The 55,625-nt window shown below is 40.1% G+C and carries 53 protein-coding genes and 4 tRNA genes; 30 read left to right on the forward strand and 27 right to left on the reverse strand.

Annotated elements, in window-relative coordinates; all coding sequences use genetic code 11:
• Positions 1–229 precede the first annotated feature (229 nt).
• On the reverse strand, positions 230–1,147 hold the full coding sequence (gene trxB / locus HY817_05070; protein ID MBI4836602.1) for a thioredoxin-disulfide reductase: 918 nt from the start codon (positions 1,145–1,147) through the stop codon (positions 230–232).
• 98 nt (positions 1,148–1,245) lie between these two features.
• Here trxB and HY817_05075 point away from each other — a divergent pair, with 98 nt between their 5' ends.
• Both HY817_05075 and HY817_05080 read left to right on the forward strand, forming a co-directional pair.
• Entirely contained in the window at positions 1,246–2,682 is a 1,437-nt protein-coding gene (locus tag HY817_05075; protein ID MBI4836603.1) for an LCP family protein, read from the forward strand.
• Positions 2,675–3,469 (forward strand): ABC-2 family transporter protein, encoded by a 795-nt coding sequence (locus HY817_05080; protein ID MBI4836604.1) that lies wholly within the window; start codon positions 2,675–2,677, stop codon positions 3,467–3,469. Before HY817_05075 ends, HY817_05080 begins: the two co-directional genes overlap by 8 nt.
• 2 nt (positions 3,470–3,471) lie before the next feature.
• Here the strand turns inward: HY817_05080 and HY817_05085 are convergent, their stop codons facing one another.
• Positions 3,472–5,253, reverse strand: coding sequence for a hypothetical protein (locus HY817_05085; protein MBI4836605.1), 1,782 nt, complete (start codon positions 5,251–5,253; stop codon positions 3,472–3,474).
• Between the two features lie 41 nt (positions 5,254–5,294).
• Between HY817_05085 and HY817_05090 the strand changes: the two genes are divergently transcribed.
• Genes HY817_05090 through der form a run of 11 tightly spaced genes read left to right on the forward strand, consistent with a single transcriptional unit; the run spans position 5,295 to position 16,722 of the window.
• Complete coding sequence (locus tag HY817_05090; GenBank protein ID MBI4836606.1) at positions 5,295–6,068, forward strand: ABC-2 family transporter protein; 774 nt, start codon at positions 5,295–5,297, stop codon at positions 6,066–6,068.
• 38 nt (positions 6,069–6,106) lie between these two features.
• Entirely contained in the window at positions 6,107–8,716 is a 2,610-nt protein-coding gene (locus HY817_05095; GenBank protein MBI4836607.1) for a S8 family serine peptidase, read from the forward strand.
• 29 nt (positions 8,717–8,745) lie between these two features.
• Complete coding sequence (locus HY817_05100; protein MBI4836608.1) at positions 8,746–9,726, forward strand: ATP-binding cassette domain-containing protein; 981 nt, start codon at positions 8,746–8,748, stop codon at positions 9,724–9,726.
• Between the two features lie 9 nt (positions 9,727–9,735).
• Positions 9,736–11,163 carry a proline--tRNA ligase gene (locus HY817_05105; GenBank protein ID MBI4836609.1) on the forward strand — a complete coding sequence of 476 codons (1,428 nt, stop codon included), beginning with the start codon at positions 9,736–9,738 and terminating at the stop codon, positions 11,161–11,163.
• Positions 11,164–11,165: 2 nt separating this feature from the next.
• On the forward strand, positions 11,166–12,218 hold the full coding sequence (locus HY817_05110; GenBank protein ID MBI4836610.1) for a rod shape-determining protein: 1,053 nt from the start codon (positions 11,166–11,168) through the stop codon (positions 12,216–12,218).
• Positions 12,219–12,227: 9 nt separating this feature from the next.
• On the forward strand, positions 12,228–12,593 hold the full coding sequence (locus HY817_05115; protein ID MBI4836611.1) for a phage holin family protein: 366 nt from the start codon (positions 12,228–12,230) through the stop codon (positions 12,591–12,593).
• Positions 12,594–12,618: 25 nt separating this feature from the next.
• Complete coding sequence (gene secG, locus HY817_05120; protein ID MBI4836612.1) at positions 12,619–12,855, forward strand: preprotein translocase subunit SecG; 237 nt, start codon at positions 12,619–12,621, stop codon at positions 12,853–12,855.
• A gap of 6 nt (positions 12,856–12,861) precedes the next feature.
• On the forward strand, positions 12,862–14,475 hold the full coding sequence (locus HY817_05125) for an ABC transporter substrate-binding protein (GenBank protein MBI4836613.1): 1,614 nt from the start codon (positions 12,862–12,864) through the stop codon (positions 14,473–14,475).
• A gap of 44 nt (positions 14,476–14,519) precedes the next feature.
• On the forward strand, positions 14,520–14,969 hold the full coding sequence (locus HY817_05130) for a 50S ribosomal protein L9 (GenBank protein ID MBI4836614.1): 450 nt from the start codon (positions 14,520–14,522) through the stop codon (positions 14,967–14,969).
• Between the two features lie 3 nt (positions 14,970–14,972).
• Positions 14,973–15,374 carry a hypothetical protein gene (locus HY817_05135; protein ID MBI4836615.1) on the forward strand — a complete coding sequence of 134 codons (402 nt, stop codon included), beginning with the start codon at positions 14,973–14,975 and terminating at the stop codon, positions 15,372–15,374.
• 4 nt (positions 15,375–15,378) lie between these two features.
• A complete protein-coding gene (gene der, locus HY817_05140; protein ID MBI4836616.1) occupies positions 15,379–16,722 on the forward strand; it encodes a ribosome biogenesis GTPase Der in 1,344 nt (447 codons plus the stop codon).
• Here der and prmC read toward each other — a convergent pair.
• The 5 genes from prmC to HY817_05165 form a co-directional block, all read right to left on the reverse strand.
• The gene (gene prmC, locus HY817_05145) at positions 16,682–17,527 is read right to left on the reverse strand and encodes a peptide chain release factor N(5)-glutamine methyltransferase (protein ID MBI4836617.1); all 846 of its coding nucleotides are present in this window, start codon (positions 17,525–17,527) and stop codon (positions 16,682–16,684) included. The genes der and prmC overlap by 41 nt on opposite strands.
• 219 nt (positions 17,528–17,746) lie before the next feature.
• Positions 17,747–18,817, reverse strand: coding sequence for a hypothetical protein (locus HY817_05150; protein ID MBI4836618.1), 1,071 nt, complete (start codon positions 18,815–18,817; stop codon positions 17,747–17,749).
• Positions 18,818–18,819: 2 nt separating this feature from the next.
• Entirely contained in the window at positions 18,820–19,812 is a 993-nt protein-coding gene (locus HY817_05155; GenBank protein ID MBI4836619.1) for a sortase, read from the reverse strand.
• Positions 19,813–19,863: 51 nt separating this feature from the next.
• On the reverse strand, positions 19,864–21,333 hold the full coding sequence (locus HY817_05160; GenBank protein MBI4836620.1) for a peptidoglycan DD-metalloendopeptidase family protein: 1,470 nt from the start codon (positions 21,331–21,333) through the stop codon (positions 19,864–19,866).
• Between the two features lie 49 nt (positions 21,334–21,382).
• A complete protein-coding gene (locus HY817_05165; GenBank protein MBI4836621.1) occupies positions 21,383–21,622 on the reverse strand; it encodes a 4a-hydroxytetrahydrobiopterin dehydratase in 240 nt (79 codons plus the stop codon).
• Positions 21,623–21,709: 87 nt separating this feature from the next.
• Here HY817_05165 and HY817_05170 point away from each other — a divergent pair.
• Positions 21,710–21,783: transfer RNA gene (locus tag HY817_05170), tRNA-Cys, on the forward strand.
• A 310-nt stretch (positions 21,784–22,093) separates the two neighbouring features.
• The gene (trpS, locus tag HY817_05175) at positions 22,094–23,089 is read left to right on the forward strand and encodes a tryptophan--tRNA ligase (protein ID MBI4836622.1); all 996 of its coding nucleotides are present in this window, start codon (positions 22,094–22,096) and stop codon (positions 23,087–23,089) included.
• Between the two features lie 37 nt (positions 23,090–23,126).
• On the opposite strand, the gene HY817_05180 is transcribed toward trpS, so the two are convergent.
• Complete coding sequence (locus tag HY817_05180; protein MBI4836623.1) at positions 23,127–24,815, reverse strand: hypothetical protein; 1,689 nt, start codon at positions 24,813–24,815, stop codon at positions 23,127–23,129.
• 298 nt (positions 24,816–25,113) lie between these two features.
• On the opposite strand from HY817_05180, the gene HY817_05185 reads away from it, so the two are divergent.
• Positions 25,114–27,474, forward strand: coding sequence for a valine--tRNA ligase (locus HY817_05185; protein MBI4836624.1), 2,361 nt, complete (start codon positions 25,114–25,116; stop codon positions 27,472–27,474).
• Positions 27,475–27,486: 12 nt separating this feature from the next.
• Here the strand turns inward: HY817_05185 and HY817_05190 are convergent, their stop codons facing one another.
• Entirely contained in the window at positions 27,487–28,041 is a 555-nt protein-coding gene (locus tag HY817_05190; protein ID MBI4836625.1) for a methyltransferase domain-containing protein, read from the reverse strand.
• Positions 28,042–28,093: 52 nt separating this feature from the next.
• A complete protein-coding gene (locus tag HY817_05195) occupies positions 28,094–29,161 on the reverse strand; it encodes a hypothetical protein (protein ID MBI4836626.1) in 1,068 nt (355 codons plus the stop codon).
• 134 nt (positions 29,162–29,295) lie between these two features.
• On the opposite strand from HY817_05195, the gene HY817_05200 reads away from it, so the two are divergent.
• Positions 29,296–29,580, forward strand: coding sequence for a nucleoside deaminase (locus HY817_05200; protein MBI4836627.1), 285 nt, complete (start codon positions 29,296–29,298; stop codon positions 29,578–29,580).
• Between the two features lie 430 nt (positions 29,581–30,010).
• Here HY817_05200 and HY817_05205 read toward each other — a convergent pair.
• The 5 genes from HY817_05205 to HY817_05225 form a co-directional block, all read right to left on the reverse strand.
• Positions 30,011–30,085 (reverse strand) — tRNA-Arg (locus HY817_05205).
• Positions 30,086–30,089: 4 nt separating this feature from the next.
• Positions 30,090–30,344, reverse strand: coding sequence for a hypothetical protein (locus HY817_05210; GenBank protein ID MBI4836628.1), 255 nt, complete (start codon positions 30,342–30,344; stop codon positions 30,090–30,092).
• An 18-nt stretch (positions 30,345–30,362) separates the two neighbouring features.
• Entirely contained in the window at positions 30,363–31,613 is a 1,251-nt protein-coding gene (tig, locus tag HY817_05215; GenBank protein ID MBI4836629.1) for a trigger factor, read from the reverse strand.
• 304 nt (positions 31,614–31,917) lie between these two features.
• Positions 31,918–31,998 (reverse strand) — tRNA-Leu (locus tag HY817_05220).
• 54 nt (positions 31,999–32,052) lie between these two features.
• The gene (locus HY817_05225) at positions 32,053–32,700 is read right to left on the reverse strand and encodes a peptidylprolyl isomerase (protein MBI4836630.1); all 648 of its coding nucleotides are present in this window, start codon (positions 32,698–32,700) and stop codon (positions 32,053–32,055) included.
• A gap of 22 nt (positions 32,701–32,722) precedes the next feature.
• Here HY817_05225 and def point away from each other — a divergent pair, with 22 nt between their 5' ends.
• Positions 32,723–33,250, forward strand: a complete 528-nt coding sequence (gene def / locus HY817_05230; protein MBI4836631.1) for a peptide deformylase — start codon at positions 32,723–32,725, stop codon at positions 33,248–33,250.
• 1 nt (position 33,251) lies between these two features.
• Positions 33,252–34,187, forward strand: coding sequence for a methionyl-tRNA formyltransferase (locus HY817_05235; protein ID MBI4836632.1), 936 nt, complete (start codon positions 33,252–33,254; stop codon positions 34,185–34,187).
• On the opposite strand, the gene rbfA is transcribed toward HY817_05235, so the two are convergent.
• The 6 genes from rbfA to HY817_05265 all read right to left on the reverse strand — a co-directional run bounded on the left by rbfA (position 34,144) and on the right by HY817_05265 (position 40,486).
• On the reverse strand, positions 34,144–34,512 hold the full coding sequence (gene rbfA / locus HY817_05240; protein ID MBI4836633.1) for a 30S ribosome-binding factor RbfA: 369 nt from the start codon (positions 34,510–34,512) through the stop codon (positions 34,144–34,146). The genes HY817_05235 and rbfA overlap by 44 nt on opposite strands.
• A 1-nt stretch (position 34,513) precedes the next feature.
• Positions 34,514–36,691 (reverse strand): translation initiation factor IF-2, encoded by a 2,178-nt coding sequence (locus HY817_05245; protein ID MBI4836634.1) that lies wholly within the window; start codon positions 36,689–36,691, stop codon positions 34,514–34,516.
• 8 nt (positions 36,692–36,699) lie between these two features.
• The gene (locus tag HY817_05250) at positions 36,700–37,911 is read right to left on the reverse strand and encodes a S1 RNA-binding domain-containing protein (protein ID MBI4836635.1); all 1,212 of its coding nucleotides are present in this window, start codon (positions 37,909–37,911) and stop codon (positions 36,700–36,702) included.
• 133 nt (positions 37,912–38,044) lie between these two features.
• On the reverse strand, positions 38,045–38,725 hold the full coding sequence (gene rsmI, locus HY817_05255) for a 16S rRNA (cytidine(1402)-2'-O)-methyltransferase (GenBank protein MBI4836636.1): 681 nt from the start codon (positions 38,723–38,725) through the stop codon (positions 38,045–38,047).
• Positions 38,726–38,777: 52 nt separating this feature from the next.
• On the reverse strand, positions 38,778–39,338 hold the full coding sequence (locus HY817_05260) for a hypothetical protein (GenBank protein ID MBI4836637.1): 561 nt from the start codon (positions 39,336–39,338) through the stop codon (positions 38,778–38,780).
• Complete coding sequence (locus HY817_05265) at positions 39,311–40,486, reverse strand: FAD-dependent oxidoreductase (protein ID MBI4836638.1); 1,176 nt, start codon at positions 40,484–40,486, stop codon at positions 39,311–39,313. The genes HY817_05260 and HY817_05265 overlap by 28 nt, the downstream gene beginning before the upstream one ends.
• A gap of 160 nt (positions 40,487–40,646) precedes the next feature.
• On the opposite strand from HY817_05265, the gene HY817_05270 reads away from it, so the two are divergent.
• Both HY817_05270 and HY817_05275 read left to right on the forward strand, forming a co-directional pair.
• Positions 40,647–41,129: a phosphatase PAP2 family protein gene (locus HY817_05270; GenBank protein ID MBI4836639.1), complete on the forward strand. Its 483-nt coding sequence runs from the start codon at positions 40,647–40,649 to the stop codon at positions 41,127–41,129.
• Between the two features lie 2 nt (positions 41,130–41,131).
• Positions 41,132–41,737: a hypothetical protein gene (locus HY817_05275; protein MBI4836640.1), complete on the forward strand. Its 606-nt coding sequence runs from the start codon at positions 41,132–41,134 to the stop codon at positions 41,735–41,737.
• On the opposite strand, the gene dprA is transcribed toward HY817_05275, so the two are convergent.
• The 3 genes from dprA to HY817_05290 all read right to left on the reverse strand — a co-directional run bounded on the left by dprA (position 41,734) and on the right by HY817_05290 (position 44,071).
• A complete protein-coding gene (gene dprA, locus HY817_05280; GenBank protein MBI4836641.1) occupies positions 41,734–42,792 on the reverse strand; it encodes a DNA-protecting protein DprA in 1,059 nt (352 codons plus the stop codon). The two genes, HY817_05275 and dprA, sit on opposite strands and share 4 nt — an antisense overlap.
• A 67-nt stretch (positions 42,793–42,859) precedes the next feature.
• The gene (locus HY817_05285) at positions 42,860–43,378 is read right to left on the reverse strand and encodes a TrmH family RNA methyltransferase (protein ID MBI4836642.1); all 519 of its coding nucleotides are present in this window, start codon (positions 43,376–43,378) and stop codon (positions 42,860–42,862) included.
• Between the two features lie 102 nt (positions 43,379–43,480).
• Entirely contained in the window at positions 43,481–44,071 is a 591-nt protein-coding gene (locus HY817_05290; GenBank protein ID MBI4836643.1) for a hypothetical protein, read from the reverse strand.
• Positions 44,072–44,184: 113 nt separating this feature from the next.
• On the opposite strand from HY817_05290, the gene HY817_05295 reads away from it, so the two are divergent.
• From HY817_05295 to HY817_05325, 7 genes are all read left to right on the forward strand, one after another.
• Positions 44,185–44,634: an NUDIX domain-containing protein gene (locus tag HY817_05295; protein MBI4836644.1), complete on the forward strand. Its 450-nt coding sequence runs from the start codon at positions 44,185–44,187 to the stop codon at positions 44,632–44,634.
• A gap of 125 nt (positions 44,635–44,759) precedes the next feature.
• A tRNA-Ile gene (locus HY817_05300) sits at positions 44,760–44,835 on the forward strand.
• A 194-nt stretch (positions 44,836–45,029) separates the two neighbouring features.
• Positions 45,030–45,371, forward strand: coding sequence for a four helix bundle protein (locus HY817_05305; GenBank protein MBI4836645.1), 342 nt, complete (start codon positions 45,030–45,032; stop codon positions 45,369–45,371).
• A gap of 101 nt (positions 45,372–45,472) precedes the next feature.
• The gene (locus tag HY817_05310; protein ID MBI4836646.1) at positions 45,473–46,852 is read left to right on the forward strand and encodes a hypothetical protein; all 1,380 of its coding nucleotides are present in this window, start codon (positions 45,473–45,475) and stop codon (positions 46,850–46,852) included.
• Positions 46,853–46,954: 102 nt separating this feature from the next.
• Positions 46,955–47,653, forward strand: a complete 699-nt coding sequence (tmk, locus tag HY817_05315; GenBank protein ID MBI4836647.1) for a dTMP kinase — start codon at positions 46,955–46,957, stop codon at positions 47,651–47,653.
• A 1-nt stretch (position 47,654) separates the two neighbouring features.
• Positions 47,655–48,470 carry a dTMP kinase gene (gene tmk, locus HY817_05320; protein MBI4836648.1) on the forward strand — a complete coding sequence of 272 codons (816 nt, stop codon included), beginning with the start codon at positions 47,655–47,657 and terminating at the stop codon, positions 48,468–48,470.
• A gap of 57 nt (positions 48,471–48,527) precedes the next feature.
• Positions 48,528–49,058: a thermonuclease family protein gene (locus tag HY817_05325; GenBank protein MBI4836649.1), complete on the forward strand. Its 531-nt coding sequence runs from the start codon at positions 48,528–48,530 to the stop codon at positions 49,056–49,058.
• 2 nt (positions 49,059–49,060) lie between these two features.
• On the opposite strand, the gene HY817_05330 is transcribed toward HY817_05325, so the two are convergent.
• Positions 49,061–50,191 (reverse strand): hypothetical protein, encoded by a 1,131-nt coding sequence (locus HY817_05330; GenBank protein ID MBI4836650.1) that lies wholly within the window; start codon positions 50,189–50,191, stop codon positions 49,061–49,063.
• A 393-nt stretch (positions 50,192–50,584) separates the two neighbouring features.
• Complete coding sequence (locus tag HY817_05335; protein ID MBI4836651.1) at positions 50,585–51,085, reverse strand: NUDIX domain-containing protein; 501 nt, start codon at positions 51,083–51,085, stop codon at positions 50,585–50,587.
• 121 nt (positions 51,086–51,206) lie between these two features.
• Here HY817_05335 and HY817_05340 point away from each other — a divergent pair, with 121 nt between their 5' ends.
• A complete protein-coding gene (locus HY817_05340; protein ID MBI4836652.1) occupies positions 51,207–52,730 on the forward strand; it encodes an S-layer homology domain-containing protein in 1,524 nt (507 codons plus the stop codon).
• A gap of 24 nt (positions 52,731–52,754) precedes the next feature.
• Here HY817_05340 and HY817_05345 read toward each other — a convergent pair whose 3' ends face one another.
• Positions 52,755–54,446 (reverse strand): hypothetical protein, encoded by a 1,692-nt coding sequence (locus HY817_05345; protein MBI4836653.1) that lies wholly within the window; start codon positions 54,444–54,446, stop codon positions 52,755–52,757.
• A 109-nt stretch (positions 54,447–54,555) separates the two neighbouring features.
• Between HY817_05345 and HY817_05350 the strand changes: the two genes are divergently transcribed.
• Positions 54,556–55,323: a hypothetical protein gene (locus HY817_05350; GenBank protein ID MBI4836654.1), complete on the forward strand. Its 768-nt coding sequence runs from the start codon at positions 54,556–54,558 to the stop codon at positions 55,321–55,323.
• The last annotated feature ends 302 nt before the right edge of the window (positions 55,324–55,625 follow it).

Below are 55,625 nucleotides of genomic sequence, written 5' to 3' on the forward strand. Positions count from 1 at the left end.
AAAAGAAACGGGCTGAAGGCAAATCCTACAGGCATGTCATCGTTATTATTATCCGTAAGCTCTGTGAACGTATTTTTTCCCTCATCAAACATGACCGTCTCTATGTCAAACGAACACCTTTGACAATATAGTTAGTCTTATTCAGTTTTCAGCCTAAGGTAACTTTACGGTGCTCGAAGGATGAGGATTAGTATAAGGGGGATACCCCTTCATTGAGAATTTGTAATTCTTACTGCATGGCCAGCCAACGTTCACAATCCAGTGCGGCCTTACAACCATCTCCAGCGGCTGTGATTGCTTGGCGGTAAGTAAAGTCTTCTACATCTCCAGCAATGAAAATGCCTTCCACATTGGATTTCGTATGGTGTTGAGGTTTGAGGTAGCCGTTTTCAGTCATATCTAATTTTCCTTTCAAAAAAGCTACATTGGGATCATAACCAATAGCGACAAAGACCCCATCAATGGGCATTTCTTTGGTGTCATGAGTGTTCACATCCTCTAGAAGTACTTTTTCTACTCTTTGTTCTCCTAACATTTCTTTAATCACTGTATTCCAAATAATTTTAATCTTAGGCTCATGCATTACTCTATCTTGCATAATTTTGCTGGCACGAAAGGCATCACGACGATGAACAATCGTAACACTTTCGGTTAATTTGGCTAAGTGATGAGCTTCCTCCATTGCTGTATCACCACCACCCACCACTATCACATGTTTACCCTTATAGAAAAAACCATCACAAGTAGCACAAGTATGATACCCTCTGCCGACAAACTTCATTTCTGCAGGCAAACCAAGATAACGTGCAGAGGCTCCTGTTGCGATGATTACAGCATCCGCCTCATATTGACCTGCATCAGTGGTTAATTGAAAGGGACGAGTAGTAACATCAATATCAATTGCTGTTTCGTATAAAAACTTGGCCCCAAAGCGCTCTGCTTGAGCCTGCATATTACTCATTAATTCCGGTCCCATGATTCCTTCAGGAAACCCGGGAAAGTTTTCTACCATAGTTGTAGTGGTCAATTGTCCTCCGGGTTGAGGACCTGCTAGCACAGTTACAGACAAAGCAGCACGAGCAGCATAGAGAGCGGCAGTCAGACCAGAAGGTCCAGCGCCAATCACCACCACACGATGTTTTTTCATAACAAAAGTTTTTAAATTCATTGTCTTTCCCTTTATACCGGTTTCCTTTTACAACGCCAAGAAAATTCTTTATCCTGCTTAGGATCTTCACGACCCGCATGGAATCAAGCAATAGCACATATCAATGGCTTATATTAGGTATTATCGGCTGTACAATTGGCATATTGGCATTTGGAGGGATATTTATGGGAAGGACGCTCTATACCCTAGTAGAGGCAGTACAAAACCCACTTACCTTAATTGCAGCGCCGACTCCTCCAGTAGAGCATCAAGATGAAAGCGGCTGCACCCATATACTTCTACTTGGTGGCGGAGGTAAAGAATATGATGATGGCTCTGAATTGGTAGATAGTATTATGGTAGCCAGCCTCTGTCACAAACCTGATCAACTGATATTCACTTCTATTCCTCGGGACTTAGTAGTACCAATTGAACGTTTTGGTCCGAGAAAAGTTAATACCCTTTATATTCTTGCCAAGCATCAATTAGGCGAAGAGCATGCTTTTGATCTTATGCTCGAGGGTGCGCAGAAAATTACTGGTTTACCGATTCATTATTATGCTTATGTCGATTTCAAAGGATTTGTGAAAATTTTTGATAGTATAGCAGGCCCTGAAGGCTTGCCTGTTAAGGTTGAGCCTGGCTTTGTGGATAGAGAGTTTCCCGGTCCTAATTACAGTTATATCACCGTACGGTTTGAAGAAGGGGTACAAAAAATGGACGGAGAAAAAGCTTTACAATACGCACGCTCACGTCATGGAGTAGCGATTGGCACAGGCCAAAGTGTCGCCTCTGATTTCGATCGAGCTCGCCGACAACAACAAGTGATAGCAGCCCTAAAAGAACGAATCAAAGCGATTCTCTTTAATGCCGATATCGGCTCTATGGTGAATACAGTTAATGCGCTACAAGATAGCTATATCAGTAATATGTCTTTTCAAGATATGCTTTCTTTGGCTAATGTTTGGAAAAAAGTAGACTCAGCCCATACCTATAATGTGGTGCTCAAAGAGGGACCTGGCGAATTACTCTATATTCCCAGCCAGGAAGTAAGAGATCAACTCTACAATGGGGCCTGGATACTGTTACCAGATGGCAATAGTTTTGAAATTATCCACAAATATTTAGCTCGAGTATTAGTAAGCCCTGATCGAGCATTGCAGGGAACTGCTGTGGTTGAGATCCTCAATGGAACATCAACCAGAGGACTAGCTGGTCAAATAGCTAACAAATTGATGCATGAAGGCATTACTATTTTATCTCAATACGGCATCCGTAATACTTACAACAAAAAGCCTTATGAAAAAACCATTATTATTGACCGTACAGGCGCTAATCAGGACTTGGTAGAAGAAATCCGTAAGTTGATTGGCAATGCTACCATTGAGCAAGCAACTACAGAACCACTACTTTACTCCAGTGTCGGTGTCACTGTTATTGTCGGAAAAGATGCTATTGGGGATAATGAAGATAATATTAACACATCGAATATTGATGTGGAGAATTATCAAGTGCTACAGCAAAGACATGAATAAAGTTTTTAATGTTTTGCGTTTGCAATTGGCTGTGACCTTTGCTTATCGAGGCACAATACTTTTTTGGCTACTCATCCACATGATTGGCTTCATTGTAATGTACGCTTTCTGGACAGCGGTATTTAGCGATCGCGAGAGCTTCAATGGCTTCATGCTTACGAGCATGCTGCAGTATATTTTATTTGCCAATATTATTCGTGAATTTGTTTTAGTAGCTCCGGAATATGAGATTAATAATGACATTCGTAGTGGCAAACTCTCAAGTTATCTTTTGAGACCATTTTCTTATCCTTTGCATATTATTTTATCCAGTAGTCTGTGGCATTTGGTGGAGATATTTTTTGCCTTACTACTTTATGGTTTGGTAGGGTACTTAATTTTAGGTAATTCTATTTGGATTTCTGAGCCTCAATTACTTTTGTATATACTCCCATTGCTTTTCATCGGTCATATTTTTTGTAGTCTATTGTCATTAATTTTAGGCAGCTTGGCATTCTGGCTTACTGAAGCTTCTGCGTTTTTTTATTATAAAGATATCCTCATACTACTCAGTGCCGGCCTATTCTTCCCCAGAGCAACTACACCATTATGGTTTCAGCAGATCATGGATGTTTTACCTTTTTACTCTTGTATCGGCCTACCAGCTGAAATATTGGTACACAAATCTACTATCGAGACGCTACTACCAGCATTGGCCCATGTATCGCTTTGGACTCTTTTACTCCTGATCATTGCTTATCCTGTATGGAAACATGGTATTAAGAAATATGAAGCTGTGGGCAATTGAGGCTACAACTCTTGTCTGTCCGCAGCTCTAACCTCAGAGCCAATTTTCGTACCTACTTCAGATGCAATTTGGGCAAATTCATTAAACACTTCTCCAGGATAGAGTTGGGCAAACAGAGCATGCTCCACTGTGCGTCGAAATTCATACTCTTTATGAGCAGTAGGACCAGTACCAGAATCACCCATCAGTTTCATTTTCAATGACTTAAACTGAACCTCTACTGGAACCATCACCTTTCTTCCTTGAGCATCTTCAATCTCCTTGAAGAACACTACTTTTTCCACTTCAAAGTCATTAGCTTTAACGGGATTATGGCCAGAGACCCCGGTCGGAGTATCTTTAGTAATTGCCGTATCATCCTCATAAAATTTGTAAACACCCCAAACTTCTTTAAAGTACAACTTTAATTTTCTTACCCTATCTACAAACTGGTCCCTGCTCAACTCCCTGTCGTCAATCACCACCTCATAAGCAACCAAATCGTGAATCTTTTCAATCTGCCCTTTATTCAACAATTTCAAAACTGTAGAGTCAGCCCCTTTTGTTCGCTCTTTTAGCATCACTTCTATTCCTTCAGGAAAGAGCAATTCTTCTTCATTGGTTACGGGATTATAGATATACAAGGGCAAGAGCCTCATTTTCTTCATTCCTTTCAAAATAAAGTTGTCTGCTGTCGCCTCTGTACTCCACTCATCCTGACTAGATACGAATACGCCTCCCAGATCTACACCTTCTCTTCCCACTGCAGGATCTAAAGTATAATTAACTAAATTATTCATCCTGCGTGCCAACTCTCTTCTTGCTCGAAAAGGCGGATACTGATTAATCTTATTGTACAATAGCGCCAGTACGAGTACTTGCTGAGCAAGAAATCGTCTTTGTTTACCTACCGCATAATTGGGCCGTGAATAGAAGAGTGTTTCCGCTAAATCAAAAAATCTCTTCTGTGCTAAATCTTCAGGTAGGGGACACATCAGTATTTGTGATTTAGCAGCTGATACCTCTCCTGGTTCAATTGGTACCTTATTAGTGGTTTTTTTAAGTTGATACCCATGAGCTACTTTGTGAATCATTTCTAAAAACTTTACCGCATCTGATAATCGATCTTGCATGCGTTTGATTAGTATATCATCGATTTCACCTGGCTCACGTAATCCCAACTTATCCAATAAAGCTAGTTCTGCTTTATCAAATCTAGACTGAAATGATTTAATTGCTCTATTTAAATATTGTTTTCTTAATAATGGCTTTTTTAGTTGAGCATCTGACAATCCTGAAACCGCAGTCAAAAAAGCATCTTCGTCTAAGCCAATCAATTCAACTAGATCTTCTGTGGCAATCACTTTACCTTCGGTCAAAGCTTGAACAATGCCTGGAGTAAATAAAGGCTTATCTCCTCGATCAATACGATGTTTATTCTCATCTAGTGCTTCTGTGATAATCTCCTTAACGATATCATCATATGCAGTTTGCATTTTTTCTATTGAGATGGCCCCATCAATTACGCGAGCATATTCTGCCCTTAATGCTCCTCTCAAGTCTGCCTCAGCTTTTTTGATTGTATCTTCATCATCCATCATTGCATCCACTGAAACTGGGTCCATCTTTTCTCCTAGTACTTCCCGTAGGACGAGACGTAAACTATCCTGCCACAGATCTTCATTGTCTCTAGCGACAACAAAAGGTACCAAACCAGCGACTCGGGGTATTCGAGGATCAGGACCCTCAGCAAGACGATCGTAAAGTAAGTATTTAGTTAATCCTGTTGATCCATTAGCTTGCATATGCCAATATTTTTCAGTAAAAAGATGCTAGTTATTATTGTATGAATAGTCTTACAGCCGTCATCAAGCTTAGCTTCACTCGCGATATGATTTATCGAGCTAATTTTTGGAGCTCCGTATTATCACGCTTAGGGTTTTTGCTGGTAAACCTCGCGTGGTTTGGCATTATGTATACTTCTTTGCTGCACGTCAAGAATTGGGGATATGCTGAAAGTATGTTTTTTTTGGCTACATTTCAATTAATTGAAACTATCACTATTGGCTTTTTTGGTAATAGTTTTGCTAATTGGTACCAGCATATTAATTCTGGTTCTTTGGATGTGATACTGAGCAAACCTATTGATCCTCAATTGGTGCTTTCTTTGCATGCTATCTCATTTCCCCAATTACTTACTATTTTGGCTCCAGCCACTTTTATTCTTTATCTAGCTATCACTTTTCCTATCTTCACATCACTCTTTAGCATTGCCGGATATATGCTAGGCATTCTTTTAGCGGTTAGCATTTTTTATAATCTTTGGCTAATCATCATGACCTTTCTTTTTTGGCTAGTAGGCATTAGCTATTGGCATCAACTATTCCGTAGTATCACCAGCTTTCTTCAAGTGCCACCTATTGTTTATGAAGGCTTTCTCAAGTTTCTTTTTTACTTTATCATTCCTGTATTCGCTGCAGTAATGCTTCCCTTAGCCATTGTATGGGATAATTCCGTTTGGGCACTATGCCTGCTGCTAGCAATGGCGACTCTAACTACTGTGCTTGCCCGAGCGTTCTTTCACTATGGTTTAAAAGCCTATAATAGCGCTAGCAGCTAAAATTGTGCCGTGATATAATAAAAAGAATACAAAAATAAATGCGCTTCCCCCGATTTTTTTTAGTGTTGATCCTCTTGGCCACTGTTGGCCTAGAATTCCTACAAGTCACAACTGATAGTTTTAATGCTAAAGTGGCTCAAGCCAATCAGGAATTACAGCAAGAACACGCCAATGCTGTACTGCTACTTACCAGTGACCATAAGCAATTAAAACATACTTTACAGACCATCAAGAAAGATTACCCATTACAGGCAGTTCATTCATTGTCTCCTGATAATGAAGTTTTGGCTGTTACTTTTGACTATGATCAAGATCTCGCTTTCATTATGGCTTCTTATCAAGATCAAATCACACTTGAACCTGATTATTTAATGCAGGCAGCCGCCATGCCTAGCGATGCACTATTTGCGGAACAATGGTATCTGCAGAATACCGGCCAGTCCTATCATTCCTCCAGTACTACTCAATTCCAAGGTACAACTGGCATAGATATCAATTGGACTGCAGCCTTTGAACACAGCTCACTTCGAGGACAAGGTGTAACGATAGCTGTTATTGATAGTGGATTGCGTATTGGTCATACTGAGTTGCAATCTAGATTATGGCAAAACACCAGTGAAGCCAGTGATGGTTTAGACAATGATAGTAATGGACTTATTGACGATATTAATGGCTGGAATTACTTAGACAACAATCACATTTTCACTGATCACTTAGGTCACGGCACCCAAGCTGCGGGAATCATCGCAGCCAATAATGACACTGTTGGTATTGTGGGAATTGCCCCAACAGCAAGAATTATGCCTCTAAAAGTACTAGACGAAGATGGTAGGGGAAGGACTTCTAATGTAATCAAAGCCATTAACTATGCCGTTGCCAAAGGCGCCAAGGTAGTCAATATGAGCTTTGGTGGGGCCGGGGCTGATACAGTTGCTTTAATTAATACCTGTAACAATGCGGTAAATGCTGGAGTGGTACTAGTTGCTTCAGCAGGTAATGCTAATACTGATATTTTGCAAAATCATTTTGCCCCTGCATCTATTCCCAGCGTTATTGCTGTCGGTAGTATTACTAGTTTAGGCGATAAAGCTTCTTTTTCGAATACTGGTAATGGTTTGTCATTGGTTACCCCTGGTGTGAGCTTGCTCACCACGCGCTCTCAAGGCAGTGAAGAAAATGCTGCACAGGTACTAGCAGATGGTAGCAATAATTACATTATTAGCAGCGGTACTAGTTTCTCAAGTCCAATGGTAGCAGCTGCTGTTGCTCTCCTGATAGAACAAAATCCCGCCCTGACACCAGCCCAGATTCGTGCTCGCTTAGAGCAAACGGCAAGAGATTTGGGCACCACCGGAAAAGATAGTAATTTTGGCTATGGATTGTTGGATGTGCAAAATGCACTAGCGATCACAGCCCCCCCTGTTACCCCAACTAATCAGGCACCACAGATTATTAGCAGCACCTGGAGTAGTAATCCGCTAGTAAATGATGGTGAAATCAGCACCGCGCTTTCAGTGGTCGCTACCGATAATGAACATGACACATTAACAGTCAGTGCCGATTTCACTGCCTTAGGTAGCACGAATCAAACATTAATCTTGGGTACTAATAACACTTATACTTCAGCAGCTATTACTACTAGTAGTAGTGCTGGTGATTATACTATTCCTATTCAAGTATCAGATCCTACCCATACTGCAACTGGTAGTATTGTACTAACGGTAGCAGAAGCACCTGCGACAATCACCATTTCTGGACCTACCAGTGAAACTATTTTCAATACTTCAGAAAGCCAATTAACATTAAGCGGTCAGCTGACTGGCAATATTGCCACTATTAAAGTTAATGACATTAGTATACCTGGCTTTAGCTTAGGGCAAACCACCTGGAATTCTACTATTACAATAGCAGAGGGCACCACTGTTTATAATGTAAATGGATTTAATAGTGCTGCTCAATTATTAGCGTCAGATAGTATAGTCATCACTAGAGCAGCTGCACAGACAGCTACCCCGCCGCCTACATCTGAATCTGAAGAAGAAGACGAAGAGGAAAGCAGTAGCTCAAGACGGCGAGAAAGAAGACGAAATCGAGATCGTGATGACCCTATTGTTGAAGCTCAAACAACCATTACCTTTGCCGATGTACCAGCTGATCATTTTGCCTTTCAGCAAATTAGTGATTTAACCCTTAAAGGAAGTATTCACGGTCAAGATAATTTCTATTTTCCTAATCGTGTTATCTCAAGAGGTGAATTCCTAAAAGTAGCAATGCATGATGCTGGTCTAGTGAATAGCACTTGTGCCAGCAATCAAGCACATTTTAGTGATATTACTAATAATGTATTTAGCCAAGAAATTCACTGTGCTGTATATCAGAGAATAGTCTGGGATGGTAAAGAAAACTTTTTTCCTCATCAACCCATTACTCGTGAGCAAGCAATTCTATGGCTAGTAGCAATACGCCGAATAGTGCCAGAAACAAATCTAAGCAGCTCCTTTCCCGATGTTCGCGATAATAGAACTATGGCCTATATTGAAACTGCCAAGCGCTTACAATGGGTACAGGGTAATAATGGGCTTTTTTACCCTCACAATTCATTAAGTAGAGCTGAAGCTGCTAAAGTTATTGTTAATTCTCGACATTAAGCTAGACTGGGTGGGCTTATATTGCATTGATGCAAATTCTCCTGGATCAGGTCAGCAAACAATATCCTCTTTTTGAGAAAAGTCCCGGTATCTGGGGCAGTCTTAAAAGTTTATTTTATCGTAAGAAGAAAAGCAAAACGGCAATTAATAATGTTTCTTTCACCATCCCTTCAGGCAGTTTTATTGGTTTATTGGGCCCCAATGGTTCCGGTAAAACCACTTTAATGAAAATGCTCAGTGGTATTTTGGTACCTACGGAAGGGCAAATTCAGATTGGCCAATATATTCCCCAGCACAGAGATCATCAATTTTTGCAAAAAATTAGTTTGGTCATGGGCCAAAAAAGTCAATTGTGGTGGGATTTACCAACCATGGATAGTCTGCACTTTTTTGCTAGTATTTATGGTCTTTCAAAAACTGAATTTAGTCAAAGAGTCGCTTTTTTAAGTGAATTACTGGCTATTGAAGATTTACTTCATACTCCAGTGCGTAAACTATCCTTAGGGGAGCGCATGCGTTGTGAACTACTAGCAGCCTTATTACACTATCCCCAAATTCTTTTTCTTGATGAACCTACCATTGGATTAGACATTGTTTCCCAACAAAAAATACGGAAATTTATCAAGCAGTATCATGTCAGTCAAAAAGCAACCATTTTATTAACATCGCATAATATGGCCGATATCGATACTCTTTGCGATGATTTAATGATATTGCATAAGGGAGATATTGTTTTTCAAGGATCGGTAAACAATTTCAAACAAACCCATCCAATCCATCCCGTAATCCAGCTAACATTGCAGCAACCGCAAACGATCCCACCACTGCCAGTAGTAGCAAACATTGAGCAGACGACAGAACTTGTCCTACAAATTACTGTCCCGTACAATGAACTCGCAAATGTTGTCAGTATTTTATTGAAAGAATTAAGGATTGTCTCACTCAGTATCAAGGAACCGACACTAGATGAGATCATGCATGACTTCTTTCTTACCCAGACTTCTTCTTAATTTACTTCCGTGAACAAAAAACAATTACTCACTCCTCAATCTCAAGATTTTTCACAATGGTACCTAGATATCGTCCAACATGCAGAATTAGCTGACTATTCGTCAGTTAAAGGTTGTATGATCATTAAACCTTATGGGTATCGTATTTGGGAATTAATTCAAGCAGATCTCGATCGTCGCATCAAAGCTCGCGGTGTCCAGAATGCTTATTTCCCATTATTTATTCCCGAAAGCTTTTTACGCAAAGAAGCCGAGCATGTAGAAGGATTTGCGCCAGAAGTTGCTGTGGTCACTCACGCCGGCGGGAAAAAGCTCGATGAAGCTTTGGTAATAAGACCCACTTCTGAAACTATTATTTATGATACCTATGCTAAATGGATTGAGAGTTATCGTGATTTACCTTTACTAATCAATCAATGGGCTAATGTTGTTCGTTGGGAAATGCGCACCAGGCCTTTTTTACGCACTACAGAATTCTTATGGCAAGAAGGACATACTGTTCATGCCACCAAAGAAGAAGCTGATACGGAAACATTGGCAGCATTAACTATGTATCAAGACTTTGCTCGGGACATGTTAGCCTTACCAGTATTAGCTGGTTATAAATCAGAAAAGGAGAAGTTTTCTGGTGCGCTCTATACTATGGGTGTTGAGTCCTTGGCAAAAGATGGTAAATCGATTCAATTTGGCACCTCACATAATTTAGGTCAAAACTTTGCTAAAGCTTTCAATATCAGTTTTTCTGATACCGATGGCCAAAGAAAAACACCTTGGCAAACTAGTTGGGGTGTATCTACTCGGATGATTGGTGCATTAATTGTTAGTCATGGTGATGATGATGGCCTCAAATTACCGCCACCAGTTGCACCTATTCAAATTGTGATGATACCCATCGCCCGTGAAGCAGCAGACGCAAAAAAAATTATCGAACAACTCAATCAATTCAAACAAGACTTAACCCCGGTCAGAGTACATATTGATAGCAGAGATGGAGTCAGTATCGGTTTCAAACGCAATGAATGGGAAATGAAGGGTGTGCCATTGCGTTTAGAAATGGGTATGCAAGAGCTTGCTCAAAATATAGTGAGTATTGCTCGTCGTGATACCGGTGAAAAATTGGCCATTCCTCTAGATCAAGTAAGCTCAGCTTTGCCCAAATTATTAGATCAAATAACTACTGACATGTATCAGGCCGCAAAGACATATGTCGAATCTGCTATTACCGAAGTTCATAATAAAGAGGACTTTGATCGGGTAATTGAAAAAGGAGGTTATGCTAAAGCGTATTTTTGCGAAGATCCAGCAATGGAAAAAGAAATACAAGAAAAAACTAAGGCTACTACTCGAGTAGTAGTAATGGGCGACACAAAACCAGGAACATGTTTCTATTCTGGCAAACCAGCTGAGCGACAATGGTATTTTGCTAAAGCGTATTAAATATGTTTAGTAAATTTTTTGGCGCTTTTTCACATGATATTGGTATTGATTTAGGAACAGCGAATACATTGGTATTCGTGCGTAGTAAAGGCATTGTGATCAATGAACCTTCTGTAGTAGCAGTAAATGAAAAAACCAAACAAATCCTGGCTATTGGTGAAGCTGCTCGTCAAATGGTGGGGCGAACTCCTTCACATATAGTAGCGATTAGACCATTGGTGGATGGTGTTGTTTCCGATTTTGAAATTACTGAACAAATGCTCCGTTATTTCATTGATAAAGTACATAAAGAATCATTTACTCTTTTCCCTAGACCAAGAGTAGTAATTGGCATACCTTCAGGAGTAACAGAAGTAGAGAAAAAGGCAGTAGCCGATGCGGCTAGAAATGCTGGCGCCAGACAAAGCTATCTTATCGAAGAACCAATGGCTGCTGCTGTAGGCGCCAATTTGCCCGTACAAGAAGCTACAGGTTCCATGATAGTGGATATTGGTGGTGGCACTACTGAAGTGGCAGTAATTTCATTGGGTGGCATTATTACCAGCAAATCACTACGCATCGCGGGCGATAAATTGAATGAAGACATTATGCAATACGCCAAAGATCATTTTAATTTACTGCTTGGGGTCAGAACTGCGGAACGAATGAAATGGGAAATTGGCAATGTCTATGAGACTAGAGAAAGGGGAGTGTTTAATGCTCGCGGCAGAGATTTAGTTACTGGATTACCCAAAGAAATACAATTTGATGAAAAGATGATCCGTGATGCCTTGATGAAGTCAGCTATGATTATTAGTGAAACTGTGCGCTTTACTGTCGAGCAGACACCACCAGAATTGGTAGCAGATATTATGGAAAGAGGTATTACTCTTGCTGGTGGAGGAGCTTTACTACGCGGTTTAGATCAATTAATTGCCGCCCATACGCATATGCCAGTTTATTTAGCAGAAGACCCCTTATCTGCAGTAGTTCGTGGCACTGGTCAAGTATTAGAAAATCTTGATACATTGCGTGAGGTATTAGTTTCCACTGAAGATCACTCGCTTCTTAAATAAATCATTTTTATGCTTATTGCTCGTTTCGTGTGGAATTGGATTATGAACAGCTTAGTGCTAGGACTACTAGTAGTTTTAATACCAAGCATCCAAATTCATCCCGGACTTAGTGCCCGTGAACAAATCCGCTTATTTTTACTTGGCGGTTTGATTCTTGGTTTGGTAAATAGTATCATCAAGCCCTTATTGAAGCTATTTTCTTTGCCATTAATATTATTAACTGGTGGCTTATTTTTGATTGTGATTAATATGATTGTCCTGGCTATAGTTACTTGGCTTGTGCCAGAAATAGTGATCCCTGATATTATGACTTATATTATCGCTGCTGTTTTGCTTGGGATACTCAACACCATTGAAAACCTATTTTTTGTCTAGTACTATAACTTCGTAATTTTCATTTATGAACTTTCTTCAGTATATCTTTGTTGCCAACGCGGTTTTGCTTATTCTTTTTATTCTTTTACAATCCCGAGGAGTGGGTTTGTCTAGCACCTTTGGTGGCGATGGTACCTTTTACCGTACACGCCGAGGTCCAGAAAAATTGCTTTTTAGCTTGACCATTCTTTTCACCACTACATTTGCTTTACTTAGTTTAATCATTCCTCTTTGGGATAGCATTGTTGCCGGACTTCGTTAATCAAATATGATTTCTTATAAAGAAATTTCTCATTTTTTCCCGCGGGCAGAAAGAGCAGTTCTTGCTTTATTACTGACAGTAGCTTTAGTAAGCTCTACTTTTCTGATTGATAAAAGTATCTTTTCATCGGCTAGAGTTCGATCATTGGCAAATACTGGTGAAACTCTTTCTATCGCTCATATCGGCACTACAGAGAGCTTGAATAGTTTGTATTGTACTAGTTCAATGACCGTTCGTACCGCTTGTAGCTTGGCTTTTAGTGGTTTATTTAGCGTCGATCCTTTTAATCACACTCTCAAAAATGCTTTGGCCAATGAAATGAGCATAAGCAATGATTTAAAAACATATACAGTCACCTTACAAAGAGCACAATTCCATGACAATGTGGCCGTAACCAGTGCTGATGTGGTTTTCACCTATAATACCTTAGTGAAAGATCCTAGTTACGATGGTCCCTATAAAGGAGCTTTTAATGGTGTGAAAATTACAGCACAGGATCCCAATACTGTAGTTTTCACTCTGGATGAGGCCAATACTTTTTTCCCGTACAACCTTACCATTGGTATTTTACCTCAACATATTCTCGACGATGTACAATCAATCAATGATTTCTTAAGTCATCCATTTAATCGTAACCCTATTGGTACTGGTAAATATAAAGCCTCCTCCATTGTCAAGGATTCGAACACTAGCGAAATTAGGCTTACAGCATTCAATGATTTTTTTGGTGAGAAAGCGTATATCCAAAATATTCATCTTACCGGCTATTCTAAAATAGAGGACCTTAAGCGAGATATGCATAAATTTGACATCGCTTATGCAGAAAACTTGGCAACAGAAACAACAAATAATGATTATACGGCATATGACTTCACCCTACCACAATATGTTGGTCTCTTTTTTAACAACAATAGTGGTCCTCTGAATAACAAAAATATCCGCTTAGCAATAAAAGTAGGAACCGATCGAAATAAAGTTGCTCAACTAGCTGATAGTTTACAATTAGTTGATTCACCCTTGCCCGAAGTTTTAACTCAAAAGATTACTTATGATCTAGAGAAAGCAAAAAGCTTACTGAACACTGCTAAGGTTTCCGCCGATACTCCAATAGAAATAAAACTCGTATATCGCAAAGATCCAATGCTAGAAAAAGTGGCTACTGAAATTGCTCAACAATGGAAACCTTTGGGTATTAATTGTATTCTGATTGGCCAGGAGTTTGGGGAATTACAAAATAATTTTCTCAAACCAAGAAGCTATGATGTATTACTGATAGGCGAGCGCTTAGGAGGGAATATTGATCTTTATCCTTATTTTCATTCTTCTCAAATCAAATATCCTGGCCTAAATTTTTCTCTCTATAAAAATGTTGCTGTTGATAACTTGCTGAGCAAAATTCGCTTAACTCTTGATAACCAAGAGCAAAAAAAGCTTCTCAATCAAGCTTATGACAAAATTTTAGAGGATATGCCAGTGCTTCCTTTATATACAAACAGAGATACTATTTTCATCAATAAAAGGGTTCACAACACCTTTCTGCCGGCAAACCCGACTAGTCCTGAGCAATTATATGCCTTGATTAGCGCCTGGTATATTGCAGAAAAGCAAATCTGGATATAAACTAACCGCGCTTTTGATTTATTGTTTTTTCACTTTTTTTATTTATGAAGCTCGTTCTGATTCAAGATGTTCCTCATCTCGGTAGAAAACATGACATGGTTGATGTGAAGCCAGGTTATGGTAGAAATTTCCTTTTGCCTCGTAGTTTAGCTACTTTCGCTACGCCAGCTTTAGTGGCTCAATCACAAAAAATGCAAGCTAAAAGATTAGAAAGCCGTAAAAAGATGCAAGAACAAGCGAAAGAGCTAGCGCAAAAGATTAAGAATGTACAGCTTACTTTTGCTCGTCGGGTAACTAGTAAAGGTACATTATATGGATCTGTAGGTGCTTCTGAGATCGCTAAGGATTTAGCAAAAGAAATTAGTTGCTCTCTTGATAGTGAAGCTATTCGTATGTCCACCCCAATTCGAAAATTGGGTGAACACAAGGTAACTATTCACTTAGCTGATGATGTAGAAGCCCTGATTCATCTTAAAGTTATTAAACAAGCTTAATTCATGTCTGCATCTGAATATATCAAAACTGTCAGTATTGCTGATACAGTTGTACAAGAAGTAGCCGGCCGTAGTGTCGTGGTGACTCGCAGTACTATGGATCAAGTTCAAGGTGATGATATTGAAATGCATCAATCAATAGCCAAAAATGTCGTGAGCGAAAACGATGTACTTAGCTATCAAAGTATTGTGGGTACACTCCAAGGAAGAATAGTAAAAACTCAACGTTCTTTTAGTGTCTATACCAAAGCTGAGGTAATTGAGAGCAGAAGCAGCATTTCGTTAGTAACCTCAGCGGAAACAATACAGGGTACTTTGTACACTGTATTTACCAAAACGACGGCTGCTATTTTTGCGGGAACTTTATTACTTGGTTTATACTTTCTAAGAAAACGTTCTCGTTAATTTTATGGAAAATTTCGTTGCCCTTATTGGTCGACCAAATGTAGGTAAGTCGACATTGTTTAATCGTATCTTAGGTTTTCAAAAAAGCATTACCCATAAGCAAGCGGGGACAACTTTAGATGTGCTTTATGGCACAGTAGAGACTCCGAGCGGTAGCTTCATTTTGGCTGACTGCCCGGGAGTATTTGAAAACTTCTCCGATCCGCTTAATGTGCAGGCGCAGGAACGAGCCTTGGCCTTATTTCAAAAAGCTGCTTTATTGGTATTAGTAATGGATACCACCTTACCGCCTAGTAAAGAAGATCGAACCCTGGTGCAGTGGTTACGCAAACATGATCAACACTTCATTGTCTGTGCCACCAAAGCTGACCAGAGAAATAGCGAAGAGCATATCGCTGCCATCGAACAATTGACTGGCCAGGAAGCTTATCCTGTTGCTGCCTTACAGGGAGGAGGTATAGATCGTTTGATTCTGGGTATTAAGGACTTTTTCATTACTAATAAAATTCCTTTATTGCCAGATACTGCTAATAGCCCGAAACCTGATATTAAGGTGGCACTTTTAGGCAGACCTAATGCCGGCAAATCTACTTTATTTAATTATTTGGCAGGGGAGGAACTGTCTCTCGTTTCTGATATTCCTGGTACCACTCGTGATCCACTTGATGTGATCACCAATTATCCTGAGCTTAATATGTCCATTCAGTGGATTGATACTGCCGGTTTACGAAGGCGAGCCAAGATTGCCGATAATATAGAGTACATTTCTTATTTACGGTCTCATAAAGTCATTGAACAATGCGATATTGCCGTACTACTAATCAGCGCTGAGAATATGGTAGTACACAGAGACGAAACTATTATTCAATATATCTTGGAACAACGTAAGGGTTTAGTAATCGTAGTAACCAAGAGTGATATAGTCAGTCATGAAGTACTCAAAAAATTTGAACAAGAGATGCGCTATATACTGCAATATGCCAAATGGGCACCAATAGTACCGTTGTCTGTACATGAAAAAAAGGGGGTAGATAATTTGCTCCACATCATTCAACATGTAGCAGCCCAGTACAGTAGAACAATATCGACACAGAAAATTAACAAATTTTTGGAATATTTTCAAAGCCTTCATACCGCACCATTGATCAAAGGCAAGCGTGCCAAAATGTATTATGGTCTACAAACCGATACCAAGCCTCCTCATTTTCTATTTTTTGTTAATGATGACGATGTCTTTCGATTCTCCCATGTGAGAGCAATTGAAAATAATTTGCGCCAATATTTTGAGCTGGAAGGAACGCCAGTAATTATTGAGTATCGCTCACGTCGTGAAAAGACTGAGGAATAAAATGAACAAAACGAATTCTTGCCGATAAATCCTGATAGAATGCTATCTGATATTGGTGAGGAATTTTAATAGTGTCATTGAGTAGAAGATCTTTTTGCTCAGGAGAAATTTCCCACCACATCTCAGGATATGCCCCGTGAGGGTATAAAGCGACAATATGAGCTAATAACTTTCGACAAAGATCAAGCCCATCAGGTCCACCAGACAATGCTAATTTTGGCTCAAATAAACGCACACTATCAGTAAGAGTTTGATAGATATGTTCATTGAGATAAGGCAAATTGGCTACAATTAATTTGGGTAAATTAGTTTGCGGCAAAAAAGAGTCCAAGAGATCCCCCTGCTGAAACTTGACAAGATTAATACTGATGTTTAATTGTTTGGCATTTCTTTGGGCAACAGCCAAAGCATGTTCACTGATATCAACCAGAACATAGCGATGCTGACTAGCTAAATGAGCCAGAGTTAGTCCGATACAGCCAGAACCAGTACCAATATCGGCCACTAAACTTGGCACTGGATAGGATGATAGTGAATTAAGTACATGAGCAATTAACTCTTCAGTTTCTTGTCGAGGAATAAGCACATGCTTATCAACAAAAAAGTCGACATCATAAAATCGCTTATAACCAACGATGTAAGCAAGGGGCTCTCCACTAATCAACTGCCGCGCTGAATTAAGTATGGCATTGATAACATTGCTAGGAGGAACAAAATCTTGATGCGTCAGAACCCACAAACGATCTTTTTTGAGAAAATGAGCAATCAACACTTCAATTTCATGCCTATTTGTACTAGAAAACATTTTAAGCACCGATGCAAGGTCCACCATATTCTAGATAATAAAACGCCGTTAATAGGAACGACAGTACGATAGCCGAGCAGGGGACATGTGCACAAGTTGGTATTAAATACTTAGTATGCACAATGTATCTTGTGCGATCTTTTTGCTAATCAGCATGTTTTACACAAAGCCAAGTCTATGGCTTACTATTGACACAATTCCCCTAAAAACCCTTACCTGTTAATTTCCCTGAGCTCCACTGAGCCGATATATCGGCGAAGAGCTACCAGCTAATAAAGGCGATGCCAATGAATCAAAAGTAATTACAATTTCATAGCTTTGCCCAGTTGCGTCTACTGTATATTTATATTCTTGAGCTGGAAATGCAGGATCTTGAATACGACGAGTCAAAAGACTGCTACCAATTAAACTATTCAACAAACTAGTATAGTTACTTGCCCCTGGGTAACGCCCTTTACTATCATAATAAGCCTTCAATGCCACCCTTAAATCATTAACATCTTGGGCTCTTTGAGCATCATTACTTGACAATGGCACTACCGATGGTGTTGGTCTAACTATAGTTTGTACCACGGTTGGCAATGGCGTCACTACTGTGGGCATTGGTGCAGAAACGAAGAACCAACGGTAAATTAAGTAAATCACCAAACAAACAATAGCAAATCCCACCCCCAAAACTGTCAACGCTAACCAGGGTCCGGTATGCTCACCACCCTCCTCTGCTCCAGCTATATTGGTAGCACTATCAGGATGCAATTCTTTTGCCGGCAGCTCTTGATGAATAGGCATTGATACCTCTGCTAAATCTTTATCATCAAACTGCACATTCACTCTCGGAGTCCCCTGCTCCACAGCCACTGGCGTTGGCTCAACTGGTGCAGGCTCCAAAACATTAATTGACTCTGGAACATTATTGACTGGCTCAGGCTCTGACTCAGCGGCTGGTAAAGGTTCATAATTCGTTGATGTACTTTCCGGCTCTAGTATAGAGGCCGACTGGCTAACAGCCATTTCGGACTGAGTAGCAGCTGCAGTGTAAGCTGGCTCTTGCGTAAAGTTGGGCGGGGTAGGAACTTCTAAAGGCGCAGGGATTAGCGTATCAGACGTTTCCGTCTGTGAGATCACGGGATCATCAACCGGCATCACCATAGCGGGTTCCTGACTTTGGCTCATATTAGCGGGCTCAGCCTGCATTGGTGCCGGCTCTGCACTAACAGGCAATGGAGTACCACACGCGATACAGTGCGTTCGTCCTGACATGTTTTCCGTACCACAGAATGAACACTTCATAATTAAAAGATACGATCTAAATAAACAATATAACGCTCGCGAGATGTTTGATATGGCCAACAGGTAAAGAGCACAAGCTCTTCTCTGCCATAATCGGTTACTATACTGCTTGTATTAGCTCCCACAACTTCTTGTTTTACCACTTTATATTTCAACTGTTGACCCTGAAATTGAATAAATACTTCATTGCCGATCACCAATCGGTTTAAATTTTTGAACACTTCATTAAAATTGGACCGCACATAACTAAAATTTGAGGAATGACCAAAAATCACTGTCTTGTGACCACTTGCTGGTGGGTAAAGCAATTGTCCTACACCAAGTTTCAAATCATCTTTCCATTTGGCATCAATTCGAGCATCAGTAGGGGTGACAGGAATATTCTGTAATCCTAAAGCCGGTATACTGATAGAATAGGTACCAATATTTTCACTATTAACGGCAGCCAATACTGGTCCGCTTGTACGAGGTTGGGTGGGAACCAATTGAGGTTGAGAAGCTGGTACTGCTGGCACAGGTGCTGGAGTAGAAGTAGCCACTGGAGTTGGAATAGCCACAGGCGTCGGTGCTGGTGGGATAACTCTGGGAGCAACCGGTACTGAGGTTACTGGTCTTGGGAGGACAACTGGCTTAGGTGTTGTTGCCGCGGCAATTGGCTTTGGCGTAACAGTAGGCTTCACTGGAGCCGGCAATACACTAATCGATGGACCACTATTTACTACTACAGGTTCAATTGTCGGCTGAACTTCAACTGTTGGTTGAATCTCAACTGTATTAGCAGCCAATGGCTCAGAAACATTATACAGTGGCTCTAATGTGAAAGCAGCTGTTTCATCACGCAAAGCTAATATGCGCGTATCATGGTAACTCATCATTTGCTCGACAAAATGATTCAACAAAGATTGTTCTTGATAGGCCATGTTTGTCACCAGACCATCTCCATTACCGGACGAAGCTGTCAAAGCAGCAATAGCAAGAGTGAGGATTGAGTACATAGCACAGTTACTTCAATATATTTTAAAACAAGTAGAGCAGAAGGTCAACCCTTAAGGTAGCCATGTAAGCGGATCTATCGCAGAACCATTTTGGCGCACCTCAAAGTGTAAATGTGGACCAGTATAGTAAGGACCTGTTCCTTTGGTACCAGGCATACCGCCAGTCAAAGCGACAATCTCGCCCTTTCGCACGATATCTCCTTTCTCTACAAAAATTTTAGGTAAATGTCCATATACAGTAGTAATATCGCGACCTGATTCATCGCTGCCATGATAAAGCACCAAGTAGCTATAGCCGCCATCATTACGATCAACGATATGCAATACGACTCCATTAGCTGGCGATCGAATCGGTGTTTCTGGAGGTTGAGGAATATCAATTGCTGAGTGAGGGAAGCCAAAGAGCCGCTGATAACCAGAATCACGGAAGTAAGCGCTGATACCTTTATAAGCCGCGTCAACTGGCCAGATGGCACCGTTCTGAGGATTAGTGAGTGCAAATTTATCACCGAACTTAACCTCAATATTTGCTAAACTATCTGGTGTTTTAATTTTTTCAATTTCACCTTGCAGACCGACGATATCCGCTTCCACCTGCTCCATTTGTTTTTTGAACTCTTGTAACATTAATTGGTATTCTTCCTCTTTACCTTGGGTTTTATCGAGAAGGAAACGCTTTTCTTCTTGCTGTCTATTAAGAACCAATTGTTGATCGTTCAATTCTAAACGAAGACGATCTAAACGATTCTTCTTCAGCTCAAGGGAACTTTGCTCACTGCTTAGCTGTTCATGAGAAATTTTGAGTTGCTCAAGTAGACTTCGTCCGGTAGCTTCAAGTGACTCCATGTTTTGCAATTCGTCTAAAGAATCAGCAAAGGTTTTGTGGGACAACAACACTTGTAAAACCGAGGTATTCTCTTGCTCGTAAATTGCTTGTATATAAGCTGCTATTGCTCTTTTTTGTTCACCAATTTCTTTTTCTTTGAGCAATAAACGATTGGTAATCGTATCTATTTGACCATGTAAGGTTTTTAATTCTGTATCGAAACGAGCAATATTAGCTTTGGTCTCCTGCGCTTGCTGATCAAGAAATAACAACTCTTCTCGTAAGGTAGTGTTTACCGTTTGAATTGCCTGATATTTCTGCAGACTGTCTTCAGCTAGAGATTTTAAGCGATCTTGCTCACTTTTTGAATGTAAAAAATCCTGTAATAACTGCTTTTCAGCAGCATTGGCCCGGGCAACAGCTTCTCTATCTGCATCAGTGATAGCAGGAGGTGTGTTTTTGATTACTGGCTTAGCTACGGGCTTGGCTGTGGTTACTTGAGAAGTTGCAGTGGCTCGCGCCGAAGGCGTGATAGCTTCCCAAGTACGAACAAAATCAGGATCTACTGGTAACTCAGCAGCTATTGCGGCTGAAGAAAAGTTCAGAAGAGTACCAGCAATAATTCCACTAAGTGAAATTACTGTAAAAAATGTGATCTGCTTTGGGGGAAAGCGCATAAAACTGTTTCTATTCATAGTAGCAAAACCAATGACTCAGCACAATACCATCACTGGCAATAAAAAGCTACTCCAAGAGGTTATCTATTAATTTTGCCAGCTCATAATCTTTATTAGTTATCTTACCAGCACTATGTGTGCTGAGCAGAACTTTGACCTGGTTGTAGTTATGCAGAAAAAGATCCGGATGATGATCACATTGTTCTGCCAACACACCGATGTTATTGATAAAAGCAAGAGCTTCCTGAAATGTCCCAAACCCAAACTCCTTTACTAAGCACTGATCTTTTTCTAACCAAGCAGTCATAAAAGAATATTAACGATTGCAGTCTATTAACCCATAGAGAGTGTATGCTTGCAAATGTAAAAAAAATCAATACACTTATGATGCTTTGGCGACGTGGCGGAGTGGTTACGCAGGGGTCTGCAAAACCCCGTACACCAGTTCAATTCTGGTCGTCGCCTCCAATAAAAATCTCAATAGAAGCTATGTAATGGATCTATGGGGGGATCTTTCTATTGCTATAGTAATAAAGAAATATATAATACTGGCAAAGCGCCTGAGCCAGGAGAATGGGCCTTGCAAGCTGAGAGATGAACAAGCTGGATATACTGCATCAGTAGTTTCTTCGGAAGAAGACCGTAATCACACTTCACACCGATGTCGATATTACGGAGTCGGTAAGCAAGGTTGCATTGGTAACAGTGTAACAAAACAAGGTGGCACCATGTCGCATGCGCGGCGTCCTTGTAAGGAATATCTTTAATCTTTTTCCTTATGAAACGCTTACTTACTGGTGACCGACCGACGGGACGATTGCATCTAGGACACTATGTGGGCTCATTGCAAAATAGAGTGGCCCTGCAACATAGCCATGATACTTTTATTATGGTAGCAGATGTACAAGCACTCACAGATAACTTCGCTAATCCTCAAAAGGTACGAGCAAATGTCTATGAGGTGGTATTAGATAATTTGGCAGTAGGCATTGACCCTGACAAGGTTACTTACTTTATTCAATCTCAAATTCCCGAGATTGCTGAGTTAACTATATTCTTTCTCAATTTAGTAACAGTGGCCCGCTTACAACGCAACCCCACTGTCAAAGAAGAGATTAAACAAAAGAGCTTTGGCACCAGTATTCCAGCAGGTTTCTTTTGTTACCCTGTATCACAAGCTGCAGACATACTGACATTTAAGGCAGAAATAGTGCCTGTAGGTGAAGATCAAAATCCCATGCTGGAACAGACACGAGAGATTGCCGACAAATTTAATAGTTTATATGGTGCGCTATTTCCTAGACCAGAAACTGTACTGGGCCAAACAGCAAGATTAGTTGGTATCGATGGCAATAATAAAATGGGGAAAAGTCTTGGTAATACTATCTGTCTGGCAGATACTGCTAAGACCACTGAGCAAATGATCATGGATATGTACACCGATCCTAATCGCAAAAAAGCTACTGACCCAGGGAAAGTTGAGGGTAATCCACTATTCATTTATCTTGACGCTTTTGCCTCAACTAATGAGCTGGCTCAGATTGAAGATTTCAAAATACGTTATCGTGAAGGACGTGTGGGTGATGTGGAAATAAAAAAGTATTTGGCTAATTTACTTAACCAGCTACTCTCACCTATTCGCATGAAGAGAGTGGCACTGGAAAGGCAGCCCCATCTTGTGCAGGAGTTATTAAAGAAAGGAACTGCAAGAGCAAAAGTAGAGGCTCAGCAAACACTCAGGGAGGTGAAGGAAGCGATGAAGATTCTTTATTAGGATTTAGTAGTGAATTTGTTGCAAAAGTACTAACTAATTATGCTAGCAGAGCCTGATAACAAAGCTCGCAATAAATAATTGCCTCACTTTCAGAGGAGAAGCTGGTAAGAGTAGACTTACTACAGTTGGCACATATAGCATCTCGCACTTTTCGTGGATTTTTCATACGCATTAAAGCCCGTCTCCTTTCATCAGGATGTAAGCGAGGCAAAGGCAGAGAAAATTCTCTATAGAATACTAACTCTTGCTTAGTAATACGAAATGGCCGGCCACTGAGCACACATATTACCGCGCTATCCACAAGCTCATTCGGCGCATCTTGGATATCGTCAGGTAGATCTGAGGCAGCAATAAACTTATCTACTTGAGGTTTTGGCGCTATATAATCTGACCAGTGATATCCTCGCTGCAGTGCAGACTTTTTATCAGTGGGGAAATATTCAAAAGCAGTGCTTTCATTGTAACCAAAGGGAGAAATAGTCGATGGGAAAAACTCACCCCACTCTCCTTTTTGTTGCATGGTATTGATTAATTCTACCAGCAACTTTTCATATTCACTTTTCGTGTATTCTTTGTTAAAAATACAATATTGTTTATTTTTGAGACCGATACAGCCAAAAAGATCATGAGAGTTGCGACATGATTGGCAATAATAGAGATCTGAGGAATCATAGCAGTCGAAAGACCAAAGACAGTGCTGACAATTGACTACCGCATAGCATTCATAACAATGCGTCATATTGACGCTACCATAACAATCGTAACAGTTAAAAGCCTTCATATTGTCAATGCCATAACAGCAACGCTCTGCTTCTACCATATGAAAAGAGACGTAACAATCTTTAGCATTATTGTTCATATCACCTTGGTCACAGTTTTCTACATTAAAGTTCCGTAAAGCTCTCCGGGGAAAAGTTTTAACAAAGTTGGCAAATTCTTCAGCCATTTTTTCCCAAGCAGCAAAACTACCAGTAGCATAGGCTTTCTTTTGCTCAAAGTACTCTTCCTTAGTGTACTGCTTATTCCAAATACAATACTTCTTATGGTGTAAATTCACACAAAACATGCAGTGATCTAAATGTTTGCAATCTGCAATAAACGCTGAGTCGGAAATATTTTCACTATTCATGACATATTGCGCCCGGAAACAATATTGAGAATTAACGCATTGGAAACAAAGCTCTCCATCAAAGAGCCAAAAGTTATTAATACAGTTTTTGAGATTTACATAGCCATAATTGTACATACTGTCTTGGCCATAATCTCCCCAGAAACAGAGATAACAATTCTTCGCCTCATAGGCAAAGTTGTTATACTCTATCGCTTCTTGACCACCAAAATTGAGCAATGCCTGATGGGGTACTTTGCAAGCAAAAGTATGAAATTGGGGGAAGAAAGCTCGTTTAGGATCACAATCATTTTGATATTGCATGGCGTCAAACCCATCTTTTCTCAGTTCTGTCATTTCGCCCACCAAGTATGGTGCTTCAGGAGAATACATGGAAATAATGTCTTTTCCAGTAAGACTACTTTTTCTCAGATAAAGAGCCGTTTCATTACGAGCAGCTAGGCGTCTAATCAGTCGACATTCAGGACAGAGAGTAGGAGTTGGCACTGACAAAATATGCTCCCCGATCTGAGGAGAAATATTCCGATAGAAATCCTCATCTTTATCTCTAATAGTAAAGCTCTGGTGGCATTGCAGACATGATTTAGTGTCAGCCATGAAGATAAGACGATTATTGCGCTAAGAGAGTAGCAAAAGTGGGATGAGATGAGAAACTTCATTTGACAGCTTTAGACTCTTTCAAGTAAGTTTGCCTTGCTTCCACCCAGTTATGCCATCATCTATTTATCTACAATTTGCAGAGAATAACAGTCGCAATGGCGCAGCTGTGGTCGTCATCTTGGTATAGACTAAGAGGCGCTTTTTAGCATATAGGTCCTCTTGGTCTAGAACTAAGAGTTTTTTTTAAATTCTGAGTGGAGATAAAGGCCAGAAACATCTTTAAAACTATTATTGTATGACAACATCATTCACCAATTATAAACACACGCAGATAGAGCAAAAGTGGCAGCAATTTTGGCAAGAAGAGAATATCTATACTTTCGATAATACTTCCGAGAAAGAAGTATTTAGCATAGATACTCCCCCCCCCTATGTATCTGCTGACCATTTGCACGCTGGACATATTATGTCTTATGGGCAAGCTGACTTTATAGCTCGCTACAAACGTATGCGAGGCTACAGTGTTTTTTACCCTATGGGATTTGATGATAATGGCTTACCGACAGAAAGATTCGTTGAGAAAAAGTACAATATTAAAAAGTCTCATATTCAGCGTAAAGAATTTATCAATCTTTGTTTGCAAGAAACTCGCAAAGGCGCTGAAAACTATCGTGATCTATGGGAAAAACTAGGCATATCAGTAGATTGGACAAAAACCTACAGCTCGATAAATCCCCTTGCCACGAAGGTGTCACAAGCCTCATTAATAGATTTATATAAAAAAGGCATATTATACCGCGATACTAAACCTGTACTCTGGTGCACTCATTGCGAAACAGCTTTAGCTCAAACTGATGTGGAAGAGGAAGAGCAGGAAAGTGAAGGGAAACTTTATTACATTTCATTCACTAGTTCAGAACAGGAGACTTTGCCCATCGCGACAACAAGACCTGAGCTCTTGGCTGCTTGTGTTGCTTTATACATACATCCAGATGACAAAAGATATCAGCATCTATTGAATCGAAAAGCGATCGTACCCTTATTTAATTATGAGATTCCTATCTATTGCAGTGAAAAAGTATTGATGGAATTTGGTACTGGACTCATGATGGTTAGCACATGGGGAGATAGAGAAGATATTGAAAAATGGCAAAAGGACAACTTGCCCACTAAAGCGGTAATAGATAAGCAAGGTAAAATGGTAAATATCCCTGAACCATATTTGGGATTAACTACTCAAGCCGCACGAGTAACGATTGTGAAGGACTTACAAGAAAAAGATTTCTTCATTAAGGAAGAATCAATTAGCCAAAGGAAGTTAGTGCATGAGAGATGTGCTACTCCTCCAGAGTTCATTTTAAGCAAGCAATGGTTTATCAAGGTGGCAGACAAGAAAGATGTTTGGTTGGAAATGGGGAATAAAGTTCAATGGCATCCTTTGTCACGAAAGCAAGATTATGACCTCTGGGTAAAAAGGCTTCAATGGGACTGGTGTATTTCTCGTCAGAGATTCTATGGAGTACCATTACCTATTTGGTATTGTAGTCAGTGTGATGAGCCTATTTTTGCTGCACCGGAACAATTACCCACAGATCCCACTACCGATAAGCCGCCCCTTGCTCATTGCCCAGGTTGTGAAAGTAGCACCTTTATTCCTGAGAAAGATGTAGCTGATACATGGGCAACATCTTCATGTACACCTTTTCTTCTACAGGAGTTAGTTTCTCCAGGTAATAAAAACCAGAACCTGTTTCCTGTATCTCTCAGACCTAATGCGTTTGAAATCATTCGCACTTGGGATTTCTACTCAATAGTGAAAAGTTATTATCACTTTCAAACTATTCCATTTGAGCATGTAATGATTTCTGGTCATGGATTGGATGCGCAAGGTAGAAAGATATCAAAACGCTTAGGTAATTATATTCCCTCTACGGAATTAGTAGCTACCTATGGAGCTGATAGTATTCGCTACTGGGCTACTGGAGCAAAGTTAGGCCAGAACTTACGCTTCAATATTGAGGAAATACACAAGGGCAAAAGAACTGTCCAAAAGCTTTGGAGTGTCGCGAACTTTTACCATCGCAACATTACCAATTCACTTGATATAAAGAGTGGTGTCGAACTCGAACCAGCCGACCAATGGATATTGAATGAATTAAATATGTGTATCAGAGAAAGTACTGAGGCATTTGAAGCTTATGATTATGCCAGAGCAAGAGAAGAAACCAGCGACTTTTTGTGGAAAAAGTGTGCCGACTACTATATTGAGTTTATTAAATATCGATTAATTGCTAATAATCATGCATCGAAAGTTGCTGCTCAAAATACTTTTCATCAAGTATTCTTTAACCTATTGAAATTATTTGCTCCAATACTTCCCTTTATTACTGAAGCAATTTATCAAGAACTTTTTAGAGAAAAAAATAGCCCCAAAAGTATTCACATAGCTCAATGGCCAAAAGTAACTTCGCAGACAAACGTCCCAAAAGGTTTCTCTGAGGTTATTGTAGCAATTGATGAGATACGCAAATACAAATCAGAACAGGGATTATCTCTCGGTGCTCAATTAGAAAAGTATCAACTCACCAGCAAAGTAGACTTGGTGAAATATGGATTACTGATCAAAGCGGTAATGCGTATCACAGAGCTTAATTGATAGTCTGTTAATCTAAAGAGAACAAATATACAAAAATGCTGGCGGAAAGTTGAAAGGTGTAAATTTGAGTGAGACTGCTTTGAATAATTTTTTAAGCTTACCTAAGCTAAAGATTGAGTATTGGATTTGCAAGTATAAGCCGCTTGGTTTAAGAGTTTTTAGGACAGCCTGAACGATATTTTCTCCCACTTTTTTGGGCAAACTTACCAAAGGTACTTCGGAAAAGATGGCATCAAATTGCTTAATGCTGTTTTGCTCAGCATATTCTGCCAACTTCTCAGCGGAATCATTGATCAAAATCACATTAGGCAAATTGCCAAAGCGCTGTTTGAGCACAGCAAATAAGTCTTCATTGTATTCAAATACTAGTAGCTTTTGTTGGCTCCGTAAATTACTAATAATATATTTCGTCACCGCGCCATCCCCCGCTCCGAGTTCAGCAATCGCCGCTACTTTTGGCCAATCAACCTGTTTACAGGCTAATTGGGAATAAGCGCGGCCAGTAGCTAATAAAGCGCCCATTTCACGAGGATGTTGGAAAAAATTTTTGAGAAAGCGCAGAGGCATGGGGGAAAATTACGAATTACAAATTACAAATAGAAGGGGAAAGGAATTAGGTTTAAAGAGAAATACCGACACCGATACCTACATTTGGTGGTGCTGGGGTTGCACCGAAATTTAGTACAGTGGCAACAATGGTGTAAGCGGCCAATACTATGATCAAACCGATTACAGCGTACAGGATGCCTTTCTTTGCTTGAGAGATTTGAGCATCTTCACCTCTAGCCATAGCGTAGCGGTAGCCGTTGAATACGAGATAAAGCAGCGCAACTACGCCAATCAAACCTAAAAAGAATCTTACTAGAACACTAAATGCTGTTTGGCGATCACGTAACAACAGCAACGGATTGGAATAGTAACTTTGCAGATTTTCAGTGGAAGGACCAGTGAAAGTGCCTACATACTTTCTATTAGGATCACCATTGAATTGTAATGGTTGTAGGCCATTACTTGCTGAGGGACTGGAGCTATTGCTGGTAGATTGGCTCGAATTTGATGTGTTGGTACCTGCAGTTTCTGCCTGAGCACATTCAGTAGTAATTCTATCTCTTTCGCTTTGAGGAACTACTTGATTAGGATCAACGTTTTCGCTCAGACGAATAAAACGATCATAACCGGTCATAGCACAACTTTCGTAACGTGTGGGTACTGTATATTGTTGAGATTGACAAAAGGCGCGCACTCTAAATTGATCCCTATTTCCAGAACCTGCAGTTGCACTTTGGCGCGTAATACAGGCATTCACATCTTCTTGAGGACGCGCACTGGGGTTTGAGCTACTCGAGTTAGTACTACTTGAAGGCGCAGAGCTCACTGCAGCGCTTGGTGAAGATGAAGTGCTAAGACGACTGCTATCATTGCCTGTAGTAGCATTGCCACTTTCATTGGGGAATCGCTGACGACAAGTAGCGGTGATGCTATCAAGCTGAGCATCAGTTAGCTGAATATTGTTGGTACTGGTATTTTGTTCTCGAGCTAAACGGGAAATTAAATTGGTAGCTTCAGATTGCAGACAAGAATCATATTGATTAGTGTCCTGGGCATATAATGGATAGGGAAAAGCTCCTAAAGTAAATATAGCTATGGCTAGAGTGAGAGCAGCAATCAACTTTGTTCCTCGATTCATAATGGTTAGCAATTCGTCTGCACTGTAGCATATCACTATACTTGCATACCACTTTTTTTCAGTGAATTTAGTCCCCCTATGGTGAGTTTATTTGTTTTGCTCTCAGCTTTATATTGATTATAGTAATACTTTTTATGCAAGACTTAGATTATTTAGGCATGGCAGTGGAGCAAGCCAGAGAATCAGTAAAGCGAGGCGGCTTTCCTGCGGGAGCAGTATTAGTACAAGATGATAAAGTTATTAGCAAAAGCATTAGCATTGGCAATATATTATATGATCCAACGGCTCATGCTGAAAGTATGAGCGTACGAAATGCCTGCAAGCTCTTACAAACTACCTGTCTTTCTGGCGCCACTTTATACGCTTCACTTCAGCCCTGCTTAATGTGTTTTTGTGCCGCCAATTGGGCTGGGTATTAGCCGTATAGTTTATGGCTGTAAAAAAGATACTGTGATGGTGAATAAGCGATATTATGAAGGTCAAAACAATATTGAAGAGTTAGACCAACAGAATACACATCACATTGAATTAGTTTATATCCCAGACTTAGAAGAACACATGCACCGGTTGGTTGCAGAATGGGAGAAGCAATTTAGTTGATAGCTTATACTCAGAAATAGTAAAGATTCTTCTTGATATAATGAAAAATCGACCAAATAAAGACATGGCTTCTACAAGATCATCAAGACGAATACTAAGACTGGGATAAGAATATACTTATAATTACAGTTACTTCTTTATTTTTTATTAGTTATTCTTTATTTTTTCGAGCTCGCTTAAATATCCTTAGGCAAAAGTAGAAGATAAAAATAACTAATGAAAAGTGAGGCTCGCTCGCAAGCGAGCTCGTGGTACCCCCAAAAGGAATCGAACCTTTATCTTGAGCTTAGAAGGCTCCTGCTCTATCCATTGAGCTATGGGGGCAAAATCACCATTCTTCAGTACTGCCCCCGAAGTCGCCCTCGGTGGTGGGCAATTTGCCGCCAGTAAAATACAGAATAAGAGCAAAAACACCAATACCTCCTAGGAGAAACCCAAAAAACATAATCAAACCAGGATTCATCTCAGCTGCTTCGGTGAGATAAAAAATGGTGGCATCCTCTGCTCCAGCTAAATTTTGGAAAAAAACAATTAGCTGAAAAAGACCAATTAAACTTGCCAATGTGAGAAAGAGATATTTCATAGAAAACATGTACTCTGCTTATTTTACAGTAGTTTTGAGCAAATAATCTAGGGCCAACTCAACACGAAGCCTTGCTTTCATTTGGGGAAGACGTCTTTCTATCTCCTTTTCTGCTACTCCCTCTTTGCTCATAGCATCTTTCGCCTGCTCATCAGTAGGCTCTAAGTTTTCTTTCTTGGCTAGTTCCAACAAAGCAAAACGGGCTAATAAACGACGACGTGCTTCTGGTTCATATTCTTTATGAATATCTTCATGAGTTTTCTTATTCGCTTCCAAGTAGCGATCAAATGTCAAACCCACTGCCTGTAATCTCTCGGAGAATTGCTCCTCCATATAATGAATCTCTTCATGAATGAGCACTTCAGGCAATTCTGCCTCAGTAATATCTACTAATTGTTTGAGTATTGCTTCTTCTTTGCGATTTTGCTCTTCAGCTTCTCTTTGAGTTTTCAAAAAGGCGGTGATCTCTTCTTGTAAAGATTTCTCATCAGTGATTTTGGGATTACGCAATTTTTGAAAAAATTCTTCATTCATTTCTGGCAATTTCATTTCCTCTACTTTGAGTAGAGAGACATCAAACTGTACAGGCTTATCTTTGAGTGAATCGACATGATAATCTTTGGGGAAAGTGACAGAAAACTGCTTACTCTGCCCTACTTCCATGCCCACCAAAGCCTCTTCAAAGCCAGGGACAAAAGTTTTAGAACCAAGAATCAAAGGATGATTCTTGCTTTTCGCTCCCTCAACTTCTTTGCCATCAGCAGTACCAACAAAATCAATTTCTACCCGATCGCCCATTTGAGCTCCTCTTTGCACATCGCTGAAGGTAGAGAAGCGTTTCTGTAGAGCCTCTACTTCGGCAGCAATATCTTTTGGATCAATTTTCACCTCTTCTCTTTTTACTTTAATTTTCCCATAGTTGCCAATTTTCACTTCGGGCAAAACCGGCACCGTCAACTCTAAAACAAATGGCTCAGTAGTAATTATTTTACTTTCAGGACCAGCAATAGGCTGCAATTTTTCTTCAACGACAACATTATAATAAAGCTCTGGTAAAGCAGCTTGTAAGGTTTCTTCTAATAATTTATCAGTACCAATTTGTTGCACCACAACATCATCGGGTGCTTTACCGGGGCGAAACCCTGAGACATTTACTTGGCTACGCAATTTCTCAATTGCTTTCCCGCGAAATTTTTCTAATTCAGCTGGTTCAATGGTAAGAGTAATCACGACTTGAGATGGGGGCAATTTTTTAACGCTATGTTTCACAGCAAAAAGTAAAGACGAGTATTGTGTAACATAAAAAGGCGCTCAATTCAAAATTGAGCCTTATATTTAGTCTAGGGATGGATGAACTAAAATTAGTTAATAAAAAAACAAAAGACGAGATCATAAAGACGAAGACAAAGACAGGAGAATGTTTTGATGCTTCCTTGTCTTAGTGTTCGTCTTGGTCTGTGTCTTGATGATCTCATTCCTATTTAGATCTAGACACACTTAAATATCCTTCACCGAAGAAATTACTTATAAAAAGTAATCTCACTATATACCGATCCTGGTAACATAGTTCATGTGCCGCGGAAAGGACTTGAACCTTCACTCCTTGCGGAACTAGCTCCTAAGGCTAGCGTGTCTGCCATTCCACCACCGCGGCTTATTTGGGCGTGACTAATATAGCAGATTGAACAGAAATACCAAATTGGCAAAATTACTTCTGCAAAATCGTGATCTTAGTGATTTTGTTCCCCTTGCGTAGTCCTTTAACAATTTCTAATCCTTTGGCTACTTTGCCAAACACTGCATAAGATCCATCCAAAGTGGGTTGAGGTGACAGGGTGATGTAGAAAAATGTTTTAGCACTATTCAAAGAGTCTTTGGCACATTGTTCTTTATTGGGACTACTGACACATTGTGCACCTGATTCATGAACCAAACCAACCACGCCGGCACTATCATGCTTCAAATCAGGGTGTGTCTCTAAATTAATTGGCTCTACATCTAAAGCTTCCTTAGCTGCACCACTTTTGTCTCCTAGATACACTGCAAAGTTACTAATAGTGTTATATACAGACGAACCATCATATCTGGTATCTATCGCCTGTGCGATAAAATGTGCCACTGAATTGGGCGCTTGCGTTTTGTATAATTCAATCGCGAATGTTCCCTGATCAGTTTCTACTACCGCTACTGGATGAGCGATATTAAAGAATTCTACATCTTTTAAGAAAGTGGCGAATGGACCGGAATTCTGAGTCGGGTCAGTAGTATTGGCATTACCACAGGCGACTAAGGTCACCATTAACAAAATGACTGCACTAGCACGTAAATAGGCTGACCAAGAGTGAGAAAAGATCATGACATTTCAAAAATACTCCAGTATGATGGTAGCGAATGTGAACATTTACCACAAGCAAACAATGTTGCTCAAAATACTCACCGATGACCATCCATTATTACGGGAAAAGTCTCAAGCTGTAAACACTATTACAGCTGCGACAAAGCAATTGGTCAAAGATCTTACTGAGACTATGAATTATGGGAGCAGGGCTGTGGGTATCGCGGCACCACAAGTAGGGATTTTGGAACGCATTATCATTTGCAAATTGCGCAATGCCCAAGGGAAAAATGATGATGTGGCAATGATTAATCCCCAGATTATTACTCACAGCACTATTTGTGAGATTGGTGAAGAAGGATGTTTAAGCATTCCTAATATATTTGGCCCGGTAAAGAGACCTAGGGAAATTACTGTGCAATATGCAACACCGGACAAAAAACAGGTATTAAAGCGCTTTGTCGGTTTCAATGCCCGAGTGATACAGCATGAAATTGACCATTTAGAAGGCATCCTGTTCACAGATCTGGTGACAAATAAAGAAGAATTGTTTGAAGAACTCAATTTTTGATATGGCGATACGAACTGTTTTCTTTGGCACACCAAATTTTGCCGTACCGATACTACAAAGTTTACTCAAAATTCCCGAGGTACATATAAGTTTGGTAGTCACACAACCAGATAAACCGGTGGGACGGAAACAAATACTCACCCCTTCCCCAGTCAAACAAATTGCCCTTCAGCAGGATATCGCTACTTTCGAGCCTACGACACTCAAAACGCCGGAAGCTTTTGAGCGTATTGTCCAAGAAAAAGCTGAGCTCATTGTCTTAGCTGCTTATGGGAAAATTATCCCAAAAGCGATTTTGGATTTGCCTCGCTTTCAATGCTTGAACGTACATCCCTCGCTCTTGCCTAAATACCGGGGAGCAACACCTATGCAAACAGCCCTTCTGCATGGAGACAAGGAAACTGGAGTAACTATTATGATTATGGAACCCAGCCTCGACACTGGACCAATCGTGGCTCAAGAAAGAGTAGCAATTCTTCCTGGGGAGACTTATCTGCAATTAGATCAAAGATTGGCTCAAAAGGCAGCAAGTATGTTACAGATCGTCGTTCCTCAATGGCTAGCAGGAAAAATCACTGCCCAAGCACAACAGCATGATTTAGCCACTCATACTAAAGTTTTGAGCAAAGAAGATGGTCAAATTGATTGGTTGAAAAGTGCTCAGGAAATTGAGCGTCAGATTCGTGCTTATAAGCCATGGCCCGGTAGTTACACCAGTTATCAGGGAAAAAGGATCAAAATACTAGCAGGCAAAACTATTACTAAAGAATCAGCCCAACCAGGGAAAATATATTTCTCTGAAAAAACAATTGTTATTGGTTGTGGCAAAAACTCTGGACTGGTGATAGAACAAATCCAAGAAGAAGGAAAGAAACCGATGTCAGGATCAGAATTTATTGTTGGTCACCCTCAGCTCGAGGACCAAGCGCTTGCTTGAGTAAACGATCAATTTTGTCAGCATAGTCAGCATTTTCATCGATCATAAAATAGAGCTTGGGTAAATTCTTCGTGGTCAGAACCCGGCGCAATTGTTTATTGAGATTAATGGCATGACGCTTGACTGCTTTCAAAATCACTAAGGGATTTTTTTCGCTCATATAAGAAGACAGCCACACTTTTGCCTCGGCTAAATCAGGTGTGACCTCAACTCGAGTAACGGTTAGCAAACCAATTTCTGGTTCATGAAATTCACGCTCCAAAAATTGGCCAATATGCTCTTTTAGCACCTGATTAATTTGTTTGAGACGTCTACTCTCAGCCATATTATGTCAAAGAAGCAATAACTTTTTCTTTCACATAACACTCGATCACATCACCAACAGCAATTTTGATATTACCCATGAGTTTCATACCGCATTGAGTAGGAGCGACAACCTCTTTTACCTCTTCAGGTCCTTCTTTAACAGTTTTTAATTCCATCTCCCCAACCACATTTTCACCTCGGTAAACCTTTACGGTAGTGTTACTAACAACCTTTCCTTGAGTCACTTCCCCCCCAACTACTTGCTCCCCTTTGCCATCAAAGAAAATCTTTAATACTTTTAATTTACCTACTACGGTTACTTTAATTTCTGGTTCAACCATGGAAAGAAGCACTTTTTGTACTTCATCGAGCAAATGATAAATAACGGTAAAAGTAGTGATTTTAACTTTTTCAATATCAGCACTTTTTTGCACAGAGATTGGCGTCAGGATATTGAAGCCGAAAATTGAACCGTGACCAGCAGCAGCAATCATCACATCTGAAGAAGTCGTATTACCTAAACCAGCATAAATAATTTTCACCGCTACTTTTTCTGCAGGCAAACTCAGTAAAGCATTACGTAATGCTTCCAAAGAGCCCTTGGTGTCAGCCTTGATTACTACTTTCAACTCTTTTACGCCCTCTTTTTTACTACTCTGCGAGATACCTGATAATAATTCAACTTGTTTATCCCGAGCACTTTTTTGTACGGCATTCAATGCTTCACGTTTATCAGCCACCACCCTCAGCACATCCCCTACTTGTGGTGCCTTGGACATGCCAGTAATCAATACCGGATATGACGGGCCTGCTTCAATAATCTTTTCCCCACGATCATTGACCATAGAACGAATTTTACCAGACACATCCCCGATAACCACATCATCACGCAATCTCAAAGTACCAGTATGGATAAGTACCGTAGCCAAAGCTCCTTGCCCCTGATCTACCCGAGACTCAATAATAGTGCCTATCGCCTTACGTTTTGGATTAGCTTTAAGATCCTGCATATCAGCTACCAAGAGCACTAACTCTAATAACTCATCAATACCCTTTTTTTGCACCGCTGACACTTCCGCACACACAGTTGATCCTCCCCACTCTTCTACTGCCAGTCCAATCTCAGCTAATTGGGCTTTGACTCGATCAACATTGGCACCTTCTTTATCAATTTTGGTAATGGCAACTACCACGGGAACACCAGCAGCCTTAGCATGTTCATAGGCCTCTATTGTTTGCGGTTTGACCCCATCATCAGCTGCTACTACTAGAATAGCAATGTCCGTTACCTTGGCACCACGAGCACGCATAGCAGTAAAAGCTTGATGTCCTGGAGTATCCAAAAAGGTAATAGTTTTCATTTCCCCATCACGAGTCTGTTTGCGAATTTGGTAAGCACCAATTTTTTGAGTAATACCACCAGCCTCTCCTTCCATCACAGTAGTGCCACGAATCGTGTCTAATAATTTAGTCTTCCCATGATCCACATGTCCCATCACACTAATTACTGGTGAGCGAGGAGTAAGATTTTCTTCTTTATCTTCAAGCAATACGCCCAAATCTAATTGATCTTGTGGTTCTTCGGTCCCCTTTGCTACCGCTTCAAAACCAAACTCTTGAGCCAAAATAGCAGCAATATCAAAGTCTAATCGCTGATTGATATTGGCCATAAAGCCATTTTTGAACAATTCCGAGATTACTTGATTGACCCCCACTTTTAACAAAGAGGCGAAATCTTTTACGGTAATAGATAACGGCAAAGCAATTTGAGGCAAGTTCGCTTCAGCTGGCTTTTCCTCAGGAGTGCCTGCAGCAACACTTTCCTCAACAGGAGCTTCAAGCTTTGTTTCTGCTATTACTGTTTTTTTTTCTTCTTCAGGTTCAGCTGTTGCCACTGGTGGTTCTGATTCTACAATATTTACTTTAGTCTTTGCTGCTTTTTTAACTGGAGCTTTCTTAGCTACTACTTTTTTTTCAGTAGTTTTCTTGATTGCTTTTTTAGTGGTCACCTTCTTGGTAATTGTCTTTTTTTTAGTCTCTTTGGCAGCACTCAATTTTTTCTGCACAGCCTGATAAGTTTTGTCATCAATATTAGTACTTTTGGCTGTCAACTTCACACCCAAGCTAGCCACTTCAGTACGAAGTTTTTTTTCAGTGATACCGAATTCTTTGGCAACTGTAGCTAGCTTGTGATCCATAGGAAAAATTATTCTTTATCTTCTTTTGATTCTTCTGACTTTTTCTTAGTAACTTTTTTGGCTGGCTTCTTTTCTTCATCCTCTTTCTTAGCTGTGTCTTGTAATGCCTTGATACTGAGACCCAAGCGACGTTCATCTTGATCCACGCTAATTACTTTTGCTTGCATCTTTTGGCCATCCTTAGCGAGGGCATCAGGATCTTCGATACGACCATCCGCTGAGATTTCAGAAATATGTACTAAACCTTCAATTTCATCATCAAGCTTCAAGAAAATACCAAATGAACTAACTCGAGCAACACTACCTTCTACGATACTACCAATTGGATAACGCTCAGCAGCCTTCAACCAAGGGTCGTCAGTAAGGCGCTTCATACTGAAAGAAAGCTTGTCTTCTTCAATACCAATTACCATTACTTTTACTTTGTCCCCCACTTTAGCATGTTGGGTAGGATCAGATACATGACCCCAAGCGATTTCAGAGATATGTACGAGACCTTCAACACCTTCGTAGTTTACGAAAATACCGAAATGAACAATACCGCTTACTGTGCCATCGATTACTTGATTTACTTGTAATTTGGCAATCACTTTATTTCTATCTTCAGCATAAGCAGCTTTTTCAGACAGAATTAATCTGCGTTCAGGCACATTCACATTAATGATTTTGACATGCAATTTCTTGCCAACCAATGCTTGTAATTTGCTGAGAATCTTCTCTGGATCAGCTCCACTAACACGTGGGTAATGTTCTGGAGTGAGTTGGGATACTGGGATAAATCCACGAATACCATCAATTTCCATAAGCAAGCCACCTTTATTGGCTTCCATAACAACAACATCAATAACCTTGCCAGTTTGATAATCTTTTTGGAATTTATTCCAAGTATTTTCCTGACTAGCACGACGAAGAGAAAGCAATAATTGGCCCTCTTCATTTTCGTCTCCGATCACTACTACTCTTACTTTATCCCCTACCTTAACTGTTTTCATAGTACCGGCACTGTCTACCATTTCAGAACCAGTCACAACACCACAGACAGAACCGAGATCTACTACTAAAGCATGTTTAGCAATGCTCACTACTGAGCCATCCACTAAATCACCTTTTTCAAATGTTGCTACTGGAGCACCATCTTCCTTTTTTAATAGCTCATCCATGGACACGATACCAGTCACAAAGATAGGAGCCTTACTATTCTTTTGGGTTAACTCTGACATAAATCTAAGCGCCTAAAATTAAGCGCACTATGGTTAATAATATATGGCTTGCGAAGCCGGAGGAAGAATACGGGAATATGATGGCAGTGTAAAGGGTGCGGAGTGCCCAGAGCTGAGAGCTGAGAGCGAAAAGCTAAGATGGTGATGGGTTTTGGGGAGCCCTTAGTACTATTACTAGCTCTCCTTTCCATTGTTTGTCTGCATATTTCTTGGCTAGTGCTTGGGCTGTACCGTAGATATGTTCTTCATGTAGCTTAGACAGTTCTCGTCCTATATATACAGGACGATCACCCGCTCTGAGAGTGACTAATTCTGAAAGCAGCTTATTGAGACGATAAGGAGATTCATATAAGACTACGGGGACAGGGAGTTGTAATAATTCAGTCAATTTCTTTTGTCGTCCTTTTTTTAAGGGTAAAAAACCGGCAAAATAAAACTCTTTTACTAAAAAACCACTAGCCACTACAGCTGGTAAAGAGGCATTAGATCCGGGCAATACAGTGAAAGGAATCTGTTTTTCAATGGCTTGAGCCACCAAAGTTGTTCCCGGATCGGAAATACCAGGCATGCCAGCATCAGAGATATAGGCCACTTCTTTTCCTGCCTTTACCTGGGCCAAGATATCGAACACCAGTTTATCTGAAGAAAATTGATTGAATTGTTTCGTTTGTTTTTTGATCTCATGTGCTTGCAAAAGTTTTTGACTATGGCGAGGATTTTCACACAGAATAAGATCAACACTCTTGAGCACCTCTAAAGCTCGGAGAGTGATATCTTTGAGATTGCCGATGGGGGTGGGAATGAAATAGAGCATGGAGGGATGAATTACAAATGCCGAATTACGAATTACAAGTTAGTTGATTCAATTATTCCGCTCTCGGTAAAGTAATCTTAGGAGGAACAATATAAAGAACATCAGTTTGGGTTACTGAGTCGGTAAGAGATGCTATTAATAGAGCTACAGTTTCATTGGTGATCATAATGGGATTTTGATCGGGATTGATGATGTGTTTCTGTGGGGCGGAGGGACTCTCAACAATCAGCTCCTTTTCAGTGAGAAAGAAACGCTTGCTATCATAGGTAATGGCAATACTATCTTTCGGTATTCCTGTTACCATAGCAATGTAAGTTAACGCATCAATTTGATAGATAGGCATTTTTTTTACAAAGGCCAAAGTATTTACCCAAGTTGCTCCCACGCGCAATGCTGTAAAAGAACCAGGACCATGGATAAAAATTAGCGCATCTATCGAAACATCTTCGATGTCAGCTAGTACACGCATCAAGAACTGTAATGTTTCACGAGTTTGTTTAGTGTCCCATATACGAGCAACTTTCCCCTCTTCAATCAATACTACTTGGGGATAAGCAAAAGCAGTTTGCACCAAAAGATAACGCTTCATGATTCTGGCATCGTTAATTGCCATAAATATTTGGTGGCAAAGAACATTCTGGTGTAATGCATAATACTGTTAAAATACACAGCATCGCCATAGACACCAATCGATAATTGATCATTGACTGGAATCAATTCAATGCCACTTTGAGGCTTATAAGCTTGTTTATTGCGGCCACGAATTTCAGCCACTACATTACTCGCTGCTAATTTTGCTTGGGCTTGAGCAGTATTAAAGGTATGCCAGGCCTTCTCTTTTTTATGCCAGTCATAAAAATTGATAATACTGCCACAGGCATAAATATTATAGAAATCTTCTAATTGTAAATAATTATTCACCTTAATGCCCCCAAATTCATCAGCTTTGATCGTGGCATTTTTGTAGAGATTGGCCAAGACACTTTCCCCTTCGACTAGAATTGTATTTGTTTCTAATGTAGTACCGCTACTTAGGACAACTTTATTGTTTTCGATTCTGGTTACCACTTGATGCATATAAATGTCCACATCATGATCATGGCCATATTGTTCAAGGGTGTCACTTAACTTTAAGGGAATATCACCACCGAATTGTTTTTCAGCAGTGATATAGGAAATATTAATTTCGTTGCGGCGCAAATCATACTTTTTGCGCAACATTTCAGTATAATTATACAAAGCAAATAGCATCTCTATACTAGTCAGGGAATTAGCAATCATAGCTAGAGAAAGAAATGGTTTGCGAAGTAAAGACAATTGTTTTTTTCCGGCAGCAAATTGTTCGTCCAAATATTTCAGCATAATTTCGATATCTTTGGTCGTTTGAAAAGCTAACGTGTTTGGCGAAACCAGATGTTGAGGGATTTGACGTTCTTCACCAGTAGCAATGAGTAAGTACTCATAATTAACCCGCACACCTGAGGCCAAGATCAGAGCGTTCTCTGATGGCAAGAATTGGGTGACAGTGCCTTCAGTAAAGTCAATATGAAAGCGTTCACAATAATTTTCTAAAGGGAAAATATATTCATTAAGCTTTTTGTAATTGCTAACGATATCAAAAAGGAAGGGTTTGTAGACGAACTTTTGTTGAGGAGCAATCCATAAAATCTTAATATCTTTATTGATTGGTGATTTGCGCAAAAATTCTACGGCTGTGTAGCCGGCAACACCTGCTCCCACCACTACTATACGAGTTGTCATAGGGCAATTATTTGACGGGGTTCGCGCTTCATCATACCGTAGGAAAGGAAAAAAGCTAGAAGTGTCCCGATTTTGGATTACGCTTCGGAATAAGGCTTACTATCAGTCGGATAGCAGAATAATGTAGCTCATAGCTTTTTCGTTTCGATAATCTTTGCCCATGTTTTTCTTTGACCAATATTTATTCGAAAATTTTAATGACAAGCGCATACCGCAATTAAAAAAGTTTTGGCATATTATGGCTGATGCTCGATTAATTGCCTTTTTATTGTTCGCAATTCCCGTAGTGTATTTATTTTTCTTAGGTCAATTCTGGATTATTATCCAAATGACAATTAGTGCCGCCTTTAGCATAATCATTGGTTACATTTTAAAGGCAATTATTTTGCGGCCACGACCAAATAATTTTGTCACTTATTTAGGCAAATTTGACAGTTCTTTTCCTAGTCTCCATGCCTTAAGTGCATTTAATTTGGCCTATCTGTTGAGCATTATTTTCCCGGATTTCCTAGCATTTTGGATAGGGATTGCCACCTTCATTGGCTTATCACGTATTTATATCCAAGTGCACTATTTTACCGATGTACTAGGTGGTGTGGTATTGGGTTCTTTGGTGGCATGGTTAGTACTCTTTATCTCTTGAATATGTTGCCCCAGCTGCTGGATCCTATCTATCAAAAAGAAATATTAAGAAAAAGCATTCACATTAGTTTGGGAGTGATCACCGCCATTCTGATAGCCAATCGTATCTTACGGCCTTTTCACCTTTTTTTAGTATTGGCGTTTATTATTATTTTGTCATTTATTCAGCAGAAAAGACCAATACCAATTGTTAGCAGTATCTTAAAAAGATGTGATCGACCTGATCATTTTCCCGCCAAAGGAATGATCACTTATTTTATTGGCATGATTCTAAGCTTAGAGTTATTTCCCTTGCCCGTAGCCTTAGCTTCAATTATGGTACTAGCCTTGGGCGACGGTACGGCAGCGCTCGCTCGTCCTTGGAGCAAGAGAAAAGTAAAATTGAGTAATAAGCATTTATTAGAAGAGACATTAGTCGGCATCACTTTTGGGGCTATCGGCGCCGTTTTTTTTGTGTCAATTCCTCAGGCAATTATTGCTAGTAGCTGTGCCATGATTTTGGAAGCGGTAGAAGTACGGTTTAATAATGAATTGCTTGATGACAATATCCTCACCCCCTTAGCCGCAGGCACTAGTTTGCTTTTGTTAGCCAAATTTGCTCTTTTTTAATTTTTTATTTGATAGGAACCATCAAGCTGTTGAATAATATATCCCTGACAGAGCAGTTTACCTACTAATTCCCAACGTCTTTCTTCTGGTAATTGCATTTCATCCAAACTGAAGCCCTGAGCAATATGATTGTAGACATATTGTTCGTCTTGATTAGTAAAACTTTTCTCTAATACAGGACTGTTCGCTATCTGACCCATAAGCAAAGCACCTAAATCAGTATCTATCATTATTCGTGCGCCATCTGCTGCCAATTTGAGACACCCCTTTCCCATAGGAGCCAAAAGAGTATGGGGAACAACGAACACTTCTCGCCCCTCTTCACAAGCATACTGAGCAGTAATTAAAGCACCTGACTTTTCAGCGGCTTCTACTACAACCGTCCATTTACTTAAGCCCGCAATAATACGATTACGTTTTACAAAATGAAACTTTTGCAGGTTTTCATCAGGAAAAGTTTCTGATACAAACAAATGCTTATCCGGAGACAATTTGCTTCTTAAAGAACCATTCCCACCCCATTCATCTGCTGTGAGTGCCGCCGGGATTACTGCAATGGATGACAAGTCAAAATGTAAGGCTGATTCATGTACTTTGGTATCTATGCCATAGGCCAGACCAGAAACTAGGGAAATATTCTGGGAAACTAAACTGGCAACCATTCGTTCTGTCACCACAGCACCATATGAAGTAATACCCCGAGTACCCACAATGGAAACACATGGCTGTGAGAGCAAGGCACTATTTCCTCGACAAAACAGTACCAAGGGAGCAGCGTGAATCTCTTTCAAAAGAGCTGGGTATTGTTGCTGATTAAGAGTAATAACTTCAATTCCTTTGTCTTGGACCTCAGCTAATTTTTGTTGCCAAACAGTTTCCTCATATCTGACCTTTTGTATTCTTTGCCAACTAGCAGTGTACCGTTGATCTCGGCACCAAGTTTTGGCATCAAGGTTTTGCCATAGCACTTCAGCAGAACCATAGTGAGCCAATAATCCTGCTAAATGCTCTGAATAAGCAATTCGGGCACATGCTAAGAGCCAAAATCCAAACATAAATAAAAAAAAGCTGCTTCCATTGTAACAGACACTTTTTCCCTTATTCATAAATTTCATTTTTCTCTCACCGACCAAACTGTTGCAAAAGATGATACAAAATAACCCCAGTAGCCACTGAGACATTTAATGAATGTGCCTTACCAAACATGGGAATTTCTATCACATGGTCACAGAGAGTAAGTAATTCATCTTCAATACCCGAAACTTCTTCGCCCACAATGAGCACCGCTGGGAAATCATATATTTGTTTATGGTAAGCGACACCCCCGTGACATTGCTCTAGTCCATAAATGACATACCCTTGCTTCTTTAAACTTTGGAGTTCGTCAATAATAGTTTCAGACATTACCCAATTAATCCCTTCTAAACCGCGTAAAGCAGTCTTCTTTACTCCACTTTGTTCTGGCTTGGGAGTATAGCCACTAATTATCACCTTCTCTACCCCGGCAGCATCAGCAGTACGCAAAATTGCGCCGACATTGTATTGGCTACGAATATTATGCAAAACCAAAACCAAGGGCAGCTTGCCTTTACGGTTGAAAGTCTCGGCGGAAAGTTCAGAGAAAGTGCGTTTGCGCCACATACAAATTACAGATTACGAATAAAGGAACACGAAGAGTAGGATATCGTGAACCTTGTCCCACAAGGTAGTTATTACTTTTGAAGTATGCAATACTGCTTAATTTTATTCACGAATTTGTAACTTAAAATTATCACCGACCTTGATTACTCCAGGATAGAAAACATTGCCCATTAAACCACGATTATGTAGAGCGGCTTTAACAAAAGCCGCTTCTGGTACCTGCTGATATTTATTATGGATATTTTTCCCAGGATGGTCACAAGGAAAGTTTTCTGCTCTTACCTCCCATATACAGCCCGAAGGAAATACAAACATTGAACCAGCCGGCACATCAGAAAATCTAGGAGAGAACTTGTCATCATCGGAAACAAGCATATTCGCTCCCAATAAACTAGCCAGCTCCGTTAAATCAATCCCTGCTAAACCTAAATTCGTTGCGATACGCTTCAATTCAGTAGTAGAGACAGCTGACCATTGACGCCAGTTGGGCACTTGTAGTTTTTGGCCTTCATAAGGAAGTTCTACACCAAGGGCACTGCGCTCTCGTTTACCTTTGGTCAAAGTAGTGAAACCTTGATGACGATCTCCCCAAATTCCCCATAATGTACTTTCTATTTCTTGTCTGCGTTCTGCAACAAGTGCAGCTTCTGGAGTAATAAATACTGCCTCAACTCGCCCCTCAATTATTCTCATATATTTAAACGTGGCTAATACTTTAGCAAGGATCACTTTCCGTGACTACTCACCTCCAAACATTGCTCAAAAATATAGATCCTATTACACTCTTCACGTTTTAGTCTGACTTTATGGGGAAAAGTATTGTAATACATGTCGCTGTGGGAGCCATTATTGTCCAAGATAAAAAAGTCTTGCTTCTGCGTATGAATCGTCCAGAACATAAAAAAGGTAAATGGGGGTTACCCGGAGGGAAAGTGGCTGAGGGTGAAACATTTGAGGAAGCACTGGTACGGGAAGTAGAGGAAGAGACTGGAATCGGGAAAACACAATATAACTTTGAGAAGCTTCGTATCATTCATGATGTGCCACAAGCGAGCTGTAAGCATATTTATCTTCTGCATCTCAAAGAGCATATTGATACTATTCGTTTTGATACTGAAGAAATCATTGAAGCTAAATGGGAGAGCTTGAAGAGTGAGGCATTAGATCAATACAATTTTCGTGCTGCTTGGGTGTTACCGCTGCTGGTGGAATATAGTGAGGATAGGCTGGAGAAGATTAAGGAGGGAAGGAATTAGGAATTGCGAATTGGGAATTGGGTACCTCATATCGATCTGCTCAAATGTCATCCTGAAGCAAACCATCTCATTTCACTTTGAATTCTTGGTGGAGTTTCACTATATTGTGCCTGCTATTGGTATTTGGGCCCATAGCTCAGGGGTTAGAGCAGTTCGCTCATAACGAATTGGTCCCTGGTTCAAATCCAGGTGGGCCCACCACGAATCCGTAGGATGAGTCTTATTTTTTATTAGTTATTTTTTATTCCTTTTCTTTGTATAAGAGTACTTAAACGGATTCGGAAAAATGAAAGATAAAGTATAAAAAATAAAATAGGAATGAAGAATAAATTATGAAAATTGCTTCTTAGTTTTCATAATTCTTTTGTTATTATAAAAAACACTTAATTGTTTCTATGTTTACTTATGAAAAGTTTCCTGTGTATCAGAAGGCTCACAATCTGTATACTGAGATACTTGGTACAATTACTGAAGCTAAAGTGAATTATATAGTTAGCGATCAATTACAAAGAGCTTTATTAAGTATTATTGCCAATATTGCTGAAGGAACAGGAAAGTTTAGCAAAAGAGATAAACAAAACTTTTATCGCATTGCTCGTGGGTCTTGTCATGAATCGGCTGCTTTAGTAAAGGTTCTATCAAACTTTTGTATTGATAACGACTTGATTCAAAAATGGTATGAAGAACTGGTAATTATTGGGAAAATGCTTACAGGCATGATCAGAACTTTTGCATAAGCTTTGTGTCTAAATCTCGACTCCGAATGGGCATTTCCCACCTTGTTAATTTGAAAACAAAAACAAACTATTGTAGCTTATCGTCAATTTACTCTACAATCATGGCTATCCGAGAATTGAGCAATGGGATTGAGGCAATATACGCCCAAACATTAGTTGCTGTGGATACTATTTGTGGTGGTAATATCGGTGAGCCTGATGGTGGTTCTCACTTCATTGCCGATTCATATCCTAAAACTGAAGTGGCATTGCCTAATGTTTATGCAGATATGCACGCTGTCAATTTAAGAAGGTCAACAGATCCAACCGTTATTAGAGATTCTGTCAGAGCATTAGTTGAAACATATAATTTAACTGATTCAAGAAGATTGCTATTAGATGCCCTAGCACCAGGGACAGATCCATTGCGGATAAAGTTTATGAGCAATATGGGTGATTGTTTTGCGGTAATAGCTAAGACCAGATTGGCAGAAGTAAATGGCGATCCGTTACCGCAATTTGATGACCGTTATTTTGCCTCAGCCAGGAAAACGCCAGTAATTGTCGAAACAAAACATCTACGAGAGCAGCTCAGGGCGGCTTTAGAAAAACGGGGTATCAATACGACAGATACAACTGATTTACGAGGGGCAGTAGCAGAATGGACCCAGAGAGTAGGGTATGTTTCTATTTTGGGATTCGACACTCGTACAGCCGCTATGAATAAAGAACTTTTACGACTTACCCGTGAAAATATTTTCTCAAATCAGATATTTAAGCCGTATGGACACTTTGCAGAATATGCATTTACGGGAATGCAATTTAAACCGGTTTCTAATAAAAGGTTTACGGCTTCAAGTGCTTATGCTGGTGGTAGAGACGGTGAAGGTAGAGCATTGTTACAGGGACTAATTGAATACAACACAGATCATCCGATTACTGAGACGGGATTGGCACATCTTGTCTCGCACGAAATCACCCCTGGTCATTATATCGATTCGGCTGTAGCAGATTTATTGTGGAGAAATGGTCAATTAGGTTTTGAGGCAGTGGCTCATACTATGTGCACTACTGAAACTGTATTGCGAGAGGGGTGGGCACAGAATGCTTTGTTAATTGCCTGTGGAGGACAGGAGGGTTTGGAGGAATTCTTGGGTCCAGACCATGAGGTACAGTACTGGTTGGAGCGTTTACAAGACGCTGCAAAAAATAATGCTTCTATTCTTTTCCAAAGAAATGGCGTAACTGAAACTGAACTAATAAGACATTTAGCAATTGACTGTGTACTGGATGATACTTATGTAAAGAAGCTGTCGGGAGCTTGGGCTAGACATCATATTCATGGTCCAATGTATGGGCATGCTTATTATGGTGGACACAAAGCGGTGGCTACAGCAATTGAGCACTATGGCTTGCCAGCAGTTATAAAAGTCGGGCTTCATCAACAAGGTTATTTGGACATTGAAACTTTTGATTTGGCAGTACAAGCTGAAGCTGCCTAGCTAAACCCCACTTACCAGTGGCACTAATTACATTATTTGCTGAGCAATTTCACAATCCTCGGCAAATTATGTTATAATACTGTGAAGTCAAAACAAAACTTTATGCCCAAAACAAAAAAAACTGATACGCCTTTTATTAATGGTACCTTGATCATAGTAGAAGGAATTGATGGCTCGGGGAAAAGTACCCAGCTAGTGATTCTGAAGAATCTATTGGAAGCTAGCGGTTTTGCCGTAGAGCTCTCTGAGTGGAATTCTTCTTTGGCAATCAAACCACTGAACAAAAAAGTAAAGGCGCAACGTGATAAAAAAGATCTCGTACATCCACGAACTTTCCATTTAACCCATGCTGCTGACATGGCGGATCGCTATGTCAAAATGATCAAAGGTAGCTTGAAGGCAGGGAAAATTGTGCTTTGTGATCGCTATATGTACACCGACATTGCGCGCAGCGTCGCCCGTGGAGCTGATGAAGCGTATATTCGCAAGGTGTATCAATTTTTGCCTAAACCAGACCTAGCATTCTATTTCCAGGTACCTACTGATATTGCCGTGAAGAGAGCTACTGGTAGAGCTGACCTGAAGTTTTATGAGGCTGGTATGGATCTAGGTCTATCAGAAAATATTCTCGAGAACTTCCATCTTTTTCAGTCAAAAGTAATTGCTAATTATGAACGCTTAGCTAAGCAGGATAAGTTGATTGTCATTGATGGTACCAAGCCAATTTATGAAACTACACCAATAGTGAAAAAGTACTTACGTGACTATATCAAAAACAAATATTCAGTAACCATGATGTAATATGAAAAACACAAACAAAATGACTACCAAAGGAAAACTTATTGTATTCGAAGGCATAGACGGTTCAGGGAAAAGTACCCAAATCAAAAAAGTTAAGAAATATATTGAAAAAGAATATGGTCGTAAAGTAGTAGTAAGCAGCTGGAAGAGCTCCCCTTTAGTCGGTGATTATCTCAAGCATGTAGAAGAGCTTGATGAACAGCCTACTCCATTGGCAATGAGTATTATTATTGCCGCTGACCTTAGTGAACGCGTGGCAAAAGTAATTCTACCAGCCTTAGCTGCTGGGAAAGTAGTACTTTGTGACCGGTATAGCTATACCGGTATTATCCGTGATCTCGTAGTCAATGGATTGGATGAAGCTTGGCTTGAAGATATGTATAGCTTTGCCCCAAGTCCTGATATGGTGCTCTACTTCAAAGTTACTGATGCTATTTCCGTCCAAAGAGTAGATAGTCGTATGGAAGCGGGAGTAAGTAAATTAGCGAAAAAGCTACGTAAGAAAAAGGGTAAAATCTCACCTAAACAAATGCAACGCTTGATAAAAAAGTTAAAAGGCAGCATGAGCGGTGGATCTATGTCCGGATCAATGGTGGATACTCTGCGCTCACTAAAAAAGGGTGAGAAACTTTATCAAATCAATGGTGATCCGCTAACCGCTGAAATAGCCCAAGATCAACGCTTGACCTTGGTCAATAAGCTGATCGCCACTTACGAACAGATGAGTAAGAAAAAGCATTTTCAAGTAATTGATGCTATGCAGCCCATTAAAGCTGTTAGTAAACAAATTAAGAGCTTACTCCCATCAGTACTTTAAGTGTCCTTGTCTAAAATCTATTTTGCTCCATACTGGTAGAGACTAAGCGGTCTCTCCATGAAATTGAGTAAATCCCAGCTACAAAAAGTCATTAGTCTTCTAGTACTATTGGCTTTTTTGCTTGTATCTTTGCTAGCACCACCAGATTTACCCCCACCTTCCCCCACTCCCATAGGCACAACAATAGACAAGAGCCTGGTTAAAGCTCAGGTCATGCGAGTGATTGATGGCGATACGATTGAGTTGAATACTGGAGAAAAAGTCCGTTATATCGGCATCGATGCCCCAGAGGTAAACAGTCGCGATACAAAGATTAGTTGCTATGCCAATGAAGCTACGGCAAGAAATCGGAGTTTAGTAGAAAACAAAGAAATCACTATGCAAAAAGATGTGAGCGAAACTGATCGATATGGCCGGCTATTGCGGTATGTATATGTTGATAATCTTTTCGTAAACCATGCCTTGGTAGCTGACGGTTTTGCCCGAGCAAAGGATTACCCTCCCGATAGTAAATATAAGAGTTTGCTGGCTAATACGGAAACGGAAGCAAAAGTCATTAAGCAAGGCTTATGGGGAAAATGCCAGTAATGTTATTGATTTCTTTGGAAATAATGCTCTGCTTCAAGTCTCGCCCCATCATATTCAAAAAGATATTTAGCTTCAGTGGCCTGAATTTGTTGAAGTGTTTTTTGGACCACATTTTTGCCAGCCCCAGTGCTCATTGCTGCCGGGCACGTTAAGCGGTCTTGAGTAAAGGCCTCGGCAATCGGAACTTTTATTATTTTTTGGATCACTTCATAAATCCATTCACGAATAGCAACTGTATCAACTAGATGTTCTCGATTAATAACCTCAGGATTGATACTCAGCGCCAACTCTGGCTTTTCACCTGACAAAATCAAAACCGATGGCCCTGACTTTGTTAGATAGCGATTTCCCAGTGTGTCGAGAAATAATTCAATATGATTATGTGTTTTGGACTGTCGACCAACAAAATGCCTAGCCTCTCTACCAAGCCGGGTATGGGAAATCACATCAATCGGACCAGAAAAGCGCGTATGATAAAAATCTAAAATAAGGCCAAGGAGATCACGGATTACTCCCAAACCATGGGTGAAAGCTAAGTGTTGTACCGTGCTATCAGCAATATGTGGTTGTACTTTTTTTCTTCTTTCCAGAAGAGTAACGAAACGGTGATACCAATGATCTTCTTCAGACCAGACAGCACGAGACTTGCTCATGTTGATTTCTCGTTCAGATACATAGGAATGGACAAAAGTATCACATAGAATGAAAAAACTGCTCATAATCAATCTCCAGGGACTTGGATTGGCAACCCAGCTTTCCCAATTCGCATGTAATCTGAGCAGCCTTTCCAAACTAACAGCCGTACTACGATTGTTTATTTTTCTGCCCTTAATTTTTCTGTTACCGAACTCACGAGGAAGCACCAAGTAAGCATCTGGATTGATTTCTTGCCATTGAACAATTCTGGTCCAAATACGGGCACTGAGTAGAGATGCCAAAGCATAAAACTCTTTGCGTAAAGCTAACTTTTCTTGTTCCTCAGGTAAACATATCTCCGTATCAGGTTTTGCTAAAAGAACACACTGCTCTTCACGAACAGGGATAACTACGGAATGACCAATAGCGCTTTCCAAGGCATTAAATAGCTCATGAATTCCTAGGGGAAGAGATGCTTTAGTACTATGGGCTGACATGGAAACAAGGGTATTATTCGAAACGTACTAATCGTGCTCTATAGCCAGAAGATGGTGATAGCAGAATTTACTATAAAAAGATCTCAATGTCGATTCGCCTCAGGCTATGAATAAGCTTTGAATGGCGAATTTCTCTGGTTAATAATTTTCCCTCAACTGTCGTACCGGACTCAGATCCGGTACCCAGCTAGGACAATAGTGCTGTGAAGTAACATGAAGTTTAAGAGTGACATTGTCCTAGCTGGATACCAAATCTAGTTTGGTATGACAATGGGGATGGATTACTGACCAAGCTAATTTGTCATGCGTGGTCAACTAAGGTCAAAACACTCAAGACAGCTGATTTGTCATGTATTATTTATCAAGACTAAGAATGGTCTGCCCTAAAATATTCTATTTGTTAACGTGCTCCCACAGGACATTTTTCTCTCCCCTTCTCTTTTTATCAATCATTACTAACTCCTCATAAATGCCATCGATCAAGGGATACTTTTTGGCTTCTTCGGTGCTTACCCAGGCATATTCATCAGTTTCCTCAGGCTGCAATTTTACTGTGCCACCAACATATTGAGCTGTGCAAGAAATCACTATCGATGGTGAACCGTCGGCATGTACTGTTGCTAGACTGGTGAGATACTCAACATCTTTAATCTCTAAACCAACTTCTTCTTGCACTTCTCTTTTTAGTACTCTTTCTAACACATTGTACCAATAAAACTCTGTGTCTTTGGGTAGCTCTAAATAATCTTTTGCTTCTAATTTTCCTCCAGGCACCGTCCACATACCGGGAAAACGTTTTTTGCTCATAGCCCTTTTGGTAATCAAATATTTTCCTTCCTCATTAATAATAATGGCTGTAATTGCAACTTCATGGAGATAATTGTTGGTAGGCATGGGTAAAAATTATTAGCCTTAATTTATCCCACATTGTTGCTAGAAAGCAAGCATAGACGGACTCAAATGATAGGTGAAGAATACTTATGCATGTTATTTTTTTGCTGACTTTTTATTTCTTATGCAGCGGTTATTATTTACTAAACTAGGCTTGATAGTAGTTCGATTATTTTGTTTCACTATTGTTGGCTTTTGCACTTTATTTTTGTCTTCCGCGCCTCAAACCTATGCCTTCGCAGTATTGCCTTCTGCAGATCTGAGCCTGACACTCACTGCACCATCTACCTCTGGACCAGTAGGCTCAGAGGTAACTATCACCCTAACCATTACTAATGATGGTCCAGGAGATGCTGCAGATGTGGCAGTAAGCATTCCCTTTTCTTCTCCTCAATTAGATCTACAATCGTCTAGTGGCGATGGTTCATATAATCCGGTATCAGGAGCTTTAACTTTTACTACCATTACCAATGGCGCGAGTGTTAGCCAAACTTTTGACATTGAATTTGCCGATACTGGTACTACTACTATTACAGCGGAAATAATGTCGGCAGATAATACTGATCCGGACTCTACTTTTGGTGATGGTATCGATCAAGACGATATGAAGACGCTTGATTTTACAATTACTTCCTCCGGTCCCGGTCCATCTGGTACTTTTTTATTTCATCTCTATACCGATACCAATGGCAATGGTTCACAGGATCTTGGTGAGCCTGATGGTAATGATGATACGGTTATCACCCTCAATGATGGCTCAGTCGACACAGATATTGCTACTGATAGCAATGGGGACATCAATTCGAGTATTGGTATTGGTTCATATACCATTACGCTTTCACCGCCCAGTGGTGGGCAAGTCACCGGTGGTGTCAACCCTTTTAGTTTTGTAGTAACTACCGGGGCAACCACAGATACTGGCAGTCGCGGTATTTATGACTCCGGCAGTAGTGGAACTGGTAGTTTTTTGGGTGGTAGCGGCAGTGGCCGACGCAATGATTCTGGATTTCATTCTCCAATCTCGGCAGAGATAGATGAAAAGCCTCTTTGTTTAGCTATCGGCTCTGGCAAAAAGTTCAGCGATATTAGCACCCCCACTGCTGACTTTAACTATGTCACTAGTTTAGTCTCCGCTAATGATTCTGCTGAATATTTATTACGAGGCTATGCTAGTGGTGAATTCAAACCTAATAAACACTTAAGTCGTTTTGAGCTGCTCAAAATTGCTATGATGAGTAATTGTGTAGGAGGCAATACTTTTTCCGTGCCCAATACTCATTTTTCTGATGTTCCCAAGGATGACTCTATTCAATCTCGCATTGTCGGCGAAGCCTTCAAAAGGGGGGTGATCCAAGGCATAAACAATCAATTTTATCCCGACAATCCTGTTACTTTCGCTGAAATGATCAAGATGCTTTTCGCTACCAGTTTTTATTTCAAAAATGGTGAACCCTTGAGTCAATTAGAAATCACTATACCCAATTTTAATAATAGTGTATTTGCTCAGTTTATGGAGCATGCCTATCGATTAGATATTTTGCCAATAACATTTTCTCCTGATCAGCCAGTGAGTCGTGGGGAGATGGTCAATGTCTTGGCTAGATATATTCATCATATAGAAGGCTCTATAGTGAAGGACCCAGAATAAATTGGTAGCTGGCGAAGAATGTGCTCATGCTGCACTCTCAGTTTGCTTACAAGTTTCGCAATAAATAATTTCTTTTCTATTGGGAGCATAACTAGTCATGAGGGACTTTTGACAGTTCATACAATTTCGCGCCCATAATTGCTCAGGATTGCGAATACGAGAGCGCTCTTGGTGACGAAGTTCAGGCGACTTTCTTGGTAAAGGAATATTATATTTGCGATAGAAAGCTAGCTCCGGCTTGATAATACGAAAGAGCTTATCGTTTTCTTCTGAAGCAATGGCACAGTCTAAAATATCATCTCCTATTCCTGTGATCGTATCCGGCAAGGCAGCGCCTGGAATCACTTTGCTTACTTGTGGCCTGGGCGCTTCGTAATCACACCACTGCGCTCCTGTTTTGACCGCTTCTTCTTTATTAAGCGGAAAGTGTTCTTGGGCATAAGTTTCGTTATAACCAAAATGAGAAATATTCATGGGGAAAAATTCGCCCCACTCGCCTGTTTTCGTCATATGGGCAATAATTCTGGGAACAAGCGCCTCGTATTGCTCCTTACTGTATTGTTTATTTAAGATGCAATACTCTTTGCGTTTCAAACCGAAACAACCAAATAAATGATGTGACCAACGAGAAAATTGAGTGTAATACATGTCTCTCACACTATCCCAACAATAAGAGCAAAAGGCCAAACAATAGGCTCCACTACCAGTCTCCTGGCACTCATAATTAAGCTCAGCATCCCAGCCCCACATATCATAATCACGGCAATCCTTGGCATGCTCCAAATTGCGAACATAAGCGCAATCCTCTACTTGATTGAGATTGAACCCTACTTGAACATTTTTAACATGGTTTAAATATTCACCAGTAGCATTTTCGGTAGAAGTGCCAAAATAATATTTCCGGGGTACAGTGGTGTCACCGACAATTTTATTGAGATAATATTCCTTTATATTGGGAAGCTCTTTTTTGAGTCGTGCTACTTCAGCAAAATATGTTTCCTTCGTATAAGGCTTATTTAAAATATAATACTCTTTTTGTTGTAAGTTGTGACTGAGAAAACAATTTTTACAGCCACGCAAATTAAACACATATTCACTATCGGTGGTATTGAAGCACATGTAGGCATGTTGTACCTGATAGCAGGTGTAGCAATTGACACAGTCGTAACAATAGGAGGAGTCATGGACATAATCACAATCAAGGCAGTCCAAATTGCGATACACTCCATGGGAGTACATACAACCTTCACAATCTCCAGTATCAAAAATGAGATAACAATTTTTTGAGGGACCAGCAAGATTGATATACTCGGAATTAATATTGGGTAAGTAGTCAGTAATCAAAGCTACTTGGGGAACAGCCAGCATTAAATCATAATACTGAGCAAAAAAGGGCCGTGAGAAATCAAAGTCTCTACCATAGGTAATCGCATCCCAACTATCTCCCCACCAGGCTGGCTCCGAGTAGACTTGGAACGGTTTATCAGGAGAAAACACCGACAAAATAGGTTTGCCAGTTAAGTCACAAATATCACTATACAATTTTGTCCCATTGCGCCAAGCCATACGCCTACGCTTTCTCTCATCAGGAGCCAGGGTTGGTGGGGAGATGAGATACTTTTTGCCAGCCAATAGTGGACTTACTTTTTGGAGAAATTGTTGATCATCATCAGTGACTGTAAATTCTTGCCCAGAAATACGACAAATACGTTTCATAAAATAAACTATTAGCTCCAGTATGAAGCAAACTTCAGAAGAGTCAAACTTACTTGACGACACTCTTTATGATAGAATTCATCAGTAGAGAAAGCTTTTTCCGATTATAATGTCAAAAATTCTTGATAAAGATCAACTAATTCAATTACAAAAAAACCTAGTTCAACTTGGTTTTACTGAGCATGAAGGCAGTGTGTATGTTGCCTTGCTTTTATTGGGTCAAGTGGGCAGTTCACAAATTATTAAAATGACTGGGTTACACAGCCAATATGTCTATCAATCTTTATATAGTTTAGAAAAAAAAGGGTTGGCAGCTCATCTTATTCATAATGGTAGAAAGCGCTTTCAGGCGAAACATCCCAATATTTTGGCAGCCATAGCTGAACAGCAAAGCTCTTTAGCTCAGAGTACCGTACAGCAATTAGAGGGATTACTCACTCTACCATCGCAACAACAATTTGATATTTTTCAGGGCCAGCCTGCTTATATACGCTATGAATTTCAGTCTTTGATGAATGCAGGGCAACAAAGCTTATTGTGTATCATTGGCGGTGTCGGCGACCATTTTGCCACTATCATGGGGCCGCACCTGAATGAGTACGAAAGAATACGGCAAAAGAAAGGAATTGCTATTCATTATTTAGGGAGCATTGAACAAAAAGATGAATTGAAAGCAATGAAAAAGAATCGCCCGGTATTTGACTATCGCTTATTACCTGGTTTGTTTACTGGAGTGGTAAATACCAATATTTGGGCAGAGCATATTGGCTTAAATCTTTTTGGCACACCAGTAGTTTGTTTCACTATCACGAATAAATTAGTAGCAGATAGCTATCGAGGTTTTTTTAATACTTTGTGGGAAATAGCGGGAAAATAGAGCTAAGAGCTAAATGCTGAGAGCTAAGATTATGTGGGCAAATAAAAAAGCGTCCTTCTTATAAATAAGAAAGACGCTTTTTTAAAAAGAATTGAGAATGAAGTGTGGAGAGTGAAGAATGAATTTCCCATTCTTCCTCTGCATTCTTCATTCTTTCATTCTACGAAGTCTAGTCTACTGCTACAGTAAGGCTATCTTCAATTCGGCTAGAAATTGCGTTCACACGTCCTACAATCTCAACACCTTCTGTTACTGATGATCCTTCGAATGAAGCTATGTAAACTCCATCGTCTGCATCAGCT

It is taken from the genome of Candidatus Abawacabacteria bacterium, from assembly GCA_016207805.1.
Taxonomy (GTDB): domain Bacteria; phylum Patescibacteriota; class Gracilibacteria; order RBG-16-42-10; family RBG-16-42-10; genus JACQZO01.

Bases quoted from the DNA above. Each gene is read 5' to 3' on its own strand.
- trxB (MBI4836602.1), bottom strand. From the start codon at position 1,147: ATGAAAAAACATCGTGTGGTGGTGATTGGCGCTGGACCTTCTGGTCTG.
- HY817_05075 (MBI4836603.1), top strand. From the start codon at position 1,246: ATGGAATCAAGCAATAGCACATATCAATGGCTTATATTAGGTATTATC.
- HY817_05080 (MBI4836604.1), top strand. From the start codon at position 2,675: ATGAATAAAGTTTTTAATGTTTTGCGTTTGCAATTGGCTGTGACCTTT.
- HY817_05085 (MBI4836605.1), bottom strand. From the start codon at position 5,253: ATGCAAGCTAATGGATCAACAGGATTAACTAAATACTTACTTTACGAT.
- HY817_05090 (MBI4836606.1), top strand. From the start codon at position 5,295: ATGAATAGTCTTACAGCCGTCATCAAGCTTAGCTTCACTCGCGATATG.
- HY817_05095 (MBI4836607.1), top strand. From the start codon at position 6,107: ATGCGCTTCCCCCGATTTTTTTTAGTGTTGATCCTCTTGGCCACTGTT.
- HY817_05100 (MBI4836608.1), top strand. From the start codon at position 8,746: ATGCAAATTCTCCTGGATCAGGTCAGCAAACAATATCCTCTTTTTGAG.
- HY817_05110 (MBI4836610.1), top strand. From the start codon at position 11,166: ATGTTTAGTAAATTTTTTGGCGCTTTTTCACATGATATTGGTATTGAT.
- HY817_05115 (MBI4836611.1), top strand. From the start codon at position 12,228: ATGCTTATTGCTCGTTTCGTGTGGAATTGGATTATGAACAGCTTAGTG.
- secG (MBI4836612.1), top strand. From the start codon at position 12,619: ATGAACTTTCTTCAGTATATCTTTGTTGCCAACGCGGTTTTGCTTATT.
- HY817_05125 (MBI4836613.1), top strand. From the start codon at position 12,862: ATGATTTCTTATAAAGAAATTTCTCATTTTTTCCCGCGGGCAGAAAGA.
- HY817_05130 (MBI4836614.1), top strand. From the start codon at position 14,520: ATGAAGCTCGTTCTGATTCAAGATGTTCCTCATCTCGGTAGAAAACAT.
- HY817_05135 (MBI4836615.1), top strand. From the start codon at position 14,973: ATGTCTGCATCTGAATATATCAAAACTGTCAGTATTGCTGATACAGTT.
- der (MBI4836616.1), top strand. From the start codon at position 15,379: ATGGAAAATTTCGTTGCCCTTATTGGTCGACCAAATGTAGGTAAGTCG.
- prmC (MBI4836617.1), bottom strand. From the start codon at position 17,527: ATGTTTTCTAGTACAAATAGGCATGAAATTGAAGTGTTGATTGCTCAT.
- HY817_05150 (MBI4836618.1), bottom strand. From the start codon at position 18,817: ATGAAGTGTTCATTCTGTGGTACGGAAAACATGTCAGGACGAACGCAC.
- HY817_05155 (MBI4836619.1), bottom strand. From the start codon at position 19,812: ATGTACTCAATCCTCACTCTTGCTATTGCTGCTTTGACAGCTTCGTCC.
- HY817_05160 (MBI4836620.1), bottom strand. From the start codon at position 21,333: ATGAATAGAAACAGTTTTATGCGCTTTCCCCCAAAGCAGATCACATTT.
- HY817_05165 (MBI4836621.1), bottom strand. From the start codon at position 21,622: ATGACTGCTTGGTTAGAAAAAGATCAGTGCTTAGTAAAGGAGTTTGGG.
- trpS (MBI4836622.1), top strand. From the start codon at position 22,094: ATGAAACGCTTACTTACTGGTGACCGACCGACGGGACGATTGCATCTA.
- HY817_05180 (MBI4836623.1), bottom strand. From the start codon at position 24,815: ATGGCTGACACTAAATCATGTCTGCAATGCCACCAGAGCTTTACTATT.
- HY817_05185 (MBI4836624.1), top strand. From the start codon at position 25,114: ATGACAACATCATTCACCAATTATAAACACACGCAGATAGAGCAAAAG.
- HY817_05190 (MBI4836625.1), bottom strand. From the start codon at position 28,041: ATGCCTCTGCGCTTTCTCAAAAATTTTTTCCAACATCCTCGTGAAATG.
- HY817_05195 (MBI4836626.1), bottom strand. From the start codon at position 29,161: ATGAATCGAGGAACAAAGTTGATTGCTGCTCTCACTCTAGCCATAGCT.
- HY817_05200 (MBI4836627.1), top strand. From the start codon at position 29,296: ATGCAAGACTTAGATTATTTAGGCATGGCAGTGGAGCAAGCCAGAGAA.
- HY817_05210 (MBI4836628.1), bottom strand. From the start codon at position 30,344: ATGAAATATCTCTTTCTCACATTGGCAAGTTTAATTGGTCTTTTTCAG.
- HY817_05225 (MBI4836630.1), bottom strand. From the start codon at position 32,700: ATGATCTTTTCTCACTCTTGGTCAGCCTATTTACGTGCTAGTGCAGTC.
- def (MBI4836631.1), top strand. From the start codon at position 32,723: ATGATGGTAGCGAATGTGAACATTTACCACAAGCAAACAATGTTGCTC.
- HY817_05235 (MBI4836632.1), top strand. From the start codon at position 33,252: ATGGCGATACGAACTGTTTTCTTTGGCACACCAAATTTTGCCGTACCG.
- rbfA (MBI4836633.1), bottom strand. From the start codon at position 34,512: ATGGCTGAGAGTAGACGTCTCAAACAAATTAATCAGGTGCTAAAAGAG.
- HY817_05245 (MBI4836634.1), bottom strand. From the start codon at position 36,691: ATGGATCACAAGCTAGCTACAGTTGCCAAAGAATTCGGTATCACTGAA.
- HY817_05250 (MBI4836635.1), bottom strand. From the start codon at position 37,911: ATGTCAGAGTTAACCCAAAAGAATAGTAAGGCTCCTATCTTTGTGACT.
- rsmI (MBI4836636.1), bottom strand. From the start codon at position 38,725: ATGCTCTATTTCATTCCCACCCCCATCGGCAATCTCAAAGATATCACT.
- HY817_05260 (MBI4836637.1), bottom strand. From the start codon at position 39,338: ATGGCAATTAACGATGCCAGAATCATGAAGCGTTATCTTTTGGTGCAA.
- HY817_05265 (MBI4836638.1), bottom strand. From the start codon at position 40,486: ATGACAACTCGTATAGTAGTGGTGGGAGCAGGTGTTGCCGGCTACACA.
- HY817_05270 (MBI4836639.1), top strand. From the start codon at position 40,647: ATGTTTTTCTTTGACCAATATTTATTCGAAAATTTTAATGACAAGCGC.
- HY817_05275 (MBI4836640.1), top strand. From the start codon at position 41,132: ATGTTGCCCCAGCTGCTGGATCCTATCTATCAAAAAGAAATATTAAGA.
- dprA (MBI4836641.1), bottom strand. From the start codon at position 42,792: ATGTTTGGATTTTGGCTCTTAGCATGTGCCCGAATTGCTTATTCAGAG.
- HY817_05285 (MBI4836642.1), bottom strand. From the start codon at position 43,378: ATGTGGCGCAAACGCACTTTCTCTGAACTTTCCGCCGAGACTTTCAAC.
- HY817_05290 (MBI4836643.1), bottom strand. From the start codon at position 44,071: ATGAGAATAATTGAGGGGCGAGTTGAGGCAGTATTTATTACTCCAGAA.
- HY817_05295 (MBI4836644.1), top strand. From the start codon at position 44,185: ATGGGGAAAAGTATTGTAATACATGTCGCTGTGGGAGCCATTATTGTC.
- HY817_05305 (MBI4836645.1), top strand. From the start codon at position 45,030: ATGTTTACTTATGAAAAGTTTCCTGTGTATCAGAAGGCTCACAATCTG.
- HY817_05310 (MBI4836646.1), top strand. From the start codon at position 45,473: ATGGCTATCCGAGAATTGAGCAATGGGATTGAGGCAATATACGCCCAA.
- tmk (MBI4836647.1), top strand. From the start codon at position 46,955: ATGCCCAAAACAAAAAAAACTGATACGCCTTTTATTAATGGTACCTTG.
- tmk (MBI4836648.1), top strand. From the start codon at position 47,655: ATGAAAAACACAAACAAAATGACTACCAAAGGAAAACTTATTGTATTC.
- HY817_05325 (MBI4836649.1), top strand. From the start codon at position 48,528: ATGAAATTGAGTAAATCCCAGCTACAAAAAGTCATTAGTCTTCTAGTA.
- HY817_05330 (MBI4836650.1), bottom strand. From the start codon at position 50,191: ATGTCAGCCCATAGTACTAAAGCATCTCTTCCCCTAGGAATTCATGAG.
- HY817_05335 (MBI4836651.1), bottom strand. From the start codon at position 51,085: ATGCCTACCAACAATTATCTCCATGAAGTTGCAATTACAGCCATTATT.
- HY817_05340 (MBI4836652.1), top strand. From the start codon at position 51,207: ATGCAGCGGTTATTATTTACTAAACTAGGCTTGATAGTAGTTCGATTA.
- HY817_05345 (MBI4836653.1), bottom strand. From the start codon at position 54,446: ATGAAACGTATTTGTCGTATTTCTGGGCAAGAATTTACAGTCACTGAT.
- HY817_05350 (MBI4836654.1), top strand. From the start codon at position 54,556: ATGTCAAAAATTCTTGATAAAGATCAACTAATTCAATTACAAAAAAAC.